Source organism: Candidatus Omnitrophota bacterium (assembly GCA_023819145.1).
GTDB lineage: Bacteria > Omnitrophota > Gorgyraeia > DTHP01 > DTHP01 > JBFWKV01.
Genome location: JAMWCW010000004.1, coordinates 57,672 through 114,076, shown reverse-complemented (window position 1 = coordinate 114,076; position 56,405 = coordinate 57,672). Strand labels below are relative to the sequence as shown.

Below are 56,405 nucleotides of genomic sequence, written 5' to 3'. Positions count from 1 at the left end.
CAGGCACTTTGGAATTGATGTAGAAGGGTTAGATTATGTTGATAGTAATGATATCCTGGGCTCGCTAATTACATTGTTTGAACCACTTATGCTTCCAGAATATGTGTTACAGTTGATAGGTCCGGGGTTAATCGTCTTTCGTAATTTGACTCAAGACTTACATAAATTCCCTGGAGGTAAATCCACCTATCGTAGTGGATTTAGAAATTTTTCTACAATTGTTGTTAACCATAATTTAGATGGATGTGTTCTTCTGCACGAAATTGCACATATTTGCCATCAATGTTTAGGGGTTAGAAATATATCCGCATTAGGTTTTAGAGCCGATAGTCAGTTCTTAGATAATTTTTATTATTCTGGGAAATATGACCTTAACCTGGAAACTTTTGCTGTTATGGTAGCTAATTATGTGCATAATCCCTTACGTCTAAGGTTACACATTATAGAAAGGATGGAAGCGGGAGATTTTATAGCGGTTTCAAACTACCTGATTATAAAAGACTATTTATTCTCTGGTGTTGAGTACGGTGATACTGATAAGAGCAGCATCTGGTGGACCAGAGAAAATGATATAAATTATATCTGGTATCGTCGGAATGGTATAGAACATTGCTTCTTACATCCCTGACACCCTGGGGTTGGTTTTAAAGAGCAGATTTTTAAGCCTGCCAGTATTTGATTAATGCTTTCTATATCGATTATTAGAGGTATTTTTGTTTGAAAAACATGATAAAATTTGATAAAATATCTAAAATTTGGATAAGGAGGAAAAAATGAAAAAAGGTATTCATCCGGAGTATAAAGAAACTACAATTACTTGCAGTTGTGGCGAAGTGATTCATACTCGGTCTACTAAACAAAACATCCGCATTGAAATCTGCAGTAAATGCCATCCCTTTTTTACGGGTAAACAGAAACTGGTTGATTCTGCAGGAAGAGTTGAGAGATTTCAGAAGAAATATGGTTCTTCGAACAAATGAACGCTGCAATTATCAAAAAATTCATTCAACTGGAAGAGAGATTTGTTGATATTGAAAAAGAATTAACCTTACCCGAGACGATAAATGATAAGATAAAATATCAAAACCTTTCTAAAGAGTTGAGTAAGCTTTCTTATACAATTGGTAGATTCCGTGAATATAAACGTATAAACGAAGAATTGAATAACTTGCAATCTGTTCTCAGAACCGATGATGCAGAGATTAAGGAAATTGCCGAGAAAGAATACAAAGAATTGGAAGGAAAAAAGATAAACTTAGAAGAGGAACTGGAAACTATTTTCTTAGAAGAAGAAGATCCTAATGCCGGTAGAGATATTATTGTAGAGATACGCGCAGGGACAGGGGGGAAGGAAGCATCGCTATTTGTCGCAGATTTATACAGGATGTATACCAAATTTGTCAGCCGTTGTGGCTTAAGATACGAGCATATAGACTCTCATCCTACTGAATTGGGTGGATTTAAAGAAATTATCTTTTCTGTACAGGGACAGAATGCATACAGTATGTTTAAATTTGAATCGGGTGTGCACCGTGTCCAACGAATTCCAGTTACAGAATCTTCAGGACGCATTCATACCTCAGCAGTTTCCGTGGTGGTGATGCCAGAACCGGAAGATGTAGAAGTAGAGATAGACCCTAAGGATATTCGCATCGATGTGTATCGTTCTTCAGGTCCGGGTGGACAATCTGTAAATACTACAGATTCCGCAGTAAGAATTACGCATTTACCTACTAATATTGTGGTTACCTGTCAAGATGAACGTTCACAGATAAAGAACAGAGCGAAAGCGATGCGTGTGCTTAAGGCAAGGCTTCTTGACTTTAAGATAAGAGAGAGGAAGGATAAAATAGACCAAACGCGAAAGAATTTTATTGGCACAGGGGATCGGAGTGAGAAGATAAGAACTTATAACTTTCCTCAACGAAGAGTCACTGACCACAGGATAAATTTTACTCTTTATAAACTAGAAGAAGTTCTCGAGGGTGACCTTATGGAATTGATTCAATCTTTACAAAAAGCAGAGAGAGAAGAGAAATTGAAGCATAGATTAGCGGATATATCATCAAACACAAGTGATAAAGATTTCATAAAATGACCGCAGTTATTACTCATAAAGATGATACAGTGTTAGAGTGTATAAACTGGGCTACAAAGTATTTAGATAGTAATGATGTAGAAAATCCTCGGCGTAATGCAGAGGAGATTTTTTCATTTATTTCCAAAAAAGACCGCCTGCAAATATATTTGGAAAGAGAATACAAATTAAAGGAAGATGTTAAAAAAGAGTTTTTGCATTTTATAAAAATACGGGCAAAAGAAAAATATCCTCTTCAGTATATTACTGGAAACACAGAGTTCTACGGCTTGAACTTTATAGTTTTTCCAGGGGTTTTTATTCCTCGTTGTGATACAGAAATACTCGTTGAGGCGGTAATAAAAATTGTTGAATTTTCTCAAAAAAGAATTTTAAGGTTATTAGACATCGGAACGGGATCAGGGTGTATTTCTATCTCTTTAGCAAAAAAAATATCTAATGTTTGGATAACCGCTACCGACATTTCCTTAGAGGCATTAGAGGTGGCAAAATCTAACGCTTTGTTTAATAATGTTTCTGAAAAAATTGAATTTATTCAGAGCGACATCTTTGATAATCTACGATTTTCTTATTCCTGTTACGACATTATTGTTTCCAATCCACCATATATCCCGACATCTGAAATCAACTGTTTGCAAGAAGAGGTAAAATTTGAACCTCGGATTGCTCTTGACGGTGGAGAGAACGGGCTTTTTTATATCAGAAAAATTATCAGCGAGTCACCTCATTATCTATCTCCCGATGGTATTTTGATTATGGAGATTGGTGCGGGACAGAAGAAAGAAGTAGAAAAGATATTTTCTCATTCTGAGTTTACCCAATTAGATTTTATTAAAGACCTTCGGGGAATAGAAAGAGTGGTTGTTTTATATCGAGGTAGAACAAATTCTATTAAGACCAATGGTCAAAACAATTAAATTTGCATATTATAAAGAGATTAACCGTTGGTAATCCAATAATATTGATTGTATTATGGATAAACTTATTATAGAAGGCGGTAAGCCCTTAGAAGGGACAGTAGCAATTAGCGGTGCAAAAAATTCCTGCTTGCCTATTATGGCCGCATCTCTTCTTACCGACGAACCTTGTAAAATTAGAAATGTACCTCCCTTACGGGACATTCATACAATGATTAGACTTTTAAGGGCATTAGGGATGAAAGCGGAGTGGGACAATTACACTGTTACAGTTGAACCACAGAATAAAAGGAAATACATTGCTCCCTATAGTTTAGTAAAGACAATGCGTGCTTCTATTTGTGTATTAGGTCCTTTATTGGCTAAACTCCATAAAGCAGAAGTTTCTATGCCCGGAGGTTGTGTTATTGGACACCGGCCTATCGATCTCCATCTGAAAGGGCTTTCTGCTTTAGGAAGTAAGATTAATATCGAACACGGTTATATCGTAGCCAGGGCAAAAAAAATTAAGGGAACACGGGTTTATTTAGGAGGACCTTTTGGTTCTTCGGTTTTGGGCACCGCGAATGTGATGATGGCAGCGGTTTTGGCAAAGGGGAAAACTTTAATAGAAAATGCTGCTTGCGAACCGGAAATTATTGACTTGGCAAACTTTCTACTTAAAATGGGAGCTAAAATAAAAGGCATAAATACCCCTATCATTGAAATAGAAGGAGTAGACGGTCTAAAGGGTGTTGATTATTCCGTTATTCCTGACCGAATCGAGACAGGTACTTATATGATTGCAGGGGCGATTACTGAAGGAGATATATGTATAAAATCTGCCTGTATTGAACATCTGGGAGCAGTAGTAGATAAATTGAGGGAAACAGGAATAGAGATAAATTGTTATGGTGATAGTATAAGAGTAAGAAGACGAAGAAAATTGAAACCAGTGGAGGTAACAACTTTACCCTATCCTGGTTTTCCTACCGATATGCAAGCCCAGATGATGGCTTTGATGACTGTAATCGATGGTATTTCGGTAATTACTGAGAAGATTTATCCGGATAGATTCATGCATGTAGCAGAATTAAATCGCATGGGAGCAGAAATTATGTTGGAAGGAGCTTCAGCTATTGTTAAGGGAGTTAAAAGATTAAGCGGAGCACCGGTGATGGCTTCTGATTTACGGGCTTCCGCCGCTTTAGTTCTTGCGGGACTTGTGGCAAAAGGTAAAACAGAAGTATCTCGTATTTACCATCTGGACCGTGGGTATGAAAATATGGAAAAAAAGTTGGTTAAGTTGGGCGCTAGGATTAAACGGGTGAAAGATTAATAATCATAAACAAGGGTTTCTGAATGAAAGGAGAGGAAAATGGCGTTAATAATTAAGATGGTAAGGTTTGGTACGAAGCACAAACCACATTATAAGATAGTAGTTGCCTGTCAGCAGAAAAGCAGAGATTCCGACTTTGTTGAACAACTGGGTATTTACAGTCCTAATTCCAATCCTGCTTTATTCAATATTGATCGCAGGCGCATGGACGTCTGGTTAAAAAAAGGTGCCAAACCAACGCAATCTGTGAAAAGTTTACTCAAGAAGGAAAAAGTTATTTAGTTGATTCTTTGTTTTTGCTTTGTTTATTTAAAATTGAGCTGATTATGGAAATAGACATTATTACCATTTTTCCCGAGATGTTTAATCCAGTTTTAGGAGAGTCAATGTTGAAAATTGCTCAGGAGAAGAATTTAGTCAAGATTAGGATTCACGATTTAAGAAGGTGGTCAAAAGATAAGCATAGAAAAGTAGACGATAGACCATTTGGCGGAGGGCCAGGGATGGTAATGAAGATAGAACCTATATATAATGCTTTAGAAGAATTAAAGAAAAGAGATTCAAAGACCATCTTACTTTCCCCACAAGGTACGATATTCAAGCAGAGAATAGCAGAGAGTTTTTCCAAAGAAAAACATCTCATCTTTATTTGTGGTCACTACGAAGGAGTAGATGAGCGAGTGAGGGCATATCTCATAGATGAGGAAATTTCGATAGGTGATTATGTTCTTACTTGCGGAGAGTTACCAGCAATGGTTGTTGTAGATGCGGTAGTTCGTTTGATTCCCGGTGTTTTAGGAAGCAGTGATTCTTTGAATGAAGAGAGTTTTTCTTCTGGTTTCCTTGAATATCCACAATATACTCGGCCAGCGAGTTTTAAAGGATGGAGAGTTCCTGCTATTCTTCTCTCTGGAGACCATAAAAAGATAGTAGAGTGGCGAAAAATGGAATCGATGAAGAGGACGCATGAAAAAAGACCCGATCTTTGGGACAAAAACAAAAAAGAGCTAAAAATATGATTGTAAACTAATTTTTTTTTGCTATAATCATAATCAAAAAAAGAGGTGATAAAATGGAAATAATAAATGATTTGACGAGGAGTTATGTAAAAAAAACAATCCCCGTTTTCAAAATTGGAGATACTGTAAGAGTTGAGGAAAAGATAGTTGAGCAAGATAAATCACGCATTCAGATATTTGAAGGGATAGTAATTGCTCGGAAAGGAAGTGGAATTTCTGAGACTTTTACGGTGCGGAAGATTACCTATGGAGTGGGAGTAGAAAAGACATATCCTTTACATTCTCCTTTTGTAGAAGGGATTAGTGTAATTAGGAAAGGAAGGGTTCGAAGAGTTAAGCTTTATTATTTGAGAGCGAAAATAGGGAAAGGGGCAAGGATAGAAGAGAAAGAAGGTCTTAAGGAAGATTTTGGTACGGATAATGTTCCTTTGGGAAAAGAATCTGCTGAGGAAAAAGAAATTTGAATTTATTGCTGGATTAGACGAAGCCGGACGCGGTCCTCTTGCTGGTCCTCTTGTAGTGGCAGCAGTTATTTTAAAGCCAGAACAGAGGAAGATTTATCTCTCGCATAAAATTGCAGATTCTAAATTGCTTACCCCTAAACAGCGTGCAGAAGCTTTCAAAGAGATAATTAAGAGCGCATGGATTGGGATTGGCATAGCAGAGGTTGGACTTATAGATAATACTAACATTTTTTATGCTACTCAATTTGCTGCCGATTCAGCTTTAATTAATTTAAGGAAAAAACCAGATTACGTTCTAACCGACGCAGGGATACAAATATCTTCAAATTATCCTTACACTTGCATTATTAAAGGAGAGTCGAAGAGTTTTTCCATCGCCTGTGCTTCGATTGTGGCTAAAGTAATTAGAGATAGAATAATGGAGGTTTACGACTTTTTTTTCCCACATTATGCATTTAAATTACACAAAGGATATGGAACACAATTACATTTTAATTTATTAAAAAAACATGGTCCATCTCCCCTTCATCGCCAAAGTTTTGCGCCCATCAGAGATTGGTTCAAAAGGTGAAAACTTAGCCGCAGGTTTTCTAAGGAAGAAAGGATTACAAATATTAGCAAGGAATTACCGCTTTAAGAGACAAGAAGTAGATATTATTGCCCAAGACAGGGATACAATCTGTTTTGTAGAAGTTAAAACCAGAACCAATAAAGAATTTGGTTTACCCGAAGAAGCGATTACCCTGAAAAAGAGAAAACATCTTATTAATCTTGCAGTTAATTATATAAAGAGATTTCAGTTAATAGGGTATAATGTTCGTTTTGATGTAGTCGCCATAAACTGGGATAAGAAGATTCCCCAAATCAACTATATAAAGAACGCTTTTCTTACAGATGACTTTTGGTCGGTTTGACGATTATACCTACAAAATAATATGCAGACACCGCGATTGAAACAGATTCGAGAGATTGCACGTCTTGCAGGAATAAGGGAAGACGAATTAGAGTTATTTGGAGAACATAAGGCTAAGATAAAACTGGATATTTTTCAACGCATCGCTTCTCGTCCGAATGGGAAACTTATTACTGTTACGACCATTACTCCCACTAAGTCTGGTGAAGGGAAAACCAGTACTGCTATTGGTCTAACACAGGCTTTAGGAAAGTTGAAAAAGAATGTAATTCTCTGTCTTCGTGAACCATCATTAGGACCAATGTTTGGAACAAAAGGGGGGGCAACCGGTAGTGGATTTTCACAAGTTTTACCTGCTGAAGATATAAACTTGCATTTTACTGGAGATATACACGCCGTAACCTCTGCACACAATCTTTTAGCTTCAATTATTGACAATCACATATACTTTGGGAATGATTTGGATATAGATTTAAATAAGGTTTTCTGGAGAAGAGCGATTGACATAAATGATAGACAACTTCGTTATATTCAATGTGGTTTAGGTGGTAAAGTACATGGTTTTGTGCATAATTCTGGTTTTGACATAAGCGCTTCTTCTGAAGTGATGGCAGTTTTATCTATGGCTTTGAGTGTAGAAGATTTAAAGAAGAGGCTTTCGCGTATTATTGTTGCCTATACGAAGAATGGTAAACCTGTTACTGCAGGAGTTCTTAGAGCAAGTGGGGCGATGGCGGTTTTACTTAGGGATGCTTTGAAGCCAAATCTGGTCCAGACCTGCGAAGGTCAGCCTGTTCTTATACACGGAGGTTGTTTTGCTAACATTGCTCATGGGAATAATTCTCTTATTGCCACAAAACTGGCTCTTAAGTTAGCGAACTATGTAATTACTGAAAGTGGTTTTGGAACAGATTTAGGTATGGAAAAATTCTTTAACATTGTTTGCCAAGAAGCTGATTTAAAGCCTGACTTAGCACTGTTGGTGGTTTCGGCAAAAGCTTTGAAAATTCAGGGAGGAAAGGATGAGAAAAAAGTAGGAGAAAAAAATCTTCGCTATCTAGAAGCGGGTTTTAAGAATCTTGACCATCATGTTGATAATGTTTTGAAATTTGGTGTTCCCGTGGTCGTGGCTATAAATCGTTTCCCTAAAGACTATACCGATGAACTCAATGCGATAAAACTTCATTGTGAGGCTAAAGGAATTAAGGCAGTTATTTCGGAAGTAGTGGCAAAGGGAGGAGAAGGAGGGAAGGAATTGGCAGAGGTTGTTTTGAGAACACTTCAGGTAAACCCTTCATTTTTTAAACCGTTGTATAAATTAGAATTGCCCTTGAAGAAAAAGATAGGGATAATTGCCACTGAAATATACGGAGCGAAAAATGTTGAATATTCTTCAGAAGCAGAAAAAGAGTTGGAACATTTAGAGCATTTAGGATTTGGTAATTTGCCCGTTAATATTGCCAAAACCCATCTTTCTCTCTCTGACAATCCGAAAATTAAAGGGGTTCCTACTGGTTGGAATTTAAGGATTAAAGAAGTAAAAATTTTTTCAGGGGCAGGCTTTGTTGTTCCGGTTGCAGGAGAGACTTTACTTATGCCCGGGCTCCCCAAAAACCCCTTGGCAGAGAAACTGGATATTACTAGCGAAGGCAAGATAATTGGAATATCATAGAGCTAATGTATCAAAAAATTATGCCACAAAATTGGCGGGTTCGCCGAGTATCGAGGCAGGTAGAGATTAAAAAGCAGAATGCATAGTTTAAAGATTCTTGTTTTGATATTTGTATTTTGAGGTTTTTTAAATGGTGTATCTTAATCAAAATCTTAAAAAATATCTTGATGATTTAGCAGATAAAAAACCTGCTCCGGGAGGAGGTTCAGCAGCAGCTTTGGTATCTGCGATGGGTAGTGCCCTCATAAGCATGGTTTGCAACTTTACCATCGGAAGAAAAAAATATAAAGAGATGGAAGAAGAGGTTAAGAAATTTTTTGAAGATAACGAATCTTTGCGTTTTCGGCTCATGGAACTTATTGATTTAGATATAACTGCTTATGAAAAAGTAAATCAAATTCGAAAGGCGGTTAAAGAAAATTCAAAAGAAAAAGACAGAATTATGTTCCGGGAGGCAATAAGAGAAGCAATAGCCGTTCCTTTAGAGGTATGCCAGTTGTCTATAAGGGTTTTAAAGATATGTAGGAGTTTAGTAGACATAACAAACATCAATTTGATAAGTGACCTTTATGCATCTGCAAGTCTACTTAAGGCAGGCTTTCAATCCGCCCTCGTGAATATTGAGATAAATCTAAATAACTTGAAAGATTGTAATTATATAGTTGAAATAAGGAAAATCATAGAGCCGCTGATTAAAGAAAACGAGACGATTTCCGAGTTAATTAAAGAGAGGGTTAAAGAAAAAATGTTCGAGAAAAACGGAGAATAATATAATGGCTAAATTATTGGAAGGGAAAATGCTGGCAGATAAGATTAAAGAAAGTTTAAAAAGAGAAATTGAAGCTTTGAATGATAATCTCATTTTGGCTTCTATTCAGGTAGGAGAAAATCCTTCTTCAGAAATCTATTTGAGGCAGCAGAGAAAAACGGCTGAGGATTTAGGAATAAAATATTGTCTCTTTAAATTAGACGAGAGAGTTCAAGAGGGTAAACTGATTCAGTTAGTTGAAGATTTGAATGAGGACAGGACAATAAAGGGGATAATCATCCAGATGCCTTTGCCCAGTCAAATTAATCGCCAGAGAGTTATAGAAAAAATAAATGTTTTAAAAGATATAGAAGGAATCCATCCGGAAAATTTAGGGTATATTTTTTTAGGTAAACCACGTTTTATACCTTGCACTGCAGAGTCAGTATTTGAATTAGTTAAATATACGGGTATAAATCTGTATGGTAGAGAGGTAGTTATAGTAGGACATAGTGAAATCGTCGGAAAGCCTTTAAGTTTACTTTTCTTGAATGAGTTTTCCACAGTTACAGTTTGTCATATTGGTACATCCGATGCGGGGCATTTAGAGGAGCATGTAAAAAGAGCAGAGATTTTAGTAGTAGCTGTAGGGAAGGCAGGTGTAATTAAAGGAGAGTGGATAAGAGAAGGAGCGATTGTTATTGATGTAGGGATAAATAAGGTAGGAGATAAGATTGTAGGAGATATAGAATTTGAAAAAGCAAAAGAAAAAGCAAGTTTTATTACTCCTGTTCCCGGAGGAGTAGGACCACTCACTGTTACCATGCTTATGCGCAATTTGGTAAAAGCACTAAAGATTTAGCATCAGGATATTTGATTTTAAGATGGCATTTAGAGATAAACTTGAACAAGGTGAATTCATCATTACTTCAGAAATCGCTCCCCCCAAGGGAACCGAAGTAAATAGGCTCTTAGAAGAGATAGAGGTTCTAAAAGATAGGGTTGATGCTATTAATGTTACCGATTTGCAATCTTCGGTGATGCGTCTTGGTTCATTAGGAATGTGTATCGTTCTTAAACAGAGAGGATTTGAGCCTATATTCCAATTAACCTGTAGGGACCGGAATCGACTTGCCCTACAATCAGATCTTTTAACTGCCTCTTTATTTGGGATAGAAAATATTCTTGCTTTAACTGGAGACCATCCCCACTTAGGCGACCATCCCCATGCAAAGCCAGTTTTTGACCTTGATTCGGTACATCTTCTGGAAGTGATTAATATCCTTAACGAAGGTAAAGATATGATGGGTAATTTTTTGGAAGGAAAACCAAATTTTCTTCCGGGAGCAGTGGTTAACCCCGGAGCTGACCCATTGGAGCCAGAGATCATTAAGATGGAGAAGAAAATTAAAGCAGGAGCCCAATTTTTTCAAACACAGGCAGTATTTGATATTGACTCTTTTGTTAGTTTTATTAGAAAAGTAGAACCTTTTAAAATTCCTATTTTAGCAGGCATTGTTTTATTAAAATCAGCAAAAATGGCGCGTTATATGAATGATAATGTAGCCGGAGTGAAGATTCCTGAAAAAATTATAAAAAGAATAGAAAGTACCCAAGATAAAGTATCCACTTCGATAGAGATAACTGTAGAAATTATTAGGGAAATAAAACCAATGTGTCAAGGGATTCACATTATGCCTATCGGCTGGAATAAAATCGTTCCTAAAATTCTTGATTATTTAGGATAATAAAAGGGGGATAAGATGTCTTTAGATGTTATTATTAATTTAGGTAAAAAGGGATTAGAAAAACTGTTAGCAGTTACCCAACAAGAGATAGAAAAGAATATAGAGAAATATGGAAAGAGAAAAGAAATTTCTTTTCCAGAAACTAATTACTATTTTCCTTTAGCTTACGCTCTGCTTAATATAGAAGTAAAAACATTAGATGATTTACTTACCGTCTTTGAAGAAGTCAAAAAATTGGATAAAAATCAACCTGCTAAAAATGGACTTTTTATTTCTTATTTAGATGGATTATTTAATAAAGGAATGGCTACTTTATTGTGTGAAGAAATAATCGCAGGAATTAAAACTCTTAATAAGGAACATCCTCAAGATGGTTTCTTGGGTTTTATTCCCGACCGCATACTTCGTTCTTTGGGAGTACAGCTTGTGGATGGGCGTATTGCGGGAGTTTCTGTAATCCTTGGTACTACTCCTAATAAGGATATAGCAGAAAATATAATTAGAGGATTTCAAACAAGATCCATCGTTAGTTTATTGGTAGGAAATATAGAAGGAAAAACTTTTAAAAAACAACTTGAAGAAAAAAAAGTAGAATTGGGTTTAGAAGAATATATTGTCAGCTTGGGGGAAGATTATTTATCAGCAATTTATGCGGTAAATTTCGCTATTAGGGCTCCGCTTATTTACGGGGGAATTAAACCTGGAGACTGGAAACAAATTATGGAATACATTAAAAATAGAGTTCCTGCCTTTGTGCTTCTTTTAGGACATATAGATGAAATTTTAGTAGCCACAGGGTTAGGGGTTATTGCTTTAGGAATACCGATTATTACCAATTTAGATGTTCCTCAAATAGGAAAACTCGAAACTACTTTACACGAAGCTTTAGTAACCGAAAGAGACTATAAGAAGATAGTAGAAAGCTGTATTTTAACACGGGGTATTAAAGTAAAAACTATTGCTATCAATATCCCTATTGCTTATGCTCCTGCTTTTGAAGGAGAAAGAGTAAGAAAAGAGAATCTCTATGTAGAATTTGGGGGAAGGAAAAGTTTGTCCTTTGAATATCTTGTTTCTCGTAAACTCAATGAAATAGAAGATGGAAAAATCGAAATCTTTGGTTCGGATATAGATTCCTTAAAAGATAAAATTATGCCCTTAGCGATAATTGTAGAGGTTTCTGGAAGAAAAATGGAAAAGGATTTTGAGCCCATTTTAGAACGTCAGATACATCGTTTTATAAACTATGCTCAAGGTATAATGCATATCGGGCAAAGAGATATGAATTGGATAAGAATATCACGCGAAGCATTTGATAAAGGTTTTCGCCTTAAGCATATAGGAGTAATTCTCCATGCAATGTTTCATCGAGAATACGGAGCGATCGTGGATAAGTTGCAAGTTAAAATTTATACAGAGTTAAAGAAAATAGAAAACTTACTTATAGGAGCGAAAAAGACATACGAAGAGCGAGATGCAAGAATTGGAGAAATGACCGATGAGAATGTAGACACATTTTATTCTTGTACACTTTGTCAAAGTTTTGCTCCCAATCATGTTTGTATTATTACTCCCCAGCGTTTAGGACTTTGTGGAGCCTATTCTTGGTTAGATGCAAAAGCTTCTTATGAAATTATGCCTTCTGGTCCAAATCAGCCCATTTTAAAAGGAGAAGTTATTGATTCTAAATTAGGCCAATGGGAAAATGTTAATGAATTTATTCATCAAAAATCAAATCGTACTGTGGAAAAGGTGAGTATGTATTCACTTATGGACTCACCACAAACCTCCTGTGGTTGTTTTGAGTGTATTGTGGCGGTTCTTCCTGAGACAAATGGCGTAATGATTGTAAACAGAGACTATACTGGGATGACTCCTTGTGGTATGACTTTTACTACTCTTGCTGGTTCTGTAGGCGGAGGAGTGCAGACGCCTGGTTTTTTAGGTGTGGGTAAGCTTTATATGGTGAGTAAAAAATTTATCTCTGCAGAAGGAGGTTTTTTAAGAATTGTCTGGATGCCCAAGGAATTGAAAGAAGAATTAAGAGAAAAATTAGAAAAAAGAGCAAAAGAAGAAAATACCCCTGACTTCTTAGATAAAATTGCCGATGAAACCGTGGCTACAAGTATGGAGGAACTTCTTCCTTTCTTGGAAAAAGTCAAACACCCTGCCTTGAAGATGCCCGCTCTTATATAACCAGAAATACATCCCTCCCCAAAAACTCTCCATTCCCCCCCCCCCAAAAAAAATTTTCCCACTTACGAAAAGGAAATATTTTGGTATAAAGTAAAAAAATCTCCCTACCTTGACAACTCTATGAAGTGCTGTTATACTTATTTTAGGACTATTAAAAACATTATACAAAGGAGGGGAGAATGAGATATTCAGGGATTTGTAGGTTGTTTTTAGTATCGGTTTTGCTTTTTGCAGTAGTTTTAGGTTGTAGTGAAATTGCAAGTATTGACGGTAACGCAGATTTTCTACGCAGGGCAAAAGACCCTGATTTGCGCGATGAAGATGCTTTATTTGCAGGCTTAACAGGTCCTATCGCCGGACGAAGAGTAGCGCTTGATAAAATCATTGAAAAGATAATTTCCTCAACCGGCCCTACCCAGCAAGACTTAGTTAGCCGTTTAGCCGAACAGTTAGATAATGATGATCTTAGTGATGATATTAGAGGAGAAATAATTTTCCGGGTAAGAGATATAATGCCTGCCTTAAGCGATGAATCCGCAAAAAGAACTCTGGCTTTAAAAGTTGCAGACCAGCTAAATAATAATAATCCCTCAATTCGTGTTCTTGCTATTGATGCTATTGCCTGGCGGATTATTCTTCACTTGAATGATGAGATTCTGAAATTGGATTTGACTTTAAAGCTAGTAACTCGCTTTAACGATGACAACCGAGTAGTTCGCGAAAAAGCGGTTGGAGACATCTCTATAATTATATATAATAATATATATCACGAATACTTAAACGCCTCCTCGCTTTACAAAGTAAGCGCCGCAATGGAAGTTGAAATACAGCGCATGAGGAGTGATAGCGAGAGGGATAGGGAGCTTTTAGAAGAAATCCAAAGGATGATTGATTATATATTATATTATTATTAAAGGATAGAAGATTAGCCGCATAAAAAAGAGCCCTACCCAGTGATCTGGTTATTTTAGACAACCATACTTTTGCTATAGGGGGGTAGCTTTAAGCTTAACCAAGGAACTAGCCGAGCATATTTAGTTTTGCATCTATACCTGAAAGTTTATATCATTCCTACCTTATTCAAAAAATCCTTGCTTAAAAACTATTCTTCTGGTATTATATTTTCACTATGCTTATAGGTATATTTTTGATTATCTGTGGTGTACTTATTGCCATTTATCCAAAACTTTTGTCGATAATCGTCGCTTTTTTGCTCATTTTCTTGGGAATTTTATTGGTTATGATTAGTTTACAATTTAAAAGAATCGGTTCCCAGAGAGATTTTTCTTTTTTGAGATTCTTTTTTAGATTGTAATTAGGGGGGAATAAATGAAAGTTATTAATATTGGTTTGTTGGGTTTAGGAACTGTAGGAGAAGGCGTAGCAAAAACGCTTTTAGAAAAGAAAAATTATTTGAAAAATAAATTAGGGTTTGAACTAAAATTAAAGAAGGTTTGTGAAATAGATAAAAAAAAGATTAGAAAATTACACCTTCCTTCAGCAATGGTTACTAAAGATGCCATAGATGTTCTTAATGATGCAGAGATAGATATAGTGGTGGAATTAATTGGGGGGATACATCCGGCAAAGGAATATATTCTTTCTGCTTTTAATAATAATAAACATGTAGTTACTGCCAATAAAGCTCTTTTAGCTGAAGAGGGAAAAGAAATTTTTTCTTTAGCTCATAAAAAAGGTTTAAGTTTAGGGTTTGAGGCAAGTGTTGGTGGAGGGATTCCCATAATTAAAGCAATCCGAGAGAGTCTTATTGGCAATCGAATCATTTCTATTTTAGGGATTCTCAATGGAACCTCAAATTTTATTCTTACAGAAATGTACGAAAAAGGTTTTGATTTTCGGTATGCCTTAAAACTTGCGCAGGATAAAGGTTATGCTGAGAGAAATCCCTATCTGGATATAGAAGGGATTGATTCAGCTCATAAACTCTTGATACTTACTTTATTAGGCTTTGGATACCATGTGAATATAAAGAAGATATATATAGAGGGTATTTCTAATATTTCTTATTTCGATATCCTTTATGCCAAAGAGATGGGTTATGTAATAAAGCTTTTAGCAGTGTCTAAATTAGAGAATCGGCTTCTTGAGATAAGGGTAAACCCAACGCTCATCCCAGAAAAACACCCTTTAGCTTCAGTCAGAGGGATCCATAATGCGGTATACGTTGATGGAGATATGGTAGGTGAGACTATATTTTATGGCGCTGGAGCGGGACAGATGCCTGCTGCCAGTTCGGTTATAAGTGATATCGTAGACTTAGCCAAGGGTATTGTTGCGGGTATTAGTTATAATCGTTTTAATCTATTTTACCCGCAGGGAATAAAAGGATTGCTTCCTCTTAAGGATGTAGAATCACGTTACTATATTCGTTTCATGGCTATTGATAGACCTGGGGTGCTTGCCAAGATTTCTGGTATATTAGGAAAAAAGAAAATTAGTATCGCTTCCGTTAATCAAAAAGAAAGAAGAAGGGCAAGAGTTGTACCGGTAGTTATTATTACCCACGAAGCAAAAGAGCAGAATCTGCGCACTGCCTTGGAGATGATTGAGAAACTTGCGGTGGTAAGAGACAAACCTGTGGCAATAAGAATTGAAGAGTTAAATCCATGAATATAGAAATAGAGTGGCCGGGGGTTATAAAATACTACAAAAAATATCTGCCTGTCTCCTCAAAAACTCCGGTTATCACCTTAAAAGAAGGAAATACGCCATTAGTTCCTTCAAGGTACATCGGTAAGTTATTAGGAAAAAGATTTCAGGTTTACTTTAAATGCGAAGGATTTAATCCCACTGGTTCTTTTAAGGACCGGGGGATGACTGTAGCTGTTTCTAAAGCATGTGAAGATAGAGCAGAAGCCATTATCTGTGCTTCTACAGGGAATACTTCTGCTTCTGCTGCCTGTTATGCCGCACGTGCGGGGATTAAGTGTTTTGTACTTGTTCCTTCCGGTTACATTGCGTTGGGTAAACTTTCTCAGGCTTTGGTCCACGGGGCAAAGGTTTTAGAGATAGAGGGTAACTTTGATGTATGTTTAGAAATAGTTCGTGAAATTACCCATAAATATCCCATAACTTTAGTAAATTCTCTAAACCCTTATCGTATAGAAGGACAGAAGACTGCCAGTTTTGAGATCTGTGATGTTTTAAAAGAAGCACCCGATTTTCACATTATTCCAGTAGGCAATGCAGGTAACATCACTGCTTATTGGAAAGGTTATAAAGAATACCATCAAAATAAAAAGATTAGAAAGCTTCCGCAGATGATTGGTTTTCAAGCAGAAGGAGCTGCTCCTATTGTTAGGGGCAAAGTGATAAAAAATCCTAAAACCATTGCTACCGCTATACGTATAGGCAATCCGGCGAGTTGGGAAAAGGCAGTAGAGGCAAAAGACGAATCAGGTGGTTTTATAGATATAGTTTCGGATAGCGAAATTCTTGAGGCATATAAACTTCTTGCCCAATACGAAGGCATTTTTGTTGAACCAGCTTCTGCAGCCTCTGTTGCAGGATTATTGAAACTCATAAAGAAAAGATATTTCCGTTCCCGGGATTTAAGATTTTCCAAATCAATAAAAAGAATAGTTTGTATCCTTACCGGTCACGGTCTAAAAGATCCTGATTTGGTAATGAGAACGGTTACCCCTCCAAGAAAGATTAATGCCGAATTCAAAAGAATAGTGACAGCATTAGGCTATTGACATAAAAGAGTTTTATGTGATAAACTAATTACACTGTAAAATTAATAACCCTCTTAACAAAAGGAGTCGAAGATGGAAGCATACTGTGTGAAGTGTAAGGCAAAGAAAGAAATGAAGGATGCCCAGAAGGTAACCTTAAAAAATGGGCGCAATGCTGTGAAAGGTAAATGTCCTGATTGTGGAACCACGCTTTTTAGAATCCAGAAATAAAAATTGCTTTTATAACCAGGAGGTGATTGAGAAATAAATTCATACGAAAAAGCAATTTTTATCGCTAAGTTATGTATAGCTAAAAAAGCAGACGATGTAAGAATTCTTGATATTCGGAAAATTTCTACAATTGCCGATTTTTTTGTTATTTGTTCAGGGGCTTCCTTAAAAAGAATGGAGGCCATTAGTGAGGCAGTGAAAGAAGAACTTCTTCTGCGGAGTTTTAAACCATGGCATCAAGAAGGCGCTTCTTCCACGTGGATTTTACTTGATTACGGCGATATCATCGTCCATATCTTTTATGAACCAACCAGAAAATTCTACGATTTAGACCGTCTCTGGGGCGAAGCCCCCACTATAGAATTCTGAATAATTTCTTATGAGTAGAATCTTATATCCAAAAATAAAATCCTGTTTGGAAAATTCCATAAAATACCGTTTCCCTCAATTAAAAGATTCCAAATTAAATATTGAGCTGTTTCTTTGCCACCAGTTAAGTCACGGTGACTTATATTCTAATATTATCTTTAAATTAACTAACTTATTGAAAGATGATATTCAAAACATAGGGAATAATATTCTGTTGGAGTTAGAGAGAGAGATTGAGAAGGATTCCTTTTTAAAGAATATAGTTAAGAAAATCGATTTTCGTCTTCCAGGATTTATTAATTTCTTTTTATCAGAAAAATATCTTTATAGAGAAGTCATCAATTGCCTTATTGAAGGTGATAAGTTTGGAAGTTCCGATTATGGTAAAGGTTCTTCTGTTCTAGTTGAATTTGTAAGTGCTAACCCTACCGGTCCCTTGAGCATAGCTCACGGAAGGCAGGCAGCTATCGGAGATGCTTTAGCAAATGTTCTCTCTTTTTTAGGATATAAGGTAGAGAGGGAATATTATATAAATGATGAAGGAATTCAGATGGATAATTTAGCCAAGTCCATCTGGGTAAGATTTCGGCAATTACTTGGAGAAGAAAAAGATTTCCCCATTGATGGTTATAAAGGAGATTACATATTTGAAATTGCCAAAAGAATTCCTTTGGATAGAGAAAGATTTAAAGAATGGGATATTGAAACCCGGGATTTTTTCATTCGCTTTGGTTGCGAGGAAATATTAAAAATAATAAGAGGAGATTTAGTAAATTTTGGGGTCAAATTTGATAACTGGGTAAGTCAATCTTTCTTAATAAAATCAGGGTGCGTTAAGGAAGTAATTGCATCGTTGGAAGAGAAAGGATTTATTTACCATAAAGAAGGTGCTTTTTGGCTTAAATCCACTCTTTTTGGTGATGATAAAGACAGAGTTGTTCGGAAATCAGACGGTAGTTTAACATATATTGCTTCAGACATTGCGTATCATAAAGATAAATATGAACGTGGATTCAATTGGCTCATTAATCTCTGGGGTCCGGACCACCATGGGTACATTTCTCGTTTACGAGCAGCGGTAAAAGCCTTGGGGTATGATGAGGAAAAATTAAAAATTCTTATTGTTCAATTGGCTAATCTTTATCGAAATGGGAAAGTCGTCCCTATGTCTACGCGTGCAGGGACCTTTATCACTCTGGAAGAAGTGGTAAAAGAAATAGGCAAAGATGTAGCGAGATTCTTCTTCTTAAGTCGTCGTTTGGATAGCCATTTAGATTTTGATATCGCTTTAGCCAAAAAAGATTCTGCAGAAAATCCCGTTTATTACCTTCAATATGCCCATGCCCGGATCAACAGTTTGAAAGAACATGCGCGCGAACGAGGAATAGAATTGGATAAAATCTTAAGTGATTCTAAGGTTATAGATTTGCTAATTTCTCATTTTCAAGAAGAGGAATTGAATATTATCCGTCTCATACATCAGTTTCATTATATAATTTTAGAAGTAGAACGTAATCTTGAGCCCAACATTCTTATAGTTTACCTTCAGATGTTGGCTAAAACTTTTCATCAGTACTATGCACGTTATCGAATTATTGATTCCGACATAGAGAAAAGTTATACTAGATTAATCATGGCTATGGCGGTAGGTGTTGTTATAGGAAATGGGCTAAAACTTCTGGGTATATCTTTGCCGGAGAAGATGTAAAATGTTTGATATGCTCAAGATATTTAAAGGTCAAGAAATTCACCAGGGAGAGTTTATTCGTTGCGTTAATAATTTAGGATACCGGCGGCGAGATGATGTGGACGAAGAAGGAGATTTTTGTTATCGTGGGGAAGTAGTGGAGATTTTTCCTGTTACATTCGAGTCTCCCGTAAAAATTGTATGGGATGAAAAGAAAATAGATTCTTTAAGAGGATTTAATATTGCTACGGGAGAATTATTTAGTTATTATGAAGTAATTATCATTCTCCCTTGCTCTGAAAAAGCCCATCACATAAAGACAGTTTATGAGAGGTTTGATGAAAATTTCCCTATCCAGAATTTTGTAGAGATAAAACCGGGTGACTATGTGGTGCATGTAATTTACGGAATTGGGATATACGAAGGCAGAAGAAAAATTCGTTTAGATAAGAATAGATTTCAGGATTGTCTTGTATTAAGATATAAAGATGGAGCTAAGCTTTATGTTCCTCAGCAGGATATGCATTTGATTCAAAAATACATTGGGTTTGAAGGCAGACCTCCACGTATGTATCGCTTGGGGGCTAAAGAATGGCAGAGAGTAAAGGAAAGGTCGCGTAAAGGAATATGGTCAAAAGCGCAAGAGTTATTGGAGATGCATGCTAAGAGGAAAATACTCACCGGTTTTTCTTTTTCACCGGATTCAGCGTGGCAGAAGGAATTGGAAAAAAGTTTTCCTTATAAGGAAACCCCTGATCAGATAAAGGCAACCTTAGAAGTTAAAAGAGACATGGAATCACCTTATCCTATGGATAGGCTCATCTGTGGTGATGTGGGGTATGGAAAGACTGAAGTTGCTTTACGTGCTGCTTTTAAGGCAGTTATGGATAATAAACAGGTTGCCATATTGGTTCCTACTACAATTCTGGCAGAACAACATTACCATACATTTAAAACTCGGATGCAACATTTTCCTGTTAATATAGAGATGCTTAGTAGGTTTCGCAGTGAAGAGCAGCAAAAGGAAATTGTAACAGCTCTCAATAAAGGGATTATAGATATTGTTATTGGGACGCATCGACTCCTTTCTCCCGACATAAAATTCAAAGACCTTGGTTTGGTAATTACTGATGAGGAACAGCGTTTTGGAGTAGAGCATAAGGAAAAATTGAAGAAATTAAGACTCCTTGTTGATGTGCTTACTCTAACCGCTACTCCTATTCCTCGCACACTCTACATGGCGCTTATGGGAACCAGGGATATGTCTGTAATCAACACCCCTCCTAAGGAGCGTATGCCTGTGGAGACACGCGTCTGCGAATATGATGAAGGTTTTATTCGTCGAGTTATTCTTAACGAGTTAGGGCGGAACGGTCAGGTATTCTTTGTGCATAATCGGGTAGAGGGCATAGAAAAAATTGCCCGAAGATTATCTCAAATTATTCCTGAGGCAAGTATTGGAGTTGCACATGGAAAATTACCTGAACGCATGCTGGAAAAAGTAATGTTAGATTTTATAGAGAAAAGATTTAATGTGCTCGTCTGCACAACTATTATTGAATCAGGTATAGATATACCTAATGTAAATACTATCTTAGTAAATCATGCTGATCATTTTGGTTTATCAGACCTTTACCAATTAAAAGGACGGGTGGGAAGGTTTAACGTAAAGGCATATGCCTACTTTCTCGTATCTAAAGGAGCAGTATTAGATTCTGAGGCAAAGAAGCGGTTATCGGCGATTGAAAAACATACAGAGTTAGGCTCTGGTTTTAAAATTGCCTTGGAAGACCTTCAAATAAGAGGTGCTGGAAACATCCTTGGGACACAACAGCATGGTTATATCTATCAAATAGGTTTTGACTTATACTGTCGTTTACTTCGAGAAGCAATAAATCGTCTCCAGACTTATAAGGAAGAATATGTGAATAGTAATGTTAAGAACCATCGCACTATAGTTCAACAATTGGTCTGAAATGAAAAATATTTTATTAACGATTATTATTGTAATTATTTTCTCGCAGATGGTTTGTGGCGGAGAAAACGAGTCAAGTCAGAATCGTATTGTAGCCATAATAAATGATGAATTAATTACTAAAAGTGAATTGGAGCACAAAAAAACTTTTCTAATCTATCAGATAAAGCAGAATAGAAAAGGGGATATAACCCAAGAAGAGGAAAAAGAATTGGAAAAAACCTTGCTCGATAGGCTTATCATAAACAAGCTTGTTAGGGAGAAAGCAAAGAAAGAAAATATTTCAGCGACGGAGGGGGAAATAAAAGAGATGCTGGATAATGTAAAGAAAAAATTTCCTACCGAAGAAGTGTTTCTTTCAGGCTTAAAAGAATCAGGTTTATCCATCGATGACTTGCGGGAGTCATTTGAGTATGAAATAATTTTGCAAAAACTATTTTTTAACAAAGTAAGGAATAAAATAGTAGTAACCCCTCAGGAGGTAGAGGAATTTTACAAAGAACATAGTGAAGAGTTTAGGGAGCCTGATAGAGTGAAACTTAAAAATATTTTTGTTTATAAACAGGGGCGCTCCTCTGAAGAGATTATGCAGAGGCTGGATGAAATCAGTATCCTACTTGAAGAAAATACGCCTTTTGAGGAAGTTGCCAGGAAATACTCCGAAGGAACTACTGCTTTTAAAGGTGGAATAATGGGAGAAATTAAGAGAGGAGAGCTCTCCCCACGGATAGAAGAGATTATTTTCTCTCTAAGAACTGGAGACATATCCCAATGGATTGAAACCGAGGGTGGATTCTATTTATTCAAGGTGGATGAGTATATACGTGGTAAAACATTGAATTTTGCCGATGTGCAGTTAGATATTAGAAATATGCTCTATAGACGTAAACTGGACGAAAGATTCAATAATTGGGTTGCTGAGTTGAAAGAGAAAGCATTTATCCAGATAAATGAATAGGATAACCATAGGTATAACTATGGGAGACCCCGCGGGAATTGGTCCGGAGGTTTTAATTAAGGCAGTAGACAAGTTGTCACTACAGAAATTACCTATTAATTTTCTGATTATTGGCGATAGATGTGTTCTGGAAAGATATTTACTTCTCTTTAAAATAAGGAATCTATTTTCAAGAAGTAATATAGTGTTAGTTGATTTAAATAACGTTCCCAAAAGTTTTAGACCGGGGTTCTGTAAACCTGAATATGGCAGGGCTGCGCTGGATTACATTGATGTAGCAATTCGTCTATTAAAGAAGAAAGAAATTTCTGCTTTAGTCACCGCTCCCGTGAGTAAAGAAATGATAAACAGGTCGGGGAAAAGGTTTGTTGGACATACTGAATATCTTAGTTCTTCTTTTAAAATAACAAATGTTATGATGATGTTGGCAAATAGATATCTGCGTGTAGTTCCTCTAACACGACACATTTCTTTAAAGGAGGTTAACCGTCTCATAAATTATTCTTATATTTTTAAAGGTATTAAAATTGTGGCAGAGTATATTAAAAAATATTTTTATCTTTCTTTGCCACGCATAGCGATATGTTCTCTTAATCCCCATGGCGGAGAAGGAGGGTTGTTGGGAGTGGAGGAGAAAAATATAATTATTCCTGCGGTTAAAAAAATTAATAAAGAGCATATAGCAAATATTTCTGGCCCATATTCTGCTGATGGTCTGTTCTCAAATTATAGAGATAATAAATACGATTGTATTATAGGTATGTATCATGACCAGGTAATGATTCCGGTGAAAATGGTTGATCCCCAACACACCGTGAATATAACTTTGGGACTTCCTTTTATTCGCACCTCTCCCGGACATGGAACCGCTTTTGATATTGCCGGAAAAGGTATTGCTTCTTTTCATTCTATGTATGAAGCAATAAAACTGACTTATCAGTTATCTCGCAATGCTCTCTCTTTCTGAATTAACCGAGATTTTCCATATTTATAATCTTTTTCCTAAGAAATTTTGGGGACAACATTTTTTAGTTGATAAGAATATCCAAAAAAAAATCATTTTAGTTTGTCAACTATCCAAGAGGGATACAGTTTTGGAAATTGGGCCGGGGCTAGGTGCTCTTACTGAAGAATTGTGTAGAAAAACGAGGTTTGTTTATGCAGTAGAAAAAGATGAAGCATTCTGTAAAATACTCAAAGAAAGACTTCGTTCTTTTAAGAATCTAGAATTAATAAACACCGATATTCTTAAATTTCCTTTTCCTCATCAAGAACATTCCTCTTATAAGAAGTTAAAGGTAATAGGCAATCTTCCTTATTATATATCTACCCCCATCATTTCTTATCTAATCGAGAATCATGAATACATCGATTCTATATATATCAGTTTACAAAAAGAACTTGCACAGAGAATAGTTGCTAGAGCTGGTGAGAAAAGTTATGGGTCCCTAACCGTATTTGTTAACTTCTATGCAAAACCAATCATCCTTTTTTCCATAAAAAGAAATTGTTTTTTTCCCCGGCCAGAAGTGGATTCCTGTTTTTTGAAAATAGAAATTATAAAAAAACCGAGAACAAAAAAAGATATAGAAAAAAAAATCTTTTCCATTGTTCGCTCTTCTTTCCAGAATAGGCGCAAAAAAATAATTAATGCTTTGTTAAAGAGTAAACTGGGTTATAAAAGAGAAGAATTAATGATTGCTCTTAGGAAAGCAAAAATAAATTCCCTAAGAAGACCTGAAACTTTGAGTATAGAAGATTTTATCGCTTTAGCTGAATGTTTGGATAGTTTTAAAAAACATTAATTATTATGCATTGATAATTTAAATAATTAAATGGTTTTTCTTTATTAGATGTAAAATTTTTTAAAGTATGGGAAGAGAAGTGTGTGTATTAATGGTTAATCCTTGGATTTATGATTTTGCTTGTTACGATTTATTTTCTAAGCCCATTGGGTTTCTAAAGATTGCGAGATTACTTTCAAATTTAGGTTTTAAAATTCGCTTTATTGATTGTCTTGACCGTTTTCATCCCCAGATGATAAACCGCATCACTGATAAAGGTATTTGTGGTATCGGAAAATATTATGCGGAGGAAGTAGAGAAACCATCTATATTTAAGGATATACCGAGAAAATATAAACGTTATGGAATGCCTCCTATTATTTTCAAAAAACTACTAAAGAAATTTAAAAAACCAGATATTATTTTAGTTACTTCGGGAATGACTTATTGGTATAAAGGAGTATTCGAAGTTTTAGAAATTTTAAAGAAAAATTATCCTAAGGTGCCCATTATTTTAGGAGGTATTTATGCTACCTTATGTTATCATCATGCTTTAGAATACAGCAGGGCAGATTTTGTTTTTAAAGGAGGAGACCTTAAAGAATTATTGATCTTGTTAGGAAAGATTCTTTCCAAAGATTTTACTTATGATATAAATTCTATTTATTTACCCCCTTATTATGAAATTTACTCCAAAAATGAATATATAGCTTTAAGAACTTCCTCTGGTTGTCCATTTAAATGCAGTTATTGTGGTTGGTATTTGTTGGAACCTAAGATTTATCAGCATAATCCTGAAGATATTTTTTCTGAAATTGTATACTTCCATCAGAAACTAAAGATAAAAAACTTCGCTTTTTATGACGATGCTCTTTTATATAAAGCTGATACACATATTAAAATTATTCTTAAGAAAATATTAGAATACCAACTCCCATTAAATTTCCATACTCCTAATGGTTTAAATGCCTGTTTTTTAGATGAAGAACTTGCCCATCTTATGAAAAAAACAAATTTTCTTCAGCCTCGTTTAGGACTAGAAAGCGTTTCTTTCAATAGACAGAGGTTAACCGGTGGGAAGGTAAATAAAAAAACGATTATTGAAGCAGTTAAACTCTTGAAAAAGGCAGGATACAGTTCTTCCGATATAGGAATATATCTCCTTATAGGACTTCCAGGACAACCATTTGAAGAAATAGAGGAGTCTATTTATTTTGCGCATTCTTTTAAAGCGAGGGTTTATCTTGAAGAGTATTCTCCTGTTCCCGGCACTTATGAATATAACCGTGCAAAATTAGATACAAACCTTGACCCTTTGTGGCATAATAATTCTGTTTTTCCGCTTTATAAGGGAGAGTATAATAAATTTCAAATGCTCAAAGAATTAAACCATAAGTTAAACAGAAAGTTTTGCAGAAAGGAGGTTTAGTATGTACAGGGTAGAATTAGAACATAGAGGAAACACATTTTTTATTGCCAAATCTAAGGACTATCTGTTCAATATTGATTTAAAGGGTAAAGGGATGACTCCTCCCGATGTATTTTTATCATCTTTAGCAGGTTGTATAGGGGTTTATTTTCAAAAATATTTAGAAAATGCCAAGTTGGATATCTCCCAATTCAAAATAACCGCAGAAGGTGAAATTCCTCGTGAACAACCTCTTTGCTTTAGAAATATCAAAATAAGTATTGATATTAAAGAAGGGCGTCTTGAAGATAAGAGAAAAAGTGCGATTATTGACTTTGTCAAAAACTGTCCTATTCACAATACACTTAAGAATTCACCTGAGATAGACATTGAGATTTTTTAATCAAGATAAGTATTCATTTATGAAAAATGCAGTTTATAAGCTACCTACTGATTTCATAGAACGAATGAGGTTAATCTTCCCCTCAATTAAATTTCCTAACTTGATGCATACCTTCACAGAGAAAAAGCCCACGACTTTTCGGATAAACTCTTTGAAAATTGATCCTCGGGAAGCGGTGGATAAGTTAAAAATGTTGGGTTTCAGAATAGAAAAGGTTTCTTGGTACGCCGAGGCTTTTATCTTGAAGAATGCAGGAAAGAAAGAACTCATGGAATCAGAACTTTATAAGGAAGGTTACATCTATATTCAAGGTCTCTCCAGTATGCTTCCGCCTTTGGTTTTAGCTCCTTTACCAGGAGAAATTGTATTGGATTTAACTTCTGCACCAGGAAGTAAAACTACTCAGATGGCAGTGTTAATGCATAATCAAGGTAGGATTGTTGCGGTAGAGCAGTCAAAAGAACGGTTTTTCAAATTGCTTAATAATCTGAAAGAACAAGGAGTTAATAATACTGAAGCTGTTTTATGTAGAGGGGAAAATATCTGGCTTAAGTATAAAGAACATTTTGATAAAGTGTTATTAGATGCACCTTGTTCTAGTGAGGGTCGTTTTGATACCACTAATCCCAGAACTTTTCTTTTCTGGAAGGAGAACAAAGTAAAAGAGATGGTACGCAAGCAAAAAAGACTCATTTTTTCTGCTGTTCAAAGTGCGAAGGTGGGAGGGAAGATTTTATATTCTACATGTACCTTCTCTCCAGAGGAGAATGAAGGAGTGATAAACTGGGTTTTACAAAGGTTTAAAGGAAAAATAATCACCCAAAAGATAAAACTTAATCTTCCACCGAACATTGTTCCTGGGCTAAGAAAATGGCAAGGAGTCGAATTTCTGCCTGAAATTCACCATTGTTCAAGAGTCCTCCCTACTCTAGAAATGGAAGGTTTTTTCCTTTGTTTATTGGAAAAAATAAATTCAACTCATACCCCTTGACAGTCTGGGTATTCTGTGTTATACTTATTATGGAAAGAATAAAAGGATTTTTAAAGATTAAAGGAGACAAAAATGTTTCCATACAGTCAATTACCTGTGAATGAATGGTTCGAATTCCTACGAGGATTTCGTGAATATGAAGCAAAATATACTCTGAAAGAAAAAGAAAATGTTCTTCTTGATGTATATTCTCTCTGGTTAAAGACTCACAATGAAAAGTTAAAAGAAAAAGTTATCAAGCTGGCAGAGGAGATTAAACAGGTAGACCCCAGTATCAAACTTGATGATTTAATCAAGAGTCTGGATAAAATTAAAGTTTAAGCGCTTAATTTATTCCAATTTTCTTGCAAACCCATCACCTCATTTGGTAAAATTTTATAATAATGAAAAACAAATTTTTGTTTCTTTTCCTCGCTTTTTTTACAAGTGCCTGTGCCACGCAATTTAATCCCTACACTGGAAAAGAAGAATTTATTTTTATGAGTGATGAAGAAGAAGTAAAGATAGGCAAAGCGCTTACAAAACAAGTAGAGGATAGATTTAAGATTTCTGAAGATTTATTACTGCAATCAAGAGTAAATGAAATTGGGCAAAGCCTCGTTCAGTCATCTGACCGTAAAAGCATCTTGTATTATTTTAAAGTATTAGATAAAGATGAAAAGAATGCTTTTGCTTTACCCGGAGGATACGTATATGTCTTTAGTGGTTTATTAGAAGAAGTGAGTAATGATGATGAACTTGCTTATATTTTAGCCCACGAAATATCCCATATTGTGGCAAGGCATTCCGTGGATTTATTAAAAAAGAATTTAGGTTTTAACATTCTAATGGTCTTAGCCAAAGCTGGTGCTCCAGATACCGAGACTATAAGGAGAACAAGCACCGCCTTAGATTTATTAATGCTTTCCTATTCCCGCGAAGATGAATTTATGGCAGATAGACTCGCAGTCCGTTTTATGCAGAAGGCAGGTTTTAATCCTGAAGGAGCTTTATCTTTTTTAGAAAAATTTAAAGAAATAAAAAAGAAGGAACCCATTCGACCTCTTTATGGTAGAACCCATCCTTATATTAATGAAAGGATTAGGGCAGTGCGTGAAGAAATTTACGGAAGGATTAGTTTCGAGGATTACCTGAATAAATAAGTAAAAAGTAAAGTTGAATCTTAATTATAGGCTTATAAGAGAGAAGATTCTCAGAAATTTGGTTTTCCAAAAAGTACAATGAGTTTCGTAAAAATAGAGGTTGTGGTAACTGTGCGGAAGAAGCAATCTATCTTTATTTGAAGAAATTGAGAAAATTATTCTCTTGGAAAATAAAGAAATAGATAAATTTTTAGAAGAAATTCATATAAATTTTTTGAAAGAAGGAGTTTCTATTTGGGCAGAGACTACAGGAAAAAGTATGGAACCGGTAATTAGGGAGGGGGATTTTGTAAAGATTATTCCGGTAAAGGTAGAGGAGATAAAAAGGGGAGAGATAGTTACTTTCTCGAGAGATACTCCCAAAATACTTACTGCCCATCGTTTGCTTAGTAAAGAAAAAGATAATTTCATTACCTGCGGAGACAATTTTATCTTTAGTCAAGACCCTCCTTTAGAAAAAGAGGATATTTTAGGTAAAGTGGTGGCGGTAAGAAGAAACAATAGAAAAAGAAATTTAGATAAAGGATTCTGGTATTTATATGGAAAGGTTATCACTTATTTGAGAATTTACGGCTTTCCTTTATTGATTCTCTTTCTTTCTCTCTACAAATTTTTTACCCATCCCAAATTGTTTTTTACCCAAGTAATCAGAAAAGCAGAACAAACCCCTAACCCACCTCGTAGGTGGTCTAAAACATCCATTATAAGTTCCAGCCATTAAGCAACTTACAATTGAATAAAAAGGACACCTACGAGGTGGGAGACGGTTCCAAAAGGTTAGGGGGGGGTAAGGAAAGTTACAGGGGTAACCAAAGTTTACTTATGTAATATCATCAGATATAATAACTTACAAATTTAGGATTATAGTGGTAACAAATAATTACATTCTTTCTTGGTATTTTTATTTCTTCGCTATACATTAGCTGAGTAACTTTACCTCTTTAAGAGCGTAAGTTTTTTATATTCAATGCTTAGGAAAATAGATAAAAATTACCTTCTTAATTTACATTCAGGCAAGAAACTTGCTTATCATCAAAGTGGAGACCGATAAAGGCAAACCCCGAGAAATCGGGGGACGTCCCGAATGAAGAGTTCCAAAGAGGTTCTCCATCGGGACCCCGACGCACAGCAGAAGCAAGTAGCTGCAGGCGGGGCAAAGCCGACAGGCCTAAAGCGCGGAATAAGGAAAAGGAGGTGAGGAAATAATAGAGTAAAAAGCGCTAAGGTGGCTGGGTTGCCGAAGAATCTCAAGAGAACTTTATCGGTCTCTCAATCTTTTTTCCTGCGATTAAAGCACTAAGTTAATTTTTTATTTTCTTATTCTTACCGTTTATGATAAAATTAGAACAACTATGTATTCCTATTTTCAGAACGATTTAATATATTACATGTTTTTGCTTTTGTGTCTTAGTATTGTAGTCCTAATTTATGTATATTATGAGGACTATCGTAGTAGAAAAGAAAACCGTGCTGAAGGTAGAATGGTAGGATTATGGAATAGAAATGAGCGTCGTAGATTTAAACGACTTCCAGCAAGCTTAACCATTGGATATGAAATTTCAGGAAAACCAACACCTCTAAAAGAAATTTGCTCACGAGATATCTCCCAGGGAGGAATTGGTTTAATTATTTATGAGAAACTGAGGGAAGGGACATTGTTAAGAATCTGGGTAGATATTCCGGAGCGAAAAGAGAAATTATTTATCTTAGGCAAAATCGCCTGGCAGAAAGAAGTTACTCAAGATTCATCCCCTAAAAGAGTGTTTTATGCCGGTGTATGTTTTACCACCTTAGATACCCCTACACAATTACATTTATTGAATTTTATTTCTTCTTTAGAAAGTAAAGAGGCATAGAAGGAGGAAAAGAGATGAATGAAGGTTTTGTCGAAAAACGTGAGGCCAAACGTCTCCGTACACGTTTTATGTGTAGATATGTCGTGGAAGGAGAAAAGGAAATAAAAACTGCGCCTGTCGAGAATATTAGTGACAAAGGATTATATTTAGAAGTAGAGAAGGTTTTACTTTAGAAACCCTCTTAAGTCTTCAATTAGATTTTCCTCCTGCTTCTAAAACAATTCTGTGTAAAGGCAGGGTGATAAGGGTAGAAGAGAGGACACATCTTGCTAAGTATGGTTTAGGGATTGATTTCATAGAAATGAATAAATCCGACCAGGAGGTGATAAATAATTATATTGAGCGGATGGACATTGATAAAGTATTGGCGAAAGCAGTAAGATTATAAGCGAGCGATGTACATCTTACCGTTGATCTTCCTCCTGTATTGCGTATTTATGGAGAATTAAAAACTTTGGGAAATAGTCCCTATAGCCGTGAGGATTTAAAGCACATTATTTATGGTTTAATCGACCCTCGGCAGAGAGTAAAATTTGATAAAGAATTAGAACTTGATTGTTCTTATGCATTACCTGATGGGAGTAGGTTTCGGGTAAATATTCATAAACAGCAAGGGAATATTGAGGCAGCGTTTCGCGTGATTCCTCAGAAGATTCCCACAATTGAAGCATTAGGGCTTACGGTAGTAGTTAAGTAATTGGCTTTGAAAAAGAGCGGTTTTATTATTGTAACCGGACCCGCGGGTAGCGGGAAATCTACAACTTTAGCTTCGATGCTTGAACTTATTGATCAGACGAGTGGAGAAGTAATTGTTAGTTTAGAATACCCCGTTGAATTTCTTTTTACCCCTAAAAAAGTATCATTAAGCAAAGAGAAGTAGGCATAGATACTATTTCTTTTAATAACGCCTTAAAACATGTATTAAGGCAGGACCCTGATGTAATCTTAATTGGAGAGATGCGGGACTTAGAATCTGTGGCAACGGCGCTTTCTGCAGCGGAAACCGGACACTTGGTTTTTACTACCTTACATACCGCCGAAACAATTCAGGCTGTAAACCGCATAATTGACATGTTTCCCGGGAACCAACAGGCACAAATCAGAATTCAGTTAGCGGAATGTTTACGGGGGGGGTATTGGACAGTTGCTTTTTCCGCGCAAAGATGGTAAGGGGTTGGTAGTGGCTACCGAGGTTCTGGTTATGACCCCGGCAATTTCTGCCTTAATTCGACAAGGTCAAACCCAGCAGATTTATGCCTTACTGCAGACTGGGCACAATACGGGATGCGTACCATGGATATGTCGCTTTTAGAGCTGTATAAAAAAGGTTTGGTGAAATACGAAGTGATTGTGCCTTTTGCCAAAGACGCAACCCTTTTTAAAAGATGAAGCTGTTTTTTAGATTAATTTCGATAATATTCTTGGTTATTTTTCCCCTTAGCGGATGTTCCCGCCTGAGTTTAGAAAATGTTAAACAGTCCAAGCCTGGACGTGCTTCGGGAGAAATTTTAATTAAGCCTCAACCAGAATAGAGTCATTTTTTATTTATTCTTAAAGACCCAAAGGGAATTCCGCATGTATAATTGACTTCCTATAATATATATTATGTTAACTTCGTGAGGAGAGATAAATAGAGTTTAAGTGATTTTATTATAATAACTTATGATTAATATCGTTTTTTCTGTGGATAAGCATGGGATAAGTCTATTCCTGTTTGTCTTTCGGTTATTATTTTATCACAAAGGAATATCGAAGAGGCTAAAGAATTTTTTAGCTTCTGTTAGAAATTGGTATTCCGATTTGACCCCGAATAGCAGGTTGTGATATCTTCCTGCTTGATTACGTAAGGCAAGCATTATGCAAATATAGGGAGAAGTAATATCTAAAACAGCAACACCATAAGTTTGTCCATTGCGTCTTATTTGAACGTAGTCTATTCTTAGAGAAAATCGTTGTGCTAAACGTTGTTGAGCTATTTGACCTTGTGTATGTGTTAAATTACTTGCAACATAATTAATAAATCTTTCCCAAGGTATACGGTTATTAATTGCAAATTCTTTTGCCGAATCAATATAAACATTTCCGTTTTGTCCTATTAGGATGTTTATTCGTTTAGGACTTTGTTCGATTTCTGAGGTAAAAGTTTTCCCTTCGTATTCAAATGTAATGCTACCCTTACTGAGCATGGTTATGAGCGTATCGAGTTCCTGTAACACACGGATTGCAATTTGTTGGTGAAAATTAGCTATATCGGAAGGAACTTTTGAATCTCTTGCAGGACCATCACGATAAAGAAGCCTAGCTTGGGCTGCGAAAGCCTTGAGTTGTTCTTTGAAAACATTAAGTTGATCTCTTTGAAGTTCGTCCAATACCTTATTCTTATTTCCTAAAATTCTCTCGAAAGTTTGCTCTATTTTAGCTAAAGTGGAAGTATAAAGGGATTCTATGGATAGATCTCTAACGCGGCGGGTAATTAAAACAAAGTTGCCATTAACATTAGTATCTAAGGTTATGCTTGAGCAAAATAAAACTGTGGTTATTAGGTGTGCTACTATCCCGATGGTTTTAAGTTTAGAATACTTCATTTTTTAATAATCATAATAAATTTATGAAATAAGCAGATAATAAAAACCTTCTGTTCTAATTAAGAACATCAGGTAGTTTACTCTGCTCTATTTCTTTATCTACATCTGCACAAAATATATAGCATATAAAATGGTTAGTGCCAAGGGGGTGAGGATGGTAAATTTAGTTTTAACAGTGAATAATATTGAATGAGTAATGTTCTTAAGGATAAGCAATTAACGAGCTTCCATCTTGGATACAATATTGGTAATTACGGGGATAGATTTTACCGCAGGTAGGACATTTTTTATATTTTGTAGTAAAAGCAGTGCTGGTTTTTTCTTCTTGTAAGGAAAGAGTGGGGTTTTTAGGAGAAAGAGGTTGCGGGTTGGTTAGAGTTAAGGAAGATAGTTCTGGTTGTTGAAGTTTTGTAATTTCCTGGCCTGCTCTTTCGATGCGTTGCTCTAAGTAGGGATGGGAACGCAAGAAAAGTGGGGTGGCCATGGTTTTGTCTTTTTTTAGTTCTTGTAATTTTTTGAAAAAGTTTATCATCGCTTGAGGGTCATAACCTGCTTTATAAGCATACTTTATTCCTAATTTATCAGCCAAGAATTCATCTTCTCTGCTGTAACCTAAAGCAATAATATTAAAAGCAACATTTAGTGCTTTTTCTATTTCTTGCGCTCCTCCCCTGCCTAAGGCAAGACTGACTAAGAGTTCATAACCGAGCTGTGCCTGAAGTTTCTTGACAATATGCCGAGCAGCAACATGTCCTATCTCATGACCAATCACACAAGCAAGCTCATCATCGTTAACTTTTTCTAGAAGGCCGGTATGGATATAAACATAACCGCCAGGGGTGCAAAAAGCATTGACTTCCTTATCCTTAACAATTTTAAAGATATATCTTATATCTTGACGGTCCGAAACCTCAGCGACTTTTTTTCCGATGATATTTACCCTTTCATTATCCTGAGTTCCTTTGACAATTTCGTAACTTTGAGAAATTTGAAAATCTATTTGTTTACCCAACATAACTTCAGTTCCTGTGTCAATTAAGATTAATTCTTTCTGCTGGGTAGCGGGATTGTAAACGGTAGCACAACCGCTTAAGAAAGAAGTAGCCAATCCCGGAAGAATTATCACTATGAAGATTCTTATCGGGAACTCAAGATTTCTTTTAAGTAGCAACTTCATTGGGGATCGCCAGTAACCAGTAACCATTTTTTTAATTTTTCCTTTTGATTTTTGCATCTTGTTTTTTATCCCGGAGGCCAGGTTAATTTTCTTCCCCCTAAAAGATGAAGGTGAACGTGAAATACTGCCTGGCCTGCATCCTTACCGCAATTAAATACCAAGCGATATCCTGAGTCAGATATTTTCTTATCTTTGGCCAGTTTCTGGGCGATAAATACTAATTTTCCCACTAAAGGGTAATTTTTTTCAGTGATATCGCTTATCTTTTCAATATGCTTTTTGGGGATAATAATAAGATGTACCGGTGCCTGCGGATTTATATCTTCAAAACTCAAGACATCTTTATCAGCGTAGACTATTTTTGCAGGAATTTCTTTTCTGATAATTTTACAAAAGATACAATCTTTTTCCATGACGATTATCCCCTTTTTGACTTTTTTGCCAGTTCTATCGCTTTTTTTACTACTTCAGGGGGTTTAGGAAGAGAGATTATTCCCGGAATTTTCCAGGTTTCTATGCCTACAAGGGGTTTGTTTAATTTAAGCGCAAAAGCAATTTCCGAAAGTGTACCTAAACCCTTGCCCACCGCGATTAAAGCATCCGCAGTTTTTACGATAATAATGTTTCTTGCCTCGCCTAAACCTGTTGCGATAGGAATATCAATGTATTTATTAGCCGTAGAAGGGTCATCGGTAGGGAGAATTCCGATGGTTATTCCCTTCTTTTCTTTAGCCCCTTTTGCCGAGAACTCCATTACTCCCCCCAAACCACCACATATAAGCATACATCCTCCAGCGGCAATTTCTTTTCCTATTTCTTCAGCAATATGGACAATTCGCTTATTAGGGTTAGAAGTTCCGATTACCCCAATAATGTAATTTTTCTTCAGACACAACATATCTAGCGGATAGTACTGCCGGGAGCAATGTCCTTATCGGGTAAAATCAAAGAGATATTATTGTTTGTGTCGGAGGCAGCCAGAAGCATCCCCTGGCTTTCTATCCCCCGAATCATTGCCGGTTGGAGGTTGTTGATAATAACAATATTTTTGTTCAGGAGTTGTTGGGGAGTATAAAATTTTCTTATTCCCGCTACCAATTGTTTAATCTCATTTCCCGTATTTACCTTAAGCACATACAGTTTATCTGCTTGTGGATGTTCTTTGACTTCAATTATCTTAGCAACTTTCAGTTCTATTTTTTTGAATTCTTCTAAACTAATCACCTTCTTCCTCCCCTTCGGATATACCGAGTTGTTCGTTGACAAATTGATTTATTTTTGCTCTATTTTCAGGAGAGATTTCCGTGAACATTATTGCCATATAATATCTTCCCTGTCCGGTAACCGTTAGATTCTCTTGGATTCTTACCACTACCCCCTCACAGTCTATTTTAATATCCTTTTTTTCTTTTTTTGAAGGAAGTACGAGAGTTATCTTTAGTTTAGTGGCGATGGGTATAGGGTTATCAAGGTAAAAAAGCACTCCTCCAGCTCCAATATTCATCGTCTCAGTATAGAAATCAAAAGTTTCTCCAAAAGCTTTGATGGGGAGTTTCTTTTCTAAACGAGGGTATTTCCGTCTATCTTTATGCTTGTGCTCGTTCATATTTTTAAAGTCTTATATTTACTGGGCCTAGAGGGAATCGAACCCTCACATCAGGGTCCGGAGCCCTGTACTCTATCCATTAAGCTATAGGCCCCTGTAAAAATTAAATCTGTGCCTATCAAAATTTATTTGCAGTTTATTTTGATAAACACAGATTATCTATTATGTTTTTTGTGCCTTTTTCTGTTCTTCTTTCCAGCACTTCTTTTTGCAATAGTATTTGCCGTTGCGGTAATACCAATACCTGCGTTTTAAAACTTTGTTACAAAAGACACAGTTTCTTGGTTTTCCCGCGGTTTTGGTCTCGGTTTTTGGGGTTTCTGGTGCCTTTTTTTCTTCAGCCATTGTCTTACCTCTCTCGCGTTAAAATTTCAGATTTATCTTTTACAGTTTTAACAAGTTCTAAAGCATCTTTGACAACTACTGAATTCTGCCGGACGCTTTTCTCTTCAATATTACCCTTTTTATTAGTGTAAGTTATACGGATATCTAATTTTAAAGTAGTGCCTGTTTCGTCATCAAGAGTGTTTATCTCATATACTGCACGGTGGTCAGTTGTGCCTTTAAGGTCTGCCCAGATTTCATCCCAGAAAGGCAAGGATAGAAATTTGTGTGCGGTGAAGATACCTTCTTTGATATTTGAAGAAGTGATAATAAAATTCATATCTTTTAAAGTTTCATTCAGGTAATAGTTGACTATTTCTTTTCTTGCTTCAATACGCACCATCATTGGCAGAATAGGAATGAAGGCTGTTGTCTTTTCTTTCTTTTTGACTTCTTTTTCGGGAGTAACCTTTTTTATTCGCGGAGAAAAGAGGGTTTTTGTAATTGTTAAGCTGTAAACTTCTTTTTCTTTCAAAATATAATTGGGCTCTACGCGTTTAATGTCGCAAGCAGAAACCTTTTCCTTAACCCGAATAATTTGTAGAGTAGCAACGTTCTTCCCATCTTTGAACAAATCTACTTGCATCCCTTCACTCAAACCATCTTTGCTTCCAACGTCAATTACTAAAAAATTATGCTCGCGATTAACAGAAAGAATTCTCACTCCAAGGATATTATCATTCTCGGTTCCATAAACAACATTAACGCATAACAGGATTCCTAAAGATAGATACAGAATTGTTTTAATTACTTTCATATTGTATGAATTATACTAAAAACAAGGGACGATTTCAATAGTAAAACAAAAGAGGTTCTTTATTTATAAATCTTTTAAGATTCGACTTCTGTAGGGCTTCCATCTCTTCAAATTCTAAACCTGCTCGATATCGTTCAGTATAAGGAAGTTTTTGCACCCACACTACCTTCGCTCTGGTTCTAATGGGGGTGCTATTTTTCTTGAGGCTAAATTCCAGGATTAATTCCGCATCCTTAGGTAAAAATTCTTCAAAGATTACCCCCATACCTCCTTCGCTTAAATCTCTTGTTAAGGTATGGTTTAAGCGACTGCCAACTTTTGTTTGGTAAGTTACTGAGGTATCAAAATTTATACGATGATATCTTCTTCGGTTTTGTAAAGAAAGATTTTCATCCATAATATCAAGCCATCCTCTTTTTTATTACCCTTTTGATTAAATTCCAGGAAATATCTTTGACTATCTTGGCTTTTCCTATTTCTTCTAAGATTACTAGGCGAGTTTTTAAACCACGGAATTTCTTATCATAAGTAATGGCTCTTATAATATTATCAAGTTTTAAATATCTAATTTTTTGGGGTAGGCCAATTTTAATAATTAAGTTCTCTAATCTTTTTAAATCCTTTAGAGGAGTAATTCCTAACATTATTCCTATTTCCGTAGCGCAAAGCATTCCTAAGGATATGGCTTCGCCATGGCTATATTTTCTTGAGTATTCTGAAGCAGTCTCAATGCCGTGTCCAATGGTATGACCGAAGTTAAGAATCATTCTTAATTCTTTTTTATCATATTCATCTTGTTCAATAATTTCTTTTTTAATCTTAGTACATTCTAAAATGATATATTCCCAATTAAAGGAATTGGAGTTTAAATCCGTATCTTCTAAATATCTAAATAATTTTTTGTTTTTGATTGCTCCATATTTTATAACCTCGGCTAAGCCATTTTTAATTTCTCGAAGAGATAGGCTTTTAAGAGCAGATATTTCTGAATATACTAAACGAGGTTGATAAAAGGTCCCGAGAATATTTTTCCCACAGGGCAAATCTATAGCATTTTTCCCGCCAATAGCTGAATCGACCTGTGCAAGGAGCGTGGTAGGTATTTGTATATAGGGGATACCTCTTTTATAAACCGAAGCAATAAATCCCGTGAGGTCTCCCACTACTCCACCACCCAAGGCCACTAGAAACAATTCTTTCCTTTTGTCAAAACTTACTAATTTTTCAATTAAGTTAGTCCATGTTTTTAGAGATTTTGATTTCTCTGAAGTGGGGACAGTTTCTATATGGGAGGTTAAGTTTTTATTTTTTAGTGAAGAGGTTATTTTTCTTCCGAGTATTTTTGCTATTCTTTGGTCTGTAACAATAAATGCGTCTTTACCAATGGATAAATTCTTAATCTCTTTACCTAGGCCGGCGTAATTATCTTTATTTATAATAATCGTATAGCTTCTTTCTCCGAGGTTTAATCTAACTCTCGTCATTTCTTCTCTATTATTATCCTTTGGTTTCTTTATTCTCAGATGTCGTAGGAGGTGTTTCTGTGGCAGTTTTTGCTTTTTCTTCTGTTTTTTCTTTCTTTATTTTTAGTCTAATTCTTTTTACTTTGGGTAGTTTAAAAAGTGAAACAGTCTTATCTAATTTGCCTTGTTCTTTTAACAATTTTATACGCTCAATTCTTTTCAAAACATTACGGTGTTGGGTATCTACTCGAGAATATTTTAAACTCGGATGCTGGCTCATGATTACCTCCTTTTGTTTTAAGGAATTGTTCTTATATAACTGGTTTTGTATTTTTTTAACAAATTATATAATTCTTCTCTTGCGATTTCTTTATTTAGATATTTTCCAATACAGACATGATACATTTTATCCGCATAGATAACAAAAGGCCTATATCTGTTTTGCATTAATTCTTTTATGAGATTTAATGCCATTTTTTTATCTCGGTAAGCAGCAACCTGAATGGTATATTTCTTGGAAGAATAATTTTTTGATACTTCATTACCTAATCCAGGCGTATCGTTTACTATTAAAGTAGAGTGCTTACCTTTCTCTACTCCGAGACTAAAAATAACTACACAAACAAGCATAAAGACAATGAGAGAAAATATTAATCCTTCATAACTTAATCTAATATTTACAAATCCGTAGGGAAAAAGTTTTTTAAGTGACGGATAATAATTTCTCTTTATTTTTTTCTGAATTGCCTCTTCAAATAAGTCGGTCTGCATCTCTTTTTTCATTCCTTTTTGGAGACAAACATTCATCTATTTGATTTAAGATGTCTATATCCTGAGTGTAGGCATATCCAGTAGTTGTTGCTCCTCGATGGGCTATGAGTATCCCATCTTTGACTAATTCTTCAAGGGCCTTTCTTACTATATTAGGTTTCATATTTAACCAAGTGGATATTCCTCGCACACTGTCTACAGAATAAGGGTTTTCGCGGAAGAAAAGAATGATTTTCTTCTTAACAGGTGAACGTATGGCTTTTAGGATATTTTTCATTTTAAAGTTTTGCTATCTTCTGCATTCTGCAAATTATATTTTTTATCCTTTCTTCTTTGATGAGTTTCAAAAAGGCTTTTACCACCGAAGGGTCAAATTGGGAACCCGAAGATTTTTTGATCTCTCTTACTGCTTCTTCTATGCTCATGATTCTTCCTCGATATGGCCTTTTACAAATCATTGCTTCAAAAGCATCCGCAAGGGCAATGATCCTAGCTCCCATGGGGATCTCATTTCTTTTAAGTCCCATGGGATAACCTTTGCCATCATAACGTTCATGATGGTGCATGATTAAAGGTATAGCAGGTTTCATTGCTTCTATCGTTCCGACGATCTCGGCACTCTTAATGGGGTGCTCTTTAATCAAACCGTATTCTTTACCGGTGAGCTTGGAAGGTTTCATGAGAATTTCATCAGGAATACTAATTTTACCTGCATCCAGAAGTAAAGCTGCATATTTTAAGATTTCCATTTCTTCTTCAGATAGCTTTAATTCCTTTCCTATTTCAAGCACTATTTCCACGAAACCTACAGGATGAGTATAAGTGGCAGGTAGCCTTATATCTAATAAAGCAGCAAGCGAACGGATACTCCCCCAGAGGATTCTTCCTCTTTCTTCGTATAGTTGAGAATTCTTTATCGCTACTATTGCCTGTTCTGCCAAGACCGTAAGTATCTCTTTTTCCGCATTAGTAAAAGGTTCCTTGTTTTGTTTACCTTCTACTCTTATTGTGCCGATAACATCTTGGTCGATTAAAGGTATACAGATGCAGTTGTCATTGAGATATATTTTTGCATTTTTGACTACCTGTTTTTCATGATTAAGTTTTTGAGAGGGTATTTTTAGGGTATTTGGTTCTTTAGAATCCAAGTCAATAAAGGCCTTAGGGGAAATTATTTTCTTATCAGGGTCTACCAGGCTTATTAAACATTTACGCGCACGTAGCACCTGAAGGCATAGTCGGGCAATCCGTGGCAACAGTTCTTCTAGATTTAAGGTAGATGAGATTAGACGATGCACAGTATGAACTGTGGAGAGTGCTATTGCACGGGGTTTTACTGTTTCGTATATTTCTTTCAGCTCTTCTTCTTTCCTGGTTTTATCAATGATAAGTTTCAGCGTAGTATTTAAACATTCAACAGCCAATGAAGGCATATCTTTACGAAGATGGCATATATATAAGACGCAAGGATTATCTTCCCCATTATTTAAAGATAAAGAGAAATAAGTTATCTTAAAATTTAGAGAGCATTTATTTGAATCATGTTTATTGCTTTTGGTTGATTTTCTTAACCAAGATACACATATTTTCTTTCTTAGCCTATGACATGATGGTTGGTTTGTTTTCACAAGAAACAAACTTTTTTCACTTAATTTTCCTTCCGCAATCCACCATACAGTGTTTTCTCCCACTAATTTGTCAAAAAACTCTTTTTCTTTAAGAAAATGCGGTTCATTTAATAAACGCAACGCTAGACTCTTTTTTTTAGTCTGTTTTTTGTTCATAATTTTTTGTTTTATAATAAATTATGTATCTAAACTATTCTAACAGAGTTTTTTTTATTTTTCAAGCGAGAAAACAGTTATACTTTCTCGAAGGGGTCAAATAATTTTTTGTATTCTTCTAGGGCATAACGGTCGGTCATTCCCGCGATATAGTCACAAACTACTCTATAGGGGTCTTCAGTAGCGAGACGCTTCCTACTGGTAGGAGGGAGTTGTTCCATTCTTTTTATATATACATTAAAAAGTTCCTCAATAAATCTTCTCGCTTTTTCTGCCATACGGATTACACGATAATGGTTATAGAGATTTTTCATTAAATAATCTCGCATAGGTTGACGTGCTAATTCCATATCTTTACTAAAACCTATAATCCGTTGAGAACGACTTCTTACATCAGCCAAGGTTTTTATATTTATTTCTTTGATTATCTTATCCGAATTCTTGATTACATCACTTACCTGTAAATCAATTATATTTCTTATGGTTTGTATTTTTTCTATTTTACTTTCTAAATTAGGATTTCTTTCTTTTATTAACTTATTTGCTCTTTCCCATAGTTCTATTTTTTGTATTTCTTTTATATCCAAAAGCCTTGAATTTAAACCGTCATCCAAATCGTGATTATCATATGCAATTTCGTCGGCTATATCAACTATTTGTGCTTCTAGTGATGGAGGCATTGCTGGTTCTAAATCTGTTAAATCTATGCCTGCATAATGCGAGGGTATGTTGGTTTTTTTTATGTTCTCAGTAGCATTTATTTTCCCTGCGTAGTCAAAACGAGTAGTATGTTTTAGAATTCCTTCTCTTACTTCCCAAGTTAGATTTAGGCCTCTAAAATTAGGATAGCGTTCTTCCAAATAGTCTACTACCCTTAATCCTTGCAGATTATGGTCAAATCCTCCGTGTTCTCTCATTATAACATGTAAAATTTCTTCACCTGAGTGGCCAAAAGGGGTGTGTCCTAAATCGTGAGCAAGGGCTATCGCTTCTACTAAATCTTCGTTCAACCGTAGTGCCCTAGCAATGGAACGGCCTATTTGAGCAACTTCTAAGGTATGGGTTAATCTTGTACGGTAGTGGTCTCCTTCATGATTTACAAAAACTTGAGTTTTATATTCAAGGCGGCGAAAAGCCGTAGAATGTATTATGCGATCTCTATCACGTTGATAAATTCCTCTGTAGGGATGTTCCTCTTCAGGATATTTACGTAAACGGCTCATTCTACTCTTTACCGCGTAAGGAGCAAATAATTTATCTTCGTAGTCTTGGTTAATAGAAAATCCTATATTTGCCATAGAGTTTTAATATTCTGTCTAAATCTCGGTTTTCCAAGGTTATAAATTTTGTCTCTTTTGCTATAAGACGAGCGTCTTCATCAACGCTATCCAGGGCTATAACAAATTTGCGTTCTTTTTTGAGTTTTAGTTTATTACATTGGCAATCAATTTCTTCCATTAAGTCTCTATTAAGGTGTCCTTTACTTACTACGAATATCCAGGATTTATCTCGGGTTTTGCCAGTCAATATGGGTAAACGGCTATGGGCATTTTTAATCTCTATGTTATCAAAATTAGGTAATTTTATCTTACGGGAGCCAAAGTATACAGTTTCATTACCAAAGTTTTCGAAAAGTTCATGAAGCCGTTCTACTATACTCTTTCTCCTGTTTTTTAAGAAAGAATTGAGTTTTTCCCTCAGATAACGTTTAAAACATTCTCTTTTAACTTCCAGCCCTACATCCAGAGAAGACCTTTTACTTTCATATACTTCAGTTAGCCATATTCTAAATAGTTCATCGTTGAGGTAGTAAAATACTCCATTTTTGTCAATATAATTCATTTCTATTAAAGTATTGAGGTGATTTATGAATTCTTTTTCTGATTTAGTATCCAGAAATTCTTTCAAATTTCTTGTTTTATAACATTTATGAGCCAACGAGATTAGAATGGAAGTATAAGATAGAGGTGAGCGGTTAGTAGGGATTTCTTTTATTCGATGGGAAAATATCTGATTGAGTATACCCATAGAATCAAATAGAATTCTGGTGATTGCTTCAATGAGGATTTCGTCAGTGATGAAATTAGATTTTTTCTCGATAGCGGTTATTTTCGTTTCTTCAGAGATTATATTTAAGTATAAAGGTTGTCCACCAGTGATTTCCGAGATGAAATCTCTATAGTATGCACTACATTTAATGGATTCTAAACGCTTTTCTAAAAAATTATTACTTGTTTTTATATCAAATGGTTCCAGTTTAATTATTTCAAAGTTTCCAAATAGGAGAGTTAATTCTTTAGAGAGGATTTTTTTAGCATGGGTTGTAGAGGAACTTGTTACAATGTACATTGTGTCCTTGGATACCATTATTGTCTTTGCCAATTCATTAAAGGGATTATGCAGAATGGTGAATCTTTCTAATCTATGAAACTCCTCAATTATTACAATCACAGGTATACCTAATTCTTGAGATAGCGATTGGGGCACAGTTAGGATGGTGATATAGGCATCATAAAATTTGCTATTTTTTAGATGCACTAAACATTTTTTGACTTCCTGTATTGTCTTGGGAATTAAATCTTCAGAATGTTTAAGGAGCTCATCTATATTATGGGAGGGCGCAGTCTTGTGATTTAGTTTAATGATATTAAAAAGTATTATAGAAATAAGCCTTTTAACGAAATAGTCAAATGTTAGTTCTGTGTCTATTTCTAAATAGAAGGGCAGAACGCGAAAGCTATCTTCTTTAATTTTAGAGAGGAAATGCAGAATAAGTGAAGTCTTTCCGATAGTTTCTTCTCCTAATAGAGCGATGTTTTGTCTGTATCCTTTCTCTAAGCCTTTCGCTCTTTTGAGGAGTATATCTAAATATTCTTCCCGGTCATAAAAATTGTTTCCCGTAACAGGATCAGTAAACATAGGCTTTTTTACAGCCGAGTTGTTTTATTAAACATTACAACTGGCACACGAGCTTGCGGAACATCCCGAACATTTATTTGTAGATGAGGATGTTTCATTATTTGATTCTCTACCACACTGAACGATAGAGAATTTCGAGAAAATTTTTTCTAGATTTTTGCTTTGACAATGGGGACAAGTTATACTTTCTAGTAAATACATCATTTTTATCAACTCTTCAAATTTATTACCACAATTTTTACATTTGAATTCAAATATTGGCATTTAAGGTAGAAAATATAAAGGGTTTTGAGGTATATGTCCCTTACGTATTTCGAAATGTAGAATATCTTTTTTCGCTTCTGCAATTAATTCTCCTTGTTGGACTTCTTGCCCAAGTTTTACAAAAACTGATGAATTATTTCCATATATGCTGTGAATCTGGTCTTCGTGTTCAATAATAATTGTTTTTCCTAATCCCTTCATTCTCTCGGAAGAAAAGATTATTTTCCCTTTTCTAATTGCTACAACATTAAGGTTTTCTTCGGGGGTAATGTCAATTCCTCTATTTACTGTTCCGTCCGCCCTTTTGGTTCCGAAGAAAGAAATTACTTTTCCTTTTATAGGCCAGATAAATTCTTTTTTGGAATGTTCTTTTATTTCGTTATGTTGAATAGAAGTTGGAACAAAAATTAATTGTCCTTGGTATATTTTTGTAGCATCACTTAAGTTATTTGCCTTTACTATTTGCTCTAATTCCACCCCATACAATTTTGAAATTCTCCAAAGAGTTTCTCCTCTCTTAACTCGATGATATACACCTTCTTTTTTAAATGGTTTTACTTGCGGACAAACAGGAGTAATTTTAGTCTCTTTTTTAGGAGAAGTTGCGCACCCCCATGAAATTAAAATACAGAATACAAAATACAAAATTTGCTTTCTTGGCTTTTGCATTTTCGATAAAGCGGGTGAGCGGAATTGAACCGCCATATACAGCTTGGGAAGCTGTCATTCTGCCATTGAATTACACCCGCATATTAGAATAATTAGAAAATTTTATTATTTTTATCATTTTATTAAAGATTTAAGACATTTGTCCACTAATTTAATTGAACAAAATTTACTACACATTGAACAAACATTTTTGATTTTAGAAATACCTTGATAGTGATAAATTTTTGCTTTCTGGGGGTCAAGACAGAATTCGAATTGTTGTTTCCAGTCTCTTTTTCTTCTCGCTACGGATATATTTTTGTCTTTTTTGTAAGCTTCTTTATTGCCTCTGGCAAGATCTCCGGCATGAGCGGCAATTTTGAAGGCAATCAGACCTTCTTTAACATCTTCAGTAGTAGGTAAACTCAGATGCTCTGCAGGAGTTACGTAACATAAAAAGTCTGCACCACAATAAGCAGCGTAAGCTGCTCCTATTGCCCCTGCTATATGGTCATACCCCAAGGCGACATCGGTGACTAATGGGCCTAATACGTAAAAAGGTGCTCCCTGACAAAGTTTCTTTTCGGCAACTATGTTTGTTTCTATTTGGTCTAAAGTCATGTGTCCTGGCCCTTCGATGATGACTTGGACTCCTTTCTCCCTTGCTTTTTGAGTCAATTCGCCAAGTACAATTAGTTCTGCTATTTGTGCACGGTCTGTAGCATCGATTATTGAGCCGGGACGGAGAGAGTCCCCCAAACTTAAAACTATACCATAATTTTTGGCAATGTCCAGTATATCGTCAAAATGTTCATAAAGAGGATTATCTTTTTTTGTAGCTATCATCCAATTCAATAAAATAGCCCCTCCTCTACTTACAATATCCATTATCCTCTTCTGTTTAGAGAAAACTTCTAAAGTTCTTTTATTTAATCCGCAATGAATGGTAAAAAAATCCACTCCGTCTTTTGCCTGTTCTTCTATTGTGCGCATTATACCTTGAGCTGTCATCGAAGAGATATTACCTTTTTCATTCATTGCCTTTATCGCTGCTTCATAAATAGGAACCGTGCCGACAGGAATGGTAGAATTATCCAAAATTGCCTTTCTGATTTCTCTTATATTTTTTCCCGTAGAGAGGTCCATTACGGTATCCGCCTCGTATTTTATAGATATTTCTAATTTCTTGATTTCTTCTTTTACTCCGTTATTATCCCAAGAATTTCCAAGATTAACGTTTACTTTTACACGCATTCCTTCTCCGATAGCACAGGGATTAACTATTTTTCTCTTATTATTAAAAGGAATAACTACTGTTCCTTTCTTTAATTTTTCTTGTAATAGTCTTATAGACACTTTTTCTTTATGAGAAATTTTTTCCAAGAGGGAGATGTTTTTATAAATTTCCATATGCAGAATTGGTTATTAACCGCTTGAATAATTTAACCTTACTGACAATTTCTCTGGTTCTTAATATAGCGCTGATTAAAGCAATCGATTCTACACCCGATGAGAGGACAAGTTGGATATTTCTTAAATTGATCCCGCCTATGGCTACAATAGGGAGGTTAACAATTTCTATTATTTTTCTTAAGGTTTCTATCCCTAAAGGTTTAAGATTTGGTTTGGTAGGGCTTTTAAAAACAGGCCCTACGCTTATATAGTCAATATCTTGTAACTGAGCTCTCTTGGCTTGGTATAGGTTATGAGTAGAAAGACCAATAATTTTGTTTTTCCCTAAAATTCTCCTGGCTAAATTTACAGGCAGATCTTCTTGGCCCAAGTGGACTCCGTCTGCATCTATCGCTTTAGCAATGTCTACTCGGTCATTAATTATAAAAATTACCTTTTTCTTCTTGGTGATCTTTTTAATTTTCATTCCTATGTCAACCAGATAATTCCCGGATAACGATTTTGCCCTAAGTTGCAATATGTCTATTCCTCCACAAATCAAATCTTTGGTTAAAGAAAAAGGGTCTTTCTTTAAATATGGTAAATCTAAATCGAGGATAGCATACAAAGAGTGTCTAAAAATGTTTTTTCCCCTCATAGCGTAAGATAAATTTCGATGCTTTTTTTTCTAAATAGTATGTACGAAATCTCAATCTTCTAAATTCAGCTTCTGTTTTTTGATCGAATATTTTTGAAAGCTCTTCTAATACCCTTAAAGCCTCTTCCACTCTTTGTATGTTAGCAAAGAATAAATCAACGATATTCTTTTTAATTCTTTCACTATTTAGATTCCTTCCTACATCGTATCGCGGACTCCTATATTTGAGCAAAGCTTTCTTTGATAAAAAACTATATTTTTCTAAAACTTTATTTATCTGATGGCGTAATCTTTTAAAGGAAAAGGTGAGTTCTTTCTTAGCGATTAAAAACCGCAGGATATCCTCACATACACGCAGTCCTTCCTTTGTCCGATTTATGTTTGCATCCAGTATGCGAAGTAAATTCTTTTTTTTCATTGTCTATAATCTTCTTTATAATATTAGTTGTTGAATAACCTTTTTCAAATTTAATTGTTTTTACTTTTCCTCCGTAAGCAGTAACAAATTTATATCCTACTATATCTTCTTTTTTCCAATCGCTTCCTTTAACCAAAATATCGGGTTTTATTACTTTTATAATTTTTATAGGTGTTTTTTCTTTGAAGGCCAAGCAGTAATCTACACATTCCAAGCCCGCCAATAGTGCAATTCTGTCTCTGCACTTATTAATGGGACGAGATTTTCCTTTTAGGGCCTTTACTGAAGAATCAGTATTGACTCCTACTATTAAAATATCTCCATTTTTTTTTGCCTCTTCCAGATATTTAAGATGTCCGTAGTGAAGAATGTCAAAACATCCATTAGTGAAAACGATTTTTTTATTTCTTTTTCTCAGAACGGAGACCAATCTATTTATCTGGGCAAGTGTCTTTAATTTGTTTGTAATCATTTAACAAAATTTTCCTCAATCAACTCACAAAGGATGTGTCCTATGGTAATGTGTGCTTCTTGTATATGGGCGGTGTGTTCCGAGGGGATATTTATATTGTAGTCACTAATACGGGCAATTTTACCTCCATTTTTACCAGTCAGCGAAACAGTAGTCAAACCCAGATGTTTTGCGATAATTAGTCCTTCAAAAACATTATCGGAGTTTCCGCTTGTAGAAATTCCGAAAGCGACGTCTCCTTTTTTGGCTATTGCTTGGAGTTGGCGCACAAAAATATCCTTGAAGTTATAGTCATTAGCAATAGCAGTAATTACTGAAGTGTCCGTAGTGAGAGATATGGCGGATAATGCCTTTCTTTCTCGTCTGAATCTGCCAACTAATTCTGCGGCAATGTGTTGTGCATCAGCGGCGCTTCCGCCGTTGCCAAAGAAAATTATCTTCCCCCCTTTTCTTAAACAAGAGATCATTATATTGCCTATCTCTGATATATTATTTATTTGCTCCTTGAGGATTTTATCTTTTAGCTCTATTGAATCTTTTATCCAGAGGGATATTTTTTCTCTATTTTTTTTCATAATTAACCAAAGAATGTTTTCGCAATTTCGTAAAGTTCCATATCTACTGTTTTTAATTTCTCTACAGCTCTTTCTAAAGGAACACTTACTATTCTGTTTCCCTGGAGGCTAACCATCTTTCCAAATTCTCCTTTTATAATAAGCTCTACAGCCTTTATACCAAAACGCGTGCCTAATACCCTATCAAAGGCAGTAGGGGTTCCTCCTCGCTGTAGGTGTCCAAGTATTACTACTCTTGTTTCAAAACCTGTTTTATGCTCTATTATTTCTCCTAATAGCTCCCCTACTCCACCTAATCTCACATGTCCGAATTCATCTATTTTTTCTTTCTGGGTGGTTATCTGGCTTTCTTCAAATTTTGCTCCTTCTGCCACTACCACGATGCTAAATGTTTTCCCTCTGCTATGCCTCTTTTTTATGAGAGTACATACTTCGTCTATGTTTATAGGAACTTCAGGAATAAGAACCACATCTGCTCCTCCAGCAATACCTGCTTCTACCGCAATCCACCCTGCGTGACGGCCCATTACTTCTACTACAATAATCCGGTGGTGGCTTTCCGCAGTAGTATGAAGACGATCTATGCATTCGGTAGCAATATTCACAGCAGTATCAAAACCAAATGTATAATCTGTAGCAGAGAGATCATTGTCTATGGTTTTAGGAACGCCAACGATATTTATTCCTTCTTTTGTTAATTTGTAGGCTACCCCCAACGTATCTTCTCCCCCTACTGCCACGAGGGCATTTAGACCAAGATTTTTGTAATTCTCAATAACTTTTTTTACATCCTCGGGTTTCTTGAAAGGATTAGTACGCGAAGTTCCTAATATCGTTCCTCCTTTAGGAAGTATTCCTGATATCGAATGAAGATCTAAGGTAATTACGTCTTTCTCAATCATTCCTTTCCAGCCATTTTTGATGCCAATTACTTCATATCCTTCATTTAGGGCTTTTCTTACCACGGCGCGAATCACTGGATTTAATCCCGGACAGTCACCACCGCCAGTTAGAATTCCTATGCGCATCTTCATCCCCCTTTCTTATTTTTTATAATCATAGTTTCTAAAAGGAATATCCGGTATTTGTTCTTTTGTTGAAGTGGTTTGTCTTTCTGATATTTTTACTACATGGATACGAATATGTATCGATTCTTCGATGCTCAACATTTCCTGAAGTCTCATTTTTATAAGTTGCTGAATTTTCTCAGTTGTTGCTGGTATATCTGTGTTTTCCCAGAGCACTACTTTTGCGTTGATATAAATTCCTTTTTTTGTAGCCACAACATCTGCTCTTAACTCTTTTACTTCTTCAATACCACGGACAACTTTGTGTATGAAATCTTCTATGGCATGTAAAGAAACTGTAACTTGGCCATCTGGGTTAGTAAAGGCGATAGTTTTTTCCCTTTGTAATCTTCCTAAAGTTAACTGTATACCTAAAAAACTGAATACCATCAAGACGCATCCGATAATACCTAAAGATAGACGAAGTTTATAATTACTCCCAACTAGTTCAATAATAGCTGCTATGTCTTGTGAAGAAATTATTCTTAGAGAAATAGCGATAACAAATAAACTTAGGATAACAAAAAACAGTCCTACAATTAGGATAAACAATTTTTTAAATATTCTCATTTTATTACCCTCCCCTTTCTTCTGATGAGAAATTTATTTGTGTTTTTCTACTTTTTGAATTACTACATTTACTTCCGAAGGGATTATATCCGCCATCTTTTCTAAAGCCGAACGCACACTATGCTGTACTCCATTTGCCAGCTCTGAGAGATTAGCGCCGTATTCTGCAACGATGTATAAAGTGATTATTAACTCATTCTCATTATTGAATTCCACAAATACTCCACGATGATATAACTTTCTAGATAAAAGTGCCTTTATATTATGTAAAATGTTTTTTCCTATCCTCGCAACTCCTCCAACTTCTAAAGCAGCAATATGGGCTATAGAGGCGATTACTTTATTGTTTATTTTTAGAAAACCATGTTCGTCTTTGGTTTCTTCCTCGTGTAGACTCCAAAATATTTTTTTCTTCATTCCGCCTCCATTCCTAATAACTTGTTTACAAAATCTGTGTAGAATTTCCCTTCCATGAATTCTGGATTTGAAAAAACAGTTCGGTAAAAAGGCAAGGTGGTTTTAATAGGTTCTATAGTAAATTCCTCTAAAGCCCGTTGCATAATTTTTATCGTCTCTATACGTGTTTTACCATGGACAATCAATTTTGCTAATAGTGGGTCGTAGTTAGGAGGTACATCGTAGCCGGGATAGACCGTACTATCTATCCTGACTCCGAAACCACCTGGTGGAATGTAGGTATTAATTCTACCTGGTGATGGTAAGAAATTGTTATCCGGATCTTCTGCATTTATTCGACATTCTATTGCCCATCCGTTTATTCTTAAATCATCCTGTTTAAGATTCAGTTTTTCGCCTGCAGCCAATTTAATCTGCTCTTTTACTATATCTATACCGGTTACCATCTCCGTTACCGGATGTTCAACTTGGATTCTTGTATTCATTTCCATAAAATAAAAATTACCTTCTTCGTCAAGTAAGAATTCCATCGTTCCGACGTTAGTGTAATTTATTGCTTTTGCTCCTTTTACTGCCCACTCTCCTAGTTTTTTACGCATTTTATGAGTGATGACTGGGGAAGGGGATTCTTCAATTAGTTTTTGATAGCGTCTTTGTATGCTACATTCTCTTTCTCCAAGATAAATTACTTTTCCATATTTATCAGCCAGTATCTGAACTTCTATATGGCGTGCGCGGGGAATATATTTCTCAATATAGACATCTGCTCTACCGAAAGAAGCTTCAGATTCGGTTTTGCAGGTTAAGAGGGAGCTTACGAGACGTATGTCGTTATGACAGATGCGCATACCTCTTCCACCACCTCCACCAGCTGATTTTATTATCACCGGATATTTTATCTGTTGAGCAGTTTTTAACGCATCCTCTTTATTTTTTACTACACCAAAACTTCCTGGAAGAACAGGGATTCCTGCTTTTCGTATTGTCTCTTTTGCTAATAATTTATCTCCCATAAGACGGATGTTGTCAGAAGTTGGTCCAATAAACGTAATTTGGCAGGATTGACAAATCTCTGCGAAATGTGCATTTTCTGCTAGGAAACCGTAACCGGGATGTATTGCTTCCACATCAGTTATCTCCGCTGCTGAGATGATATTTGGTATGTTGAGATAGCTTTCTTTCGGGTTGGCAGGACCTATGCATATTGCTTCGTCGGCAAGCCTCGTATGTAGGGCATCCGCATCTGCTTCGGAGTAAACTGCGACAGTACGTATTCCCATCTCTTTGCAGGCACGAATTATCCTCAGGGCAATTTCTCCTCGATTGGCAATTAAGATTTTTGAAAACATCTATATCTGTTCAATTAAGAATAATGGTTGTCCAAATTCGACTGGATCGCCGTTATTTATCAATATTTCAGAAATTTTTCCTTTTATCTCAGCCTTTATTTCATTCATCAATTTCATTGCTTCTATAATACAGATTACTTGTCCAGGTTCTACAATATCTCCTATTTCTACAAAAGGTGGAGAATCTGGATGGGGAGCGCGATAGAATGTTCCAATCATTGGAGATTTGACTTGTACAATCTTTGATGTTGAAATAGGCATTTCCATTTTTGAAGCGTTGTTAGCTAAAAAATTGTTATGTGCTGATTTTTGTAACGTTTCTTTCATTACTACATTATTAGTGGGACCATGCAAAGAATCTTTTTTCAGACGGATTTTTTTCCCTTCTTTTTCTATCTCTATCTCGAGAAGGTTATGTTCGTTCATTAACGCAATTAGTTCTTTAATTTCCTTAATGTCCATTTCTTCCCTCTCCTTTTTTGATACAAAATTTAGCCTATTCTGGCTACATATTCTCCTGTTCGAGTATCAACTTTGACGATATCGCCGTTCTGAATAAAAAGAGGAACTTGTATGATGTATCCTGTTTCCAAAGTAGCGGGTTTGTAAGTGGATTTTGCGGTATCACCTTTTATTCCCGGTTCCGTATAAATTACCTTTAGTTCTACAAAATTAGGAGGGTTTACCGAGATGATTTTGTTGTCAAAGTAAGACACGCTAACCGGCGTGTTCTCTTTTATATAATTTATACTATCTTTTAATTCATCTTTGGTAATTGCTTTCTGCTCATAGGTTTCTTCGTCCATGAAATAGAAAAGGTCTCCTGAGCGATATAAGAAATTCAGTTTTTTTTCTTCCACAAATGCTTCTTCAAATTTCTCTCCTGCTCTGTAAGTTCTTTCTATCACTGCTTGGGTTTTTAGATTACGGAGTTTTGTTCTTACAAAGGCGCTTCCTTTACCGGGTTTTACATGTTCGTAGTCAACTATAGAATATACCTCTCCTTCAATTAATAAAGTTAACCCTGTTTTGAATTGGTTTGTATTAATCATTTATTCCTTAATATATATTTTTTTTAATTTACTGCTGATGATTTCGCAACCATGCGATCTGACCCATACCATGTCTTCTATGCGCATACCATATTTACCCTTTAAATATATTCCTGGCTCTATCGTAAATAACATATTTTCTCTCAATACTGTTTCGTTTTGTTGCGAAATCCATGGAGGTTCGTGAACTTCTTTACCTACTCCATGACCTGAACTATGGAGAAAAAGCTTATCTATTTTATATTTTTTGAGATATTTTCGGATAAGGATATCAATTCTTCTTGCTTCTATTCCTGGTTTTATAAAAGAAATTGCTTTTTCCTGTACCTCGGATAGAATTTTATAAATCCTTTTATGAATAGGGTTAATTTTATAAGAAAATATCGTCCTTGTCAAGTCGCAATTATATCCTTTTAGCCGGGCTCCCCAATCGATAAGAAGAGGTTCTTCTATCCTCCATTTCTTAGAGCTGGGGACTGCATGGGGATAAGAGGTGTTACTACCGGTAGCCACGATAATTTTAAAGGAGGAACACTCTGCCCCTTGGGCTCGTATTAGGTATTCTAAACGATTAGCAATCGTATTTTCTGAATAGCCGGGAGTCAATTCTGAAAAAAGATTTTCAAAAGCAATAATCGAAATATTTATGGCTTGTTTAATTATTCTAATTTCCTCTTTGTCTTTAATCATACGCATTTCTTCAATGATGTTATCCAATGGAATCAACTCTGTGTTTTTATAACACGCTTCTTTTAATAAATTATATTGTCCATAGGTTAAACCATTACTTTCGAATCCAACTCGTTTAAGATGCAATTTCCTGAGTTTCGAAGCAAGAAACCCCGTTATTTTTTGGTTTGTTATTTCCGGTGTGAAGTCTGTTAATTTAGAAGCTTCTTGAATAAAGCGCCCATCAGTAATAATTAAATTTAATTTTCCCGGAACTATTAATAAAAGGGCATCATCGCCTGAAAAACCAGAGATGTACTCTACATTTACCTGTTTGGTAATCAGAAAGGCATCTAATTTTTTTTGTGCTAAAATGGTATCTATTTTTTTAATGCGTTTCATTTTGGGGACTTGTTTATATTTTACTTCTGCTGAATGAGATAAATGATTGCTTCTAGAGCTAAGAGATAGCTACGTGGACCGAAGCCAGTTATTTGTCCAACGACAACTGGAGCAACGAGCGATTTATGACGGAAATCTTCTCTAGCGTAGATATTAGATAGGTGGACTTCTACCGCGGGAATTTTAACTGCTTCCAAAGCATCTCTTATGGCTACACTTGTATGGGTATAGGCAGCAGGATTAATTATAAGCCCATCAAATCTCTTTTTTGCTTCTCCAATAATTCCTATGATTTCGCCTTCGTGGTTCGTTTGAATTATATCTAACTTAACTCTTTTTTCTTTTGCCATTTTTCTAAGGGCATCATTGATTTGCTTAATACTGAATCTTCCATAAATCTCTGGTTGGCGTTTTCCTAAGAGATTGAGATTCGGTCCATGAATAACTAAGATTTTAAGCATATCTTACCTCCTCCTATTTCTCTGCTTCTTCAATTAACATTATAGGTATTCCGTTTCTGATAGGATATTTTAAATTGCATTTTTTACAGACAATTTTTTCTCCTTCTAATTCTAAATCTCCCTTGCAAGAAGGACAAGCAAGTATCTCGAGTAATCTTTTATCTAACATTAACTTCCCCTTTTTTATTTAAAAGAAAATCTTTGAATAAATAAGCTATTCCTCCAAAAAAACTTACTAAAAGTATTATCCCCAACCAAAGAATAGATAGAGCAAATGCCTTTTCTTTTCCTATATAATTTCCTAATAAAAATACATAAGCACTTTCTCTAATCCCTAGGCCATTGAGAGAAGGTAGCATGCTTACAGTAGTAATTATAGGCAATGTCAAGAATAACAACATCAGAGGTATTTCTATAGACAATCCTTTGGCAAGGATGGCTACTACTAAAGTAGATATAATTTGGGAAAGCACAGAAGTATAGAATGCAAAAAATATGATTCTATAATTCTTATTGTATCTGCTTACAGTTTTGAAAAAATGCTGTAATGTACTGCTTATTGTGAGAAGTTTTATTTTTTCTAAGAGTTTATGTAAACGCTTTGTAAAATTGTCGTTTGATAATACCAATATTAAGCAAAGAGAAATTATAACAAGGCTTACTATAGAATTGGTTACTATGGGTTTTTTTATATTTCTATCTGCCAAGAACAAAGCTATAACTGTTATGAATACGAAGGCAAAAATGCCAAAAATACGGTCTACAATAATGGAGGTATAAGATTCCATCGTTCTATTGGTATATCGTGCAGTGTAGTAGGCTTTAACAAAGTCCCCTGCTACAGAAGTGGGAAGAAAGTTATTGAAGAAGAATCCGATGAGGCTTAGATATACAACGTTACTTAGCGGAAGAGATAGTTCTTGAAATTCCATTATTTTCTTTAGCCTAATGGAAAGGATTACAATGATAAACAGAAATAACAATACCGCATATAGAAAGTATGTTGCCTTCGTCTGTTTTAAATAAACTGATAATTCATGCAGTTTATTACGCATAATAAATATAAGTACGACAATAAAAAAAATACTTACCAATATTCTTAGCAAAGGGATAAAATATTTCATTTTTTATTGGAAATTTTTATAAAGGTTGTTCTTAACTGATATAAGAGATTATCCAGCAAGTTGTTCTCTTCTTCATTAAGATTATTCTCTGTTTTTTCTTTAAGTATTCCCAGGATGTCAATAAGATATTTTGCTTGATTAAGGTCCTTCTCTTTTCTATTTGTAACGGGGTTTTCTATTTCTCCCATTGCTATCATTGCCTGCATCGCGAGGCTAGTGATAAAAAAGTTGAAATTCGCTGCCGAAGACTGATCATTTTGATGCTCAGAATATTGATGTTTCTCTTTTTCTACCTGTTCTTTCCAATCACTGTCTATTTTTTTTCCTTCGTTTTCCATTATTTAACAATTATACTAGCGTATCCTACTACTGAGGTATATTCTCCGGAAACATCACCGCTTGTTTGATATTTTATTAAACTCGCAGATTTTGCTCCCCAGTTTTTTAATGTAGCAAGCATGACAATGCAAGGAGCATATCCACACATACTTATATTATATTTGTTAACCTGTTCGTAGAGCAAATCTTCATCTAGAGAAATTATAGCATCAATGGCAAGTTTATCTTTCTGTTCTGCTACTTTACGACTTTCATAATGAGTCATATCTGAAGAGGCAACTATGAGAATATTCTTTTGCCAAGGTTTCAATATCTGCGCTAATTCCTTTCCTAAATCTTGATAAAGAGATAAAGGCGCTTCACTTATAATTATGGGAATGATGGAGAAATCTTTCTTAAGATATTGGATAAAAGGAATTTGCACCTCTAGAGAATGTTCGTATTTATGGGCAAGATAATCTCTTTCTAAATAGCGTGAGGTTTCCAGAATATGAGATGTAATTTCTTTATCGACAGATACTTCTCCCAAGGGGGTAATCCACTTTCCTTCAGGCATAAGGCTAAAGGATTTTCCCAGACCGCTATGGTTAGGGCCTATGAGGACTATTTTTTCGGGAATAATGACTTTGGAAAAGCCAGCTCCGGCAACAGGGCCGGAGTAAATATAACCGGCATGAGGAGATACAATTCCCATGATTTTTTCTTTGGAAATATCATGCTCAATTAACTTATCAAGAAGTTTAATCAGAGGTTCTTTTTGGCCTGGATAAAATTGTCCTGCTACATAAGGAGGGCGAATAAAATTATTATCTTCCATTGGAATAATTTTACCACAAGTACTGAACATATTCAATTTATATTCTAATCCTTTGGTAATAACTCAACTAGTACATAATTATTATCTTTGAAATATGTTTCTAAAATACTATTTATTTCCTTTTGTGATACCAATCCTATTTTTTCTTCGTAGTCTTTGTAATAATCAAATCCCAGTCCATAGATTTCATGTAATGAACTAATAAGAGCAGAATTTTTTTTGGTCTGTAATGATCTATTTTTTCTGCCGATTAGATATGCCTTAGAACGAACCAATTCCTCATTAGAAAAACCAGAATTTTTAATTTTCTCAATTTCTTCAAAAATTAATTCTTTTACCCTTTCTGAGTTACTTTTATCGGTAGAAGCTATTATAATGAAATATCCTGTATCCAGTCCTGTAGTATTGTAAGCATCAACAAAATAAACCAGACCAAAATTTTCTCTAATTTTTTCAGACAGTCTATTTCCCAATCCGCTCAACATGTTTTCCAGGACTTCAAAGACAAATTTGTGTGGGTCATAGATTGAAACGGTTTGGAAACCTAAAGCAACTATCGCTTGTTTTTTCTCTGTTATTTCTTTTTTTATTTGAGGTTTATCTATAGGAGATTCTTTTGTGCTTTTTAATGCAAGGAAATTCTCTGCTGGTTTCCAACGGGAGAAACAAC

General features: G+C 35.4%; 69 protein-coding genes, 2 tRNA genes and 2 pseudogenes (2 of these 73 cut by a window edge). 36 read left to right on the top strand and 37 right to left on the bottom strand.

Annotated features, from left to right (window positions below; translation table 11 throughout):
- The 36 genes and pseudogenes from NC818_03475 to NC818_03300 all read left to right on the top strand — a co-directional run.
- Nucleotides 1-628 carry the final stretch of a hypothetical protein gene (locus NC818_03475; protein MCM8783822.1) on the top strand. 821 nt of this gene lie to the left of the window's left edge, so only the last 628 of its 1,449 coding nucleotides appear in the window; its start codon lies off the left edge, out of view; the stop codon is at nt 626-628.
- Nucleotides 629-773: 145 nt separating this feature from the next.
- Nucleotides 774-980, top strand: coding sequence for a 50S ribosomal protein L31 (gene rpmE / locus NC818_03470; GenBank protein ID MCM8783821.1), 207 nt, complete (start codon nt 774-776; stop codon nt 978-980).
- Nucleotides 977-2,098, top strand: a complete 1,122-nt coding sequence (gene prfA, locus NC818_03465; GenBank protein ID MCM8783820.1) for a peptide chain release factor 1 — start codon at nt 977-979, stop codon at nt 2,096-2,098. The genes rpmE and prfA overlap by 4 nt, the downstream gene beginning before the upstream one ends.
- Entirely contained in the window at nt 2,095-3,015 is a 921-nt protein-coding gene (gene prmC, locus NC818_03460; protein MCM8783819.1) for a peptide chain release factor N(5)-glutamine methyltransferase, read from the top strand. Before prfA ends, prmC begins: the two co-directional genes overlap by 4 nt.
- Nucleotides 3,016-3,070: 55 nt before the next feature.
- A complete protein-coding gene (gene murA / locus NC818_03455) occupies nt 3,071-4,333 on the top strand; it encodes a UDP-N-acetylglucosamine 1-carboxyvinyltransferase (protein MCM8783818.1) in 1,263 nt (420 codons plus the stop codon).
- Between the two features lie 39 nt (nt 4,334-4,372).
- Nucleotides 4,373-4,615: a 30S ribosomal protein S16 gene (rpsP, locus tag NC818_03450; protein MCM8783817.1), complete on the top strand. Its 243-nt coding sequence runs from the start codon at nt 4,373-4,375 to the stop codon at nt 4,613-4,615.
- 41 nt (nt 4,616-4,656) lie between these two features.
- Nucleotides 4,657-5,352 carry a tRNA (guanosine(37)-N1)-methyltransferase TrmD gene (gene trmD, locus NC818_03445; GenBank protein ID MCM8783816.1) on the top strand — a complete coding sequence of 232 codons (696 nt, stop codon included), beginning with the start codon at nt 4,657-4,659 and terminating at the stop codon, nt 5,350-5,352.
- Nucleotides 5,353-5,405: 53 nt separating this feature from the next.
- On the top strand, nt 5,406-5,816 hold the full coding sequence (gene rplS / locus NC818_03440; GenBank protein MCM8783815.1) for a 50S ribosomal protein L19: 411 nt from the start codon (nt 5,406-5,408) through the stop codon (nt 5,814-5,816).
- Nucleotides 5,761-6,387 (top strand): ribonuclease HII, encoded by a 627-nt coding sequence (locus tag NC818_03435; protein MCM8783814.1) that lies wholly within the window; start codon nt 5,761-5,763, stop codon nt 6,385-6,387. The genes rplS and NC818_03435 overlap by 56 nt, the downstream gene beginning before the upstream one ends.
- A complete protein-coding gene (locus NC818_03430; protein ID MCM8783813.1) occupies nt 6,356-6,730 on the top strand; it encodes a YraN family protein in 375 nt (124 codons plus the stop codon). The genes NC818_03435 and NC818_03430 overlap by 32 nt, the downstream gene beginning before the upstream one ends.
- A 21-nt stretch (nt 6,731-6,751) precedes the next feature.
- Nucleotides 6,752-8,401, top strand: coding sequence for a formate--tetrahydrofolate ligase (locus NC818_03425; protein MCM8783812.1), 1,650 nt, complete (start codon nt 6,752-6,754; stop codon nt 8,399-8,401).
- Between the two features lie 130 nt (nt 8,402-8,531).
- Nucleotides 8,532-9,170: a cyclodeaminase/cyclohydrolase family protein gene (locus tag NC818_03420; protein ID MCM8783811.1), complete on the top strand. Its 639-nt coding sequence runs from the start codon at nt 8,532-8,534 to the stop codon at nt 9,168-9,170.
- Between the two features lies 1 nt (nt 9,171).
- Nucleotides 9,172-10,011: a bifunctional 5,10-methylenetetrahydrofolate dehydrogenase/5,10-methenyltetrahydrofolate cyclohydrolase gene (locus NC818_03415; protein ID MCM8783810.1), complete on the top strand. Its 840-nt coding sequence runs from the start codon at nt 9,172-9,174 to the stop codon at nt 10,009-10,011.
- Nucleotides 10,012-10,033: 22 nt separating this feature from the next.
- Nucleotides 10,034-10,897 (top strand): methylenetetrahydrofolate reductase, encoded by an 864-nt coding sequence (locus tag NC818_03410; GenBank protein MCM8783809.1) that lies wholly within the window; start codon nt 10,034-10,036, stop codon nt 10,895-10,897.
- A 15-nt stretch (nt 10,898-10,912) separates the two neighbouring features.
- Nucleotides 10,913-13,093: an acetyl-CoA decarbonylase/synthase complex subunit alpha/beta gene (gene acsB / locus NC818_03405; GenBank protein ID MCM8783808.1), complete on the top strand. Its 2,181-nt coding sequence runs from the start codon at nt 10,913-10,915 to the stop codon at nt 13,091-13,093.
- Between the two features lie 179 nt (nt 13,094-13,272).
- Nucleotides 13,273-14,007, top strand: coding sequence for a hypothetical protein (locus NC818_03400; GenBank protein MCM8783807.1), 735 nt, complete (start codon nt 13,273-13,275; stop codon nt 14,005-14,007).
- A 215-nt stretch (nt 14,008-14,222) separates the two neighbouring features.
- Nucleotides 14,223-14,408: a DUF3096 domain-containing protein gene (locus tag NC818_03395; protein ID MCM8783806.1), complete on the top strand. Its 186-nt coding sequence runs from the start codon at nt 14,223-14,225 to the stop codon at nt 14,406-14,408.
- A gap of 14 nt (nt 14,409-14,422) precedes the next feature.
- On the top strand, nt 14,423-15,724 hold the full coding sequence (locus NC818_03390; protein ID MCM8783805.1) for a homoserine dehydrogenase: 1,302 nt from the start codon (nt 14,423-14,425) through the stop codon (nt 15,722-15,724).
- The gene (gene thrC / locus NC818_03385; GenBank protein ID MCM8783804.1) at nt 15,721-16,812 is read left to right on the top strand and encodes a threonine synthase; all 1,092 of its coding nucleotides are present in this window, start codon (nt 15,721-15,723) and stop codon (nt 16,810-16,812) included. The genes NC818_03390 and thrC overlap by 4 nt, the downstream gene beginning before the upstream one ends.
- A gap of 72 nt (nt 16,813-16,884) precedes the next feature.
- Entirely contained in the window at nt 16,885-17,022 is a 138-nt protein-coding gene (locus tag NC818_03380; GenBank protein MCM8783803.1) for a DUF5679 domain-containing protein, read from the top strand.
- 111 nt (nt 17,023-17,133) lie between these two features.
- On the top strand, nt 17,134-17,391 hold the full coding sequence (rsfS, locus tag NC818_03375; GenBank protein MCM8783802.1) for a ribosome silencing factor: 258 nt from the start codon (nt 17,134-17,136) through the stop codon (nt 17,389-17,391).
- Between the two features lie 10 nt (nt 17,392-17,401).
- Nucleotides 17,402-19,099, top strand: coding sequence for an arginine--tRNA ligase (gene argS / locus NC818_03370; protein ID MCM8783801.1), 1,698 nt, complete (start codon nt 17,402-17,404; stop codon nt 19,097-19,099).
- Between the two features lies 1 nt (nt 19,100).
- Nucleotides 19,101-21,053 (top strand): transcription-repair coupling factor, encoded by a 1,953-nt coding sequence (gene mfd / locus NC818_03365; GenBank protein ID MCM8783800.1) that lies wholly within the window; start codon nt 19,101-19,103, stop codon nt 21,051-21,053.
- 1 nt (nt 21,054) lies between these two features.
- Nucleotides 21,055-22,011: a peptidyl-prolyl cis-trans isomerase gene (locus NC818_03360; protein MCM8783799.1), complete on the top strand. Its 957-nt coding sequence runs from the start codon at nt 21,055-21,057 to the stop codon at nt 22,009-22,011.
- Entirely contained in the window at nt 22,004-22,978 is a 975-nt protein-coding gene (gene pdxA, locus NC818_03355) for a 4-hydroxythreonine-4-phosphate dehydrogenase PdxA (GenBank protein ID MCM8783798.1), read from the top strand. Before NC818_03360 ends, pdxA begins: the two co-directional genes overlap by 8 nt.
- Nucleotides 22,962-23,816 carry a 16S rRNA (adenine(1518)-N(6)/adenine(1519)-N(6))-dimethyltransferase RsmA gene (gene rsmA, locus NC818_03350; protein MCM8783797.1) on the top strand — a complete coding sequence of 285 codons (855 nt, stop codon included), beginning with the start codon at nt 22,962-22,964 and terminating at the stop codon, nt 23,814-23,816. The genes pdxA and rsmA overlap by 17 nt, the downstream gene beginning before the upstream one ends.
- 67 nt (nt 23,817-23,883) lie before the next feature.
- Nucleotides 23,884-25,224, top strand: a complete 1,341-nt coding sequence (locus NC818_03345; protein MCM8783796.1) for a radical SAM protein — start codon at nt 23,884-23,886, stop codon at nt 25,222-25,224.
- A 1-nt stretch (nt 25,225) separates the two neighbouring features.
- Nucleotides 25,226-25,606 (top strand): OsmC family protein, encoded by a 381-nt coding sequence (locus NC818_03340; protein MCM8783795.1) that lies wholly within the window; start codon nt 25,226-25,228, stop codon nt 25,604-25,606.
- Between the two features lie 19 nt (nt 25,607-25,625).
- The gene (locus NC818_03335) at nt 25,626-26,597 is read left to right on the top strand and encodes an RsmB/NOP family class I SAM-dependent RNA methyltransferase (GenBank protein ID MCM8783794.1); all 972 of its coding nucleotides are present in this window, start codon (nt 25,626-25,628) and stop codon (nt 26,595-26,597) included.
- A gap of 72 nt (nt 26,598-26,669) precedes the next feature.
- Complete coding sequence (locus tag NC818_03330) at nt 26,670-26,918, top strand: hypothetical protein (protein MCM8783793.1); 249 nt, start codon at nt 26,670-26,672, stop codon at nt 26,916-26,918.
- A gap of 62 nt (nt 26,919-26,980) precedes the next feature.
- Nucleotides 26,981-27,739: a M48 family metalloprotease gene (locus NC818_03325; protein MCM8783792.1), complete on the top strand. Its 759-nt coding sequence runs from the start codon at nt 26,981-26,983 to the stop codon at nt 27,737-27,739.
- Nucleotides 27,740-27,902: 163 nt separating this feature from the next.
- The gene (locus NC818_03320) at nt 27,903-28,460 is read left to right on the top strand and encodes a signal peptidase I (GenBank protein MCM8783791.1); all 558 of its coding nucleotides are present in this window, start codon (nt 27,903-27,905) and stop codon (nt 28,458-28,460) included.
- 667 nt (nt 28,461-29,127) lie between these two features.
- On the top strand, nt 29,128-29,595 hold the full coding sequence (locus NC818_03315; protein MCM8783790.1) for a PilZ domain-containing protein: 468 nt from the start codon (nt 29,128-29,130) through the stop codon (nt 29,593-29,595).
- Between the two features lie 14 nt (nt 29,596-29,609).
- A complete protein-coding gene (locus NC818_03310; GenBank protein MCM8783789.1) occupies nt 29,610-29,768 on the top strand; it encodes a hypothetical protein in 159 nt (52 codons plus the stop codon).
- Nucleotides 29,738-29,983 carry a PilZ domain-containing protein gene (locus tag NC818_03305; GenBank protein MCM8783788.1) on the top strand — a complete coding sequence of 82 codons (246 nt, stop codon included), beginning with the start codon at nt 29,738-29,740 and terminating at the stop codon, nt 29,981-29,983. The genes NC818_03310 and NC818_03305 overlap by 31 nt, the downstream gene beginning before the upstream one ends.
- A pseudogene (locus tag NC818_03300) lies at nt 29,984-30,984 on the top strand (PilT/PilU family type 4a pilus ATPase).
- Nucleotides 30,985-31,331: 347 nt separating this feature from the next.
- On the opposite strand, the gene NC818_03295 reads toward NC818_03300, so the two are convergent.
- The 37 genes and pseudogenes from NC818_03295 to NC818_03115 form a co-directional block, all read right to left on the bottom strand.
- Nucleotides 31,332-32,180 carry a hypothetical protein gene (locus tag NC818_03295; GenBank protein ID MCM8783787.1) on the bottom strand — a complete coding sequence of 283 codons (849 nt, stop codon included), beginning with the start codon at nt 32,178-32,180 and terminating at the stop codon, nt 31,332-31,334.
- A gap of 202 nt (nt 32,181-32,382) precedes the next feature.
- The gene (locus tag NC818_03290; GenBank protein ID MCM8783786.1) at nt 32,383-33,357 is read right to left on the bottom strand and encodes a M48 family metallopeptidase; all 975 of its coding nucleotides are present in this window, start codon (nt 33,355-33,357) and stop codon (nt 32,383-32,385) included.
- 65 nt (nt 33,358-33,422) lie between these two features.
- Complete coding sequence (locus tag NC818_03285; protein MCM8783785.1) at nt 33,423-33,770, bottom strand: histidine triad nucleotide-binding protein; 348 nt, start codon at nt 33,768-33,770, stop codon at nt 33,423-33,425.
- Nucleotides 33,771-33,775: 5 nt separating this feature from the next.
- On the bottom strand, nt 33,776-34,255 hold the full coding sequence (locus tag NC818_03280; protein MCM8783784.1) for a TIGR00725 family protein: 480 nt from the start codon (nt 34,253-34,255) through the stop codon (nt 33,776-33,778).
- Nucleotides 34,256-34,257: 2 nt separating this feature from the next.
- On the bottom strand, nt 34,258-34,581 hold the full coding sequence (locus NC818_03275; GenBank protein ID MCM8783783.1) for a methionine--tRNA ligase subunit beta: 324 nt from the start codon (nt 34,579-34,581) through the stop codon (nt 34,258-34,260).
- Nucleotides 34,574-34,963 carry a PilZ domain-containing protein gene (locus NC818_03270; GenBank protein MCM8783782.1) on the bottom strand — a complete coding sequence of 130 codons (390 nt, stop codon included), beginning with the start codon at nt 34,961-34,963 and terminating at the stop codon, nt 34,574-34,576. Before NC818_03270 ends, NC818_03275 begins: the two co-directional genes overlap by 8 nt.
- A 22-nt stretch (nt 34,964-34,985) precedes the next feature.
- Nucleotides 34,986-35,057 (bottom strand) — tRNA-Arg (locus NC818_03265).
- 255 nt (nt 35,058-35,312) lie between these two features.
- Entirely contained in the window at nt 35,313-36,104 is a 792-nt protein-coding gene (locus NC818_03260) for a hypothetical protein (protein MCM8783781.1), read from the bottom strand.
- 34 nt (nt 36,105-36,138) lie between these two features.
- Complete coding sequence (locus NC818_03255; protein ID MCM8783780.1) at nt 36,139-36,501, bottom strand: PilZ domain-containing protein; 363 nt, start codon at nt 36,499-36,501, stop codon at nt 36,139-36,141.
- A gap of 4 nt (nt 36,502-36,505) precedes the next feature.
- Nucleotides 36,506-37,588: a 3-dehydroquinate synthase gene (gene aroB / locus NC818_03250; GenBank protein ID MCM8783779.1), complete on the bottom strand. Its 1,083-nt coding sequence runs from the start codon at nt 37,586-37,588 to the stop codon at nt 36,506-36,508.
- Nucleotides 37,589-37,745: 157 nt separating this feature from the next.
- Nucleotides 37,746-37,847, bottom strand: a pseudogene (locus tag NC818_03245) (small basic protein).
- Between the two features lie 17 nt (nt 37,848-37,864).
- Complete coding sequence (locus tag NC818_03240; GenBank protein ID MCM8783778.1) at nt 37,865-38,350, bottom strand: SPOR domain-containing protein; 486 nt, start codon at nt 38,348-38,350, stop codon at nt 37,865-37,867.
- The gene (locus NC818_03235; GenBank protein ID MCM8783777.1) at nt 38,319-38,615 is read right to left on the bottom strand and encodes a hypothetical protein; all 297 of its coding nucleotides are present in this window, start codon (nt 38,613-38,615) and stop codon (nt 38,319-38,321) included. Before NC818_03235 ends, NC818_03240 begins: the two co-directional genes overlap by 32 nt.
- A gap of 1 nt (nt 38,616) precedes the next feature.
- On the bottom strand, nt 38,617-40,086 hold the full coding sequence (locus NC818_03230) for an HD domain-containing protein (protein MCM8783776.1): 1,470 nt from the start codon (nt 40,084-40,086) through the stop codon (nt 38,617-38,619).
- 113 nt (nt 40,087-40,199) lie between these two features.
- Entirely contained in the window at nt 40,200-41,420 is a 1,221-nt protein-coding gene (locus NC818_03225) for a deoxyguanosinetriphosphate triphosphohydrolase (protein ID MCM8783775.1), read from the bottom strand.
- Nucleotides 41,395-43,041: an ATP-binding protein gene (locus tag NC818_03220; protein MCM8783774.1), complete on the bottom strand. Its 1,647-nt coding sequence runs from the start codon at nt 43,039-43,041 to the stop codon at nt 41,395-41,397. The genes NC818_03225 and NC818_03220 overlap by 26 nt, the downstream gene beginning before the upstream one ends.
- Before the next feature lie 27 nt (nt 43,042-43,068).
- On the bottom strand, nt 43,069-43,305 hold the full coding sequence (locus NC818_03215) for a zinc ribbon domain-containing protein (GenBank protein MCM8783773.1): 237 nt from the start codon (nt 43,303-43,305) through the stop codon (nt 43,069-43,071).
- Nucleotides 43,306-43,974, bottom strand: a complete 669-nt coding sequence (locus tag NC818_03210; protein MCM8783772.1) for a LysM peptidoglycan-binding domain-containing M23 family metallopeptidase — start codon at nt 43,972-43,974, stop codon at nt 43,306-43,308. It lies immediately after the preceding gene.
- 9 nt (nt 43,975-43,983) lie between these two features.
- Nucleotides 43,984-44,054, bottom strand: a tRNA-Gly gene (locus NC818_03205).
- Nucleotides 44,055-44,088: 34 nt separating this feature from the next.
- Nucleotides 44,089-45,363, bottom strand: coding sequence for a phosphomethylpyrimidine synthase ThiC (thiC, locus tag NC818_03200; GenBank protein ID MCM8783771.1), 1,275 nt, complete (start codon nt 45,361-45,363; stop codon nt 44,089-44,091).
- On the bottom strand, nt 45,350-46,003 hold the full coding sequence (gene thiE, locus NC818_03195; GenBank protein MCM8783770.1) for a thiamine phosphate synthase: 654 nt from the start codon (nt 46,001-46,003) through the stop codon (nt 45,350-45,352). The genes thiC and thiE overlap by 14 nt, the downstream gene beginning before the upstream one ends.
- Nucleotides 45,981-46,421 carry a thiamine-phosphate pyrophosphorylase gene (locus NC818_03190; protein MCM8783769.1) on the bottom strand — a complete coding sequence of 147 codons (441 nt, stop codon included), beginning with the start codon at nt 46,419-46,421 and terminating at the stop codon, nt 45,981-45,983. The genes thiE and NC818_03190 overlap by 23 nt, the downstream gene beginning before the upstream one ends.
- The gene (gene rfaE2, locus NC818_03185; GenBank protein ID MCM8783768.1) at nt 46,348-46,893 is read right to left on the bottom strand and encodes a D-glycero-beta-D-manno-heptose 1-phosphate adenylyltransferase; all 546 of its coding nucleotides are present in this window, start codon (nt 46,891-46,893) and stop codon (nt 46,348-46,350) included. The genes NC818_03190 and rfaE2 overlap by 74 nt, the downstream gene beginning before the upstream one ends.
- Entirely contained in the window at nt 46,890-47,468 is a 579-nt protein-coding gene (locus NC818_03180) for a D-sedoheptulose 7-phosphate isomerase (protein ID MCM8783767.1), read from the bottom strand. Before NC818_03180 ends, rfaE2 begins: the two co-directional genes overlap by 4 nt.
- 2 nt (nt 47,469-47,470) lie before the next feature.
- Complete coding sequence (locus NC818_03175; protein MCM8783766.1) at nt 47,471-48,496, bottom strand: 6-phosphofructokinase; 1,026 nt, start codon at nt 48,494-48,496, stop codon at nt 47,471-47,473.
- A 15-nt stretch (nt 48,497-48,511) separates the two neighbouring features.
- Complete coding sequence (gene amaP / locus NC818_03170) at nt 48,512-49,105, bottom strand: alkaline shock response membrane anchor protein AmaP (protein ID MCM8783765.1); 594 nt, start codon at nt 49,103-49,105, stop codon at nt 48,512-48,514.
- Between the two features lie 33 nt (nt 49,106-49,138).
- A complete protein-coding gene (locus NC818_03165; protein ID MCM8783764.1) occupies nt 49,139-49,522 on the bottom strand; it encodes an Asp23/Gls24 family envelope stress response protein in 384 nt (127 codons plus the stop codon).
- Nucleotides 49,519-50,871, bottom strand: a complete 1,353-nt coding sequence (gene accC / locus NC818_03160; GenBank protein ID MCM8783763.1) for an acetyl-CoA carboxylase biotin carboxylase subunit — start codon at nt 50,869-50,871, stop codon at nt 49,519-49,521. Before accC ends, NC818_03165 begins: the two co-directional genes overlap by 4 nt.
- The gene (accB, locus tag NC818_03155) at nt 50,872-51,333 is read right to left on the bottom strand and encodes an acetyl-CoA carboxylase biotin carboxyl carrier protein (GenBank protein ID MCM8783762.1); all 462 of its coding nucleotides are present in this window, start codon (nt 51,331-51,333) and stop codon (nt 50,872-50,874) included.
- Nucleotides 51,334-51,362: 29 nt separating this feature from the next.
- On the bottom strand, nt 51,363-51,923 hold the full coding sequence (gene efp, locus NC818_03150; protein ID MCM8783761.1) for an elongation factor P: 561 nt from the start codon (nt 51,921-51,923) through the stop codon (nt 51,363-51,365).
- Complete coding sequence (locus NC818_03145) at nt 51,924-52,994, bottom strand: Xaa-Pro peptidase family protein (GenBank protein MCM8783760.1); 1,071 nt, start codon at nt 52,992-52,994, stop codon at nt 51,924-51,926.
- A gap of 20 nt (nt 52,995-53,014) precedes the next feature.
- Complete coding sequence (aroQ, locus tag NC818_03140) at nt 53,015-53,455, bottom strand: type II 3-dehydroquinate dehydratase (GenBank protein ID MCM8783759.1); 441 nt, start codon at nt 53,453-53,455, stop codon at nt 53,015-53,017.
- 13 nt (nt 53,456-53,468) lie between these two features.
- Nucleotides 53,469-53,624 carry a Trm112 family protein gene (locus NC818_03135; GenBank protein MCM8783758.1) on the bottom strand — a complete coding sequence of 52 codons (156 nt, stop codon included), beginning with the start codon at nt 53,622-53,624 and terminating at the stop codon, nt 53,469-53,471.
- Nucleotides 53,614-54,510 carry a flippase-like domain-containing protein gene (locus tag NC818_03130; protein MCM8783757.1) on the bottom strand — a complete coding sequence of 299 codons (897 nt, stop codon included), beginning with the start codon at nt 54,508-54,510 and terminating at the stop codon, nt 53,614-53,616. Before NC818_03130 ends, NC818_03135 begins: the two co-directional genes overlap by 11 nt.
- 65 nt (nt 54,511-54,575) lie before the next feature.
- Nucleotides 54,576-54,917 (bottom strand): DUF1844 domain-containing protein, encoded by a 342-nt coding sequence (locus tag NC818_03125; GenBank protein MCM8783756.1) that lies wholly within the window; start codon nt 54,915-54,917, stop codon nt 54,576-54,578.
- A complete protein-coding gene (gene amrB, locus NC818_03120) occupies nt 54,917-55,735 on the bottom strand; it encodes an AmmeMemoRadiSam system protein B (protein MCM8783755.1) in 819 nt (272 codons plus the stop codon). The genes NC818_03125 and amrB overlap by 1 nt, the downstream gene beginning before the upstream one ends.
- 44 nt (nt 55,736-55,779) lie before the next feature.
- Nucleotides 55,780-56,405 carry the 3' portion of an insulinase family protein gene (locus NC818_03115; GenBank protein MCM8783754.1) on the bottom strand. 202 nt of this gene lie beyond the right edge of the window, so only the last 626 of its 828 coding nucleotides appear in the window; its start codon lies beyond the right edge, outside the window; it ends in the stop codon at nt 55,780-55,782.

What these genes read in the sequence shown, in the direction of transcription:
- rpmE (MCM8783821.1), top strand. Translation starts at nt 774, where the DNA reads ATGAAAAAAGGTATTCATCCGGAGTATAAAGAAACTACAATTACTTGC.
- prfA (MCM8783820.1), top strand. Translation starts at nt 977, where the DNA reads ATGAACGCTGCAATTATCAAAAAATTCATTCAACTGGAAGAGAGATTT.
- prmC (MCM8783819.1), top strand. Translation starts at nt 2,095, where the DNA reads ATGACCGCAGTTATTACTCATAAAGATGATACAGTGTTAGAGTGTATA.
- murA (MCM8783818.1), top strand. Translation starts at nt 3,071, where the DNA reads ATGGATAAACTTATTATAGAAGGCGGTAAGCCCTTAGAAGGGACAGTA.
- rpsP (MCM8783817.1), top strand. Translation starts at nt 4,373, where the DNA reads ATGGCGTTAATAATTAAGATGGTAAGGTTTGGTACGAAGCACAAACCA.
- rplS (MCM8783815.1), top strand. Translation starts at nt 5,406, where the DNA reads ATGGAAATAATAAATGATTTGACGAGGAGTTATGTAAAAAAAACAATC.
- NC818_03425 (MCM8783812.1), top strand. Translation starts at nt 6,752, where the DNA reads ATGCAGACACCGCGATTGAAACAGATTCGAGAGATTGCACGTCTTGCA.
- NC818_03420 (MCM8783811.1), top strand. Translation starts at nt 8,532, where the DNA reads ATGGTGTATCTTAATCAAAATCTTAAAAAATATCTTGATGATTTAGCA.
- NC818_03410 (MCM8783809.1), top strand. Translation starts at nt 10,034, where the DNA reads ATGGCATTTAGAGATAAACTTGAACAAGGTGAATTCATCATTACTTCA.
- acsB (MCM8783808.1), top strand. Translation starts at nt 10,913, where the DNA reads ATGTCTTTAGATGTTATTATTAATTTAGGTAAAAAGGGATTAGAAAAA.
- NC818_03400 (MCM8783807.1), top strand. Translation starts at nt 13,273, where the DNA reads ATGAGATATTCAGGGATTTGTAGGTTGTTTTTAGTATCGGTTTTGCTT.
- NC818_03395 (MCM8783806.1), top strand. Translation starts at nt 14,223, where the DNA reads ATGCTTATAGGTATATTTTTGATTATCTGTGGTGTACTTATTGCCATT.
- NC818_03390 (MCM8783805.1), top strand. Translation starts at nt 14,423, where the DNA reads ATGAAAGTTATTAATATTGGTTTGTTGGGTTTAGGAACTGTAGGAGAA.
- thrC (MCM8783804.1), top strand. Translation starts at nt 15,721, where the DNA reads ATGAATATAGAAATAGAGTGGCCGGGGGTTATAAAATACTACAAAAAA.
- NC818_03380 (MCM8783803.1), top strand. Translation starts at nt 16,885, where the DNA reads ATGGAAGCATACTGTGTGAAGTGTAAGGCAAAGAAAGAAATGAAGGAT.
- argS (MCM8783801.1), top strand. Translation starts at nt 17,402, where the DNA reads ATGAGTAGAATCTTATATCCAAAAATAAAATCCTGTTTGGAAAATTCC.
- mfd (MCM8783800.1), top strand. Translation starts at nt 19,101, where the DNA reads ATGTTTGATATGCTCAAGATATTTAAAGGTCAAGAAATTCACCAGGGA.
- NC818_03360 (MCM8783799.1), top strand. Translation starts at nt 21,055, where the DNA reads ATGAAAAATATTTTATTAACGATTATTATTGTAATTATTTTCTCGCAG.
- pdxA (MCM8783798.1), top strand. Translation starts at nt 22,004, where the DNA reads ATGAATAGGATAACCATAGGTATAACTATGGGAGACCCCGCGGGAATT.
- rsmA (MCM8783797.1), top strand. Translation starts at nt 22,962, where the DNA reads ATGCTCTCTCTTTCTGAATTAACCGAGATTTTCCATATTTATAATCTT.
- NC818_03345 (MCM8783796.1), top strand. Translation starts at nt 23,884, where the DNA reads ATGGGAAGAGAAGTGTGTGTATTAATGGTTAATCCTTGGATTTATGAT.
- NC818_03340 (MCM8783795.1), top strand. Translation starts at nt 25,226, where the DNA reads ATGTACAGGGTAGAATTAGAACATAGAGGAAACACATTTTTTATTGCC.
- NC818_03335 (MCM8783794.1), top strand. Translation starts at nt 25,626, where the DNA reads ATGAAAAATGCAGTTTATAAGCTACCTACTGATTTCATAGAACGAATG.
- NC818_03330 (MCM8783793.1), top strand. Translation starts at nt 26,670, where the DNA reads ATGTTTCCATACAGTCAATTACCTGTGAATGAATGGTTCGAATTCCTA.
- NC818_03325 (MCM8783792.1), top strand. Translation starts at nt 26,981, where the DNA reads ATGAAAAACAAATTTTTGTTTCTTTTCCTCGCTTTTTTTACAAGTGCC.
- NC818_03315 (MCM8783790.1), top strand. Translation starts at nt 29,128, where the DNA reads ATGTTTTTGCTTTTGTGTCTTAGTATTGTAGTCCTAATTTATGTATAT.
- NC818_03310 (MCM8783789.1), top strand. Translation starts at nt 29,610, where the DNA reads ATGAATGAAGGTTTTGTCGAAAAACGTGAGGCCAAACGTCTCCGTACA.
- NC818_03295 (MCM8783787.1), bottom strand. Translation starts at nt 32,180, where the DNA reads ATGAAGTATTCTAAACTTAAAACCATCGGGATAGTAGCACACCTAATA.
- NC818_03290 (MCM8783786.1), bottom strand. Translation starts at nt 33,357, where the DNA reads ATGAAGTTGCTACTTAAAAGAAATCTTGAGTTCCCGATAAGAATCTTC.
- NC818_03285 (MCM8783785.1), bottom strand. Translation starts at nt 33,770, where the DNA reads ATGGAAAAAGATTGTATCTTTTGTAAAATTATCAGAAAAGAAATTCCT.
- NC818_03280 (MCM8783784.1), bottom strand. Translation starts at nt 34,255, where the DNA reads ATGTTGTGTCTGAAGAAAAATTACATTATTGGGGTAATCGGAACTTCT.
- NC818_03270 (MCM8783782.1), bottom strand. Translation starts at nt 34,963, where the DNA reads ATGAACGAGCACAAGCATAAAGATAGACGGAAATACCCTCGTTTAGAA.
- NC818_03260 (MCM8783781.1), bottom strand. Translation starts at nt 36,104, where the DNA reads ATGAAAGTAATTAAAACAATTCTGTATCTATCTTTAGGAATCCTGTTA.
- NC818_03255 (MCM8783780.1), bottom strand. Translation starts at nt 36,501, where the DNA reads ATGGATGAAAATCTTTCTTTACAAAACCGAAGAAGATATCATCGTATA.
- aroB (MCM8783779.1), bottom strand. Translation starts at nt 37,588, where the DNA reads ATGACGAGAGTTAGATTAAACCTCGGAGAAAGAAGCTATACGATTATT.
- NC818_03240 (MCM8783778.1), bottom strand. Translation starts at nt 38,350, where the DNA reads ATGAAAAAAGAGATGCAGACCGACTTATTTGAAGAGGCAATTCAGAAA.
- NC818_03235 (MCM8783777.1), bottom strand. Translation starts at nt 38,615, where the DNA reads ATGAAAAATATCCTAAAAGCCATACGTTCACCTGTTAAGAAGAAAATC.
- NC818_03225 (MCM8783775.1), bottom strand. Translation starts at nt 41,420, where the DNA reads ATGGCAAATATAGGATTTTCTATTAACCAAGACTACGAAGATAAATTA.
- NC818_03220 (MCM8783774.1), bottom strand. Translation starts at nt 43,041, where the DNA reads ATGTTTACTGATCCTGTTACGGGAAACAATTTTTATGACCGGGAAGAA.
- NC818_03215 (MCM8783773.1), bottom strand. Translation starts at nt 43,305, where the DNA reads ATGCCAATATTTGAATTCAAATGTAAAAATTGTGGTAATAAATTTGAA.
- NC818_03210 (MCM8783772.1), bottom strand. Translation starts at nt 43,974, where the DNA reads ATGCAAAAGCCAAGAAAGCAAATTTTGTATTTTGTATTCTGTATTTTA.
- thiC (MCM8783771.1), bottom strand. Translation starts at nt 45,363, where the DNA reads ATGGAAATTTATAAAAACATCTCCCTCTTGGAAAAAATTTCTCATAAA.
- thiE (MCM8783770.1), bottom strand. Translation starts at nt 46,003, where the DNA reads ATGAGGGGAAAAAACATTTTTAGACACTCTTTGTATGCTATCCTCGAT.
- NC818_03190 (MCM8783769.1), bottom strand. Translation starts at nt 46,421, where the DNA reads ATGAAAAAAAAGAATTTACTTCGCATACTGGATGCAAACATAAATCGG.
- rfaE2 (MCM8783768.1), bottom strand. Translation starts at nt 46,893, where the DNA reads ATGATTACAAACAAATTAAAGACACTTGCCCAGATAAATAGATTGGTC.
- NC818_03180 (MCM8783767.1), bottom strand. Translation starts at nt 47,468, where the DNA reads ATGAAAAAAAATAGAGAAAAAATATCCCTCTGGATAAAAGATTCAATA.
- NC818_03175 (MCM8783766.1), bottom strand. Translation starts at nt 48,496, where the DNA reads ATGCGCATAGGAATTCTAACTGGCGGTGGTGACTGTCCGGGATTAAAT.
- amaP (MCM8783765.1), bottom strand. Translation starts at nt 49,105, where the DNA reads ATGAGAATATTTAAAAAATTGTTTATCCTAATTGTAGGACTGTTTTTT.
- NC818_03165 (MCM8783764.1), bottom strand. Translation starts at nt 49,522, where the DNA reads ATGAAGAAAAAAATATTTTGGAGTCTACACGAGGAAGAAACCAAAGAC.
- accC (MCM8783763.1), bottom strand. Translation starts at nt 50,871, where the DNA reads ATGTTTTCAAAAATCTTAATTGCCAATCGAGGAGAAATTGCCCTGAGG.
- accB (MCM8783762.1), bottom strand. Translation starts at nt 51,333, where the DNA reads ATGGACATTAAGGAAATTAAAGAACTAATTGCGTTAATGAACGAACAT.
- efp (MCM8783761.1), bottom strand. Translation starts at nt 51,923, where the DNA reads ATGATTAATACAAACCAATTCAAAACAGGGTTAACTTTATTAATTGAA.
- NC818_03145 (MCM8783760.1), bottom strand. Translation starts at nt 52,994, where the DNA reads ATGAAACGCATTAAAAAAATAGATACCATTTTAGCACAAAAAAAATTA.
- aroQ (MCM8783759.1), bottom strand. Translation starts at nt 53,455, where the DNA reads ATGCTTAAAATCTTAGTTATTCATGGACCGAATCTCAATCTCTTAGGA.
- NC818_03135 (MCM8783758.1), bottom strand. Translation starts at nt 53,624, where the DNA reads ATGTTAGATAAAAGATTACTCGAGATACTTGCTTGTCCTTCTTGCAAG.
- NC818_03130 (MCM8783757.1), bottom strand. Translation starts at nt 54,510, where the DNA reads ATGCGTAATAAACTGCATGAATTATCAGTTTATTTAAAACAGACGAAG.
- NC818_03125 (MCM8783756.1), bottom strand. Translation starts at nt 54,917, where the DNA reads ATGGAAAACGAAGGAAAAAAAATAGACAGTGATTGGAAAGAACAGGTA.
- amrB (MCM8783755.1), bottom strand. Translation starts at nt 55,735, where the DNA reads ATGGAAGATAATAATTTTATTCGCCCTCCTTATGTAGCAGGACAATTT.